40 protein-coding genes and 3 pseudogenes (1 of these 43 running past the window's edge) are annotated in these 57,671 nt (G+C 62.8%); 22 read left to right on the top strand and 21 right to left on the bottom strand.

Annotated features, from left to right (window positions below):
* The 19 genes from I8746_RS02185 to I8746_RS02095 form a co-directional block, all read right to left on the bottom strand.
* On the bottom strand, positions 1-376 hold the start of the coding sequence (locus I8746_RS02185; RefSeq protein WP_014756600.1) for an HlyD family secretion protein. The gene continues 758 nt to the left of window position 1, outside the view; 376 of the gene's 1,134 nt are visible here — the first part of the coding sequence; it begins with the start codon at positions 374-376; its stop codon lies beyond the left edge, outside the window.
* Entirely contained in the window at positions 373-2,022 is a 1,650-nt protein-coding gene (locus tag I8746_RS02180; protein ID WP_221100038.1) for an MFS transporter, read from the bottom strand. The genes I8746_RS02185 and I8746_RS02180 overlap by 4 nt, the downstream gene beginning before the upstream one ends.
* 84 nt (positions 2,023-2,106) lie before the next feature.
* Positions 2,107-4,623, bottom strand: coding sequence for an excinuclease ABC subunit UvrA (locus I8746_RS02175; RefSeq protein ID WP_221100035.1), 2,517 nt, complete (start codon positions 4,621-4,623; stop codon positions 2,107-2,109).
* Positions 4,624-4,790: 167 nt separating this feature from the next.
* Positions 4,791-5,876: a type VI secretion system protein TssA gene (gene tssA, locus I8746_RS02170; protein WP_221100032.1), complete on the bottom strand. Its 1,086-nt coding sequence runs from the start codon at positions 5,874-5,876 to the stop codon at positions 4,791-4,793.
* 95 nt (positions 5,877-5,971) lie between these two features.
* Complete coding sequence (locus I8746_RS02165; RefSeq protein WP_012052417.1) at positions 5,972-6,490, bottom strand: type VI secretion system tube protein Hcp; 519 nt, start codon at positions 6,488-6,490, stop codon at positions 5,972-5,974.
* A gap of 143 nt (positions 6,491-6,633) precedes the next feature.
* Positions 6,634-9,129 (bottom strand): type VI secretion system membrane subunit TssM, encoded by a 2,496-nt coding sequence (gene tssM / locus I8746_RS02160; RefSeq protein ID WP_221100012.1) that lies wholly within the window; start codon positions 9,127-9,129, stop codon positions 6,634-6,636.
* Entirely contained in the window at positions 9,126-10,034 is a 909-nt protein-coding gene (tagF, locus tag I8746_RS02155; protein ID WP_012052415.1) for a type VI secretion system-associated protein TagF, read from the bottom strand. Before tagF ends, tssM begins: the two co-directional genes overlap by 4 nt.
* Positions 10,031-13,834 (bottom strand): type VI secretion protein IcmF/TssM N-terminal domain-containing protein, encoded by a 3,804-nt coding sequence (locus I8746_RS02150; protein ID WP_221100010.1) that lies wholly within the window; start codon positions 13,832-13,834, stop codon positions 10,031-10,033. The genes tagF and I8746_RS02150 overlap by 4 nt, the downstream gene beginning before the upstream one ends.
* 30 nt (positions 13,835-13,864) lie before the next feature.
* Positions 13,865-14,581: a type IVB secretion system protein IcmH/DotU gene (gene icmH / locus I8746_RS02145; RefSeq protein ID WP_004576640.1), complete on the bottom strand. Its 717-nt coding sequence runs from the start codon at positions 14,579-14,581 to the stop codon at positions 13,865-13,867.
* The gene (gene tssK / locus I8746_RS02140; protein ID WP_003248343.1) at positions 14,578-15,921 is read right to left on the bottom strand and encodes a type VI secretion system baseplate subunit TssK; all 1,344 of its coding nucleotides are present in this window, start codon (positions 15,919-15,921) and stop codon (positions 14,578-14,580) included. The genes icmH and tssK overlap by 4 nt, the downstream gene beginning before the upstream one ends.
* Positions 15,918-16,640 (bottom strand): type VI secretion system lipoprotein TssJ, encoded by a 723-nt coding sequence (tssJ, locus tag I8746_RS02135; RefSeq protein WP_221099999.1) that lies wholly within the window; start codon positions 16,638-16,640, stop codon positions 15,918-15,920. The genes tssK and tssJ overlap by 4 nt, the downstream gene beginning before the upstream one ends.
* A 24-nt stretch (positions 16,641-16,664) precedes the next feature.
* On the bottom strand, positions 16,665-19,262 hold the full coding sequence (gene tssH / locus I8746_RS02130; RefSeq protein WP_012052412.1) for a type VI secretion system ATPase TssH: 2,598 nt from the start codon (positions 19,260-19,262) through the stop codon (positions 16,665-16,667).
* Entirely contained in the window at positions 19,259-20,329 is a 1,071-nt protein-coding gene (gene tssG, locus I8746_RS02125) for a type VI secretion system baseplate subunit TssG (protein WP_012052411.1), read from the bottom strand. The genes tssH and tssG overlap by 4 nt, the downstream gene beginning before the upstream one ends.
* Positions 20,293-22,113, bottom strand: coding sequence for a type VI secretion system baseplate subunit TssF (gene tssF, locus I8746_RS02120; protein ID WP_221099996.1), 1,821 nt, complete (start codon positions 22,111-22,113; stop codon positions 20,293-20,295). Before tssF ends, tssG begins: the two co-directional genes overlap by 37 nt.
* Positions 22,113-22,595 (bottom strand): type VI secretion system baseplate subunit TssE, encoded by a 483-nt coding sequence (tssE, locus tag I8746_RS02115; RefSeq protein ID WP_003248355.1) that lies wholly within the window; start codon positions 22,593-22,595, stop codon positions 22,113-22,115. The genes tssF and tssE overlap by 1 nt, the downstream gene beginning before the upstream one ends.
* Positions 22,596-22,621: 26 nt before the next feature.
* Entirely contained in the window at positions 22,622-24,124 is a 1,503-nt protein-coding gene (tssC, locus tag I8746_RS02110) for a type VI secretion system contractile sheath large subunit (RefSeq protein WP_003248356.1), read from the bottom strand.
* Positions 24,125-24,138: 14 nt separating this feature from the next.
* A complete protein-coding gene (gene tssB / locus I8746_RS02105) occupies positions 24,139-24,678 on the bottom strand; it encodes a type VI secretion system contractile sheath small subunit (RefSeq protein WP_003248358.1) in 540 nt (179 codons plus the stop codon).
* Between the two features lie 64 nt (positions 24,679-24,742).
* Positions 24,743-25,492, bottom strand: a complete 750-nt coding sequence (locus I8746_RS02100; RefSeq protein ID WP_028697263.1) for a hypothetical protein — start codon at positions 25,490-25,492, stop codon at positions 24,743-24,745.
* A 593-nt stretch (positions 25,493-26,085) separates the two neighbouring features.
* Positions 26,086-26,637: a hypothetical protein gene (locus tag I8746_RS02095; RefSeq protein WP_221099986.1), complete on the bottom strand. Its 552-nt coding sequence runs from the start codon at positions 26,635-26,637 to the stop codon at positions 26,086-26,088.
* Positions 26,638-26,652: 15 nt separating this feature from the next.
* Between I8746_RS02095 and I8746_RS27035 the strand changes: the two are divergent.
* The 14 genes and pseudogenes from I8746_RS27035 to I8746_RS02030 all read left to right on the top strand — a co-directional run.
* Positions 26,653-26,902 (top strand): annotated as a pseudogene (locus I8746_RS27035) (ADP-ribosylglycohydrolase family protein); the annotation flags it as partial.
* Between the two features lie 647 nt (positions 26,903-27,549).
* The gene (gene tssI, locus I8746_RS02090) at positions 27,550-29,406 is read left to right on the top strand and encodes a type VI secretion system tip protein TssI/VgrG (RefSeq protein ID WP_012052408.1); all 1,857 of its coding nucleotides are present in this window, start codon (positions 27,550-27,552) and stop codon (positions 29,404-29,406) included.
* A gap of 10 nt (positions 29,407-29,416) precedes the next feature.
* On the top strand, positions 29,417-30,001 hold the full coding sequence (locus tag I8746_RS02085; RefSeq protein WP_121783550.1) for a hypothetical protein: 585 nt from the start codon (positions 29,417-29,419) through the stop codon (positions 29,999-30,001).
* Between the two features lie 34 nt (positions 30,002-30,035).
* Positions 30,036-30,503, top strand: coding sequence for a DcrB-related protein (locus I8746_RS02080; RefSeq protein ID WP_003248404.1), 468 nt, complete (start codon positions 30,036-30,038; stop codon positions 30,501-30,503).
* A 6-nt stretch (positions 30,504-30,509) separates the two neighbouring features.
* Positions 30,510-34,712 (top strand): RHS repeat-associated core domain-containing protein, encoded by a 4,203-nt coding sequence (locus I8746_RS02075; RefSeq protein WP_221099975.1) that lies wholly within the window; start codon positions 30,510-30,512, stop codon positions 34,710-34,712.
* Positions 34,713-34,714: 2 nt separating this feature from the next.
* Entirely contained in the window at positions 34,715-35,308 is a 594-nt protein-coding gene (locus I8746_RS02070) for a hypothetical protein (protein WP_014756620.1), read from the top strand.
* A 398-nt stretch (positions 35,309-35,706) separates the two neighbouring features.
* Positions 35,707-38,172 (top strand): annotated as a pseudogene (locus I8746_RS02065) (RHS repeat-associated core domain-containing protein); the annotation flags it as partial.
* A 77-nt stretch (positions 38,173-38,249) separates the two neighbouring features.
* Entirely contained in the window at positions 38,250-38,567 is a 318-nt protein-coding gene (locus I8746_RS27420) for an HNH endonuclease (protein WP_409077990.1), read from the top strand.
* A 10-nt stretch (positions 38,568-38,577) separates the two neighbouring features.
* Positions 38,578-39,069 (top strand): SMI1/KNR4 family protein, encoded by a 492-nt coding sequence (locus tag I8746_RS02055; RefSeq protein WP_260681235.1) that lies wholly within the window; start codon positions 38,578-38,580, stop codon positions 39,067-39,069.
* Positions 39,070-39,345: 276 nt separating this feature from the next.
* Positions 39,346-40,400 (top strand): annotated as a pseudogene (locus I8746_RS02050) (type IV secretion protein Rhs); the annotation flags it as partial.
* A gap of 171 nt (positions 40,401-40,571) precedes the next feature.
* Complete coding sequence (locus I8746_RS02045) at positions 40,572-41,747, top strand: M20 aminoacylase family protein (RefSeq protein ID WP_047604857.1); 1,176 nt, start codon at positions 40,572-40,574, stop codon at positions 41,745-41,747.
* 83 nt (positions 41,748-41,830) lie between these two features.
* Complete coding sequence (locus tag I8746_RS02040) at positions 41,831-43,141, top strand: citrate-proton symporter (protein WP_098090242.1); 1,311 nt, start codon at positions 41,831-41,833, stop codon at positions 43,139-43,141.
* Positions 43,138-44,595: an amidase gene (locus tag I8746_RS02035; protein WP_088513225.1), complete on the top strand. Its 1,458-nt coding sequence runs from the start codon at positions 43,138-43,140 to the stop codon at positions 44,593-44,595. Before I8746_RS02040 ends, I8746_RS02035 begins: the two co-directional genes overlap by 4 nt.
* Before the next feature lie 64 nt (positions 44,596-44,659).
* Positions 44,660-45,433, top strand: a complete 774-nt coding sequence (locus I8746_RS02030; RefSeq protein WP_004576295.1) for an IclR family transcriptional regulator — start codon at positions 44,660-44,662, stop codon at positions 45,431-45,433.
* A 77-nt stretch (positions 45,434-45,510) separates the two neighbouring features.
* On the opposite strand, the gene I8746_RS02025 is transcribed toward I8746_RS02030, so the two are convergent.
* Positions 45,511-46,383 carry a helix-turn-helix domain-containing protein gene (locus I8746_RS02025; RefSeq protein ID WP_192907420.1) on the bottom strand — a complete coding sequence of 291 codons (873 nt, stop codon included), beginning with the start codon at positions 46,381-46,383 and terminating at the stop codon, positions 45,511-45,513.
* Between the two features lie 176 nt (positions 46,384-46,559).
* Between I8746_RS02025 and I8746_RS02020 the strand changes: the two genes are divergently transcribed.
* The 4 genes from I8746_RS02020 to I8746_RS02005 are packed head-to-tail and all read left to right on the top strand — an operon-like array spanning position 46,560 to position 50,855.
* Positions 46,560-47,387 carry an SDR family NAD(P)-dependent oxidoreductase gene (locus I8746_RS02020; protein ID WP_012052398.1) on the top strand — a complete coding sequence of 276 codons (828 nt, stop codon included), beginning with the start codon at positions 46,560-46,562 and terminating at the stop codon, positions 47,385-47,387.
* Complete coding sequence (locus tag I8746_RS02015) at positions 47,384-49,099, top strand: FAD-dependent oxidoreductase (RefSeq protein WP_019751676.1); 1,716 nt, start codon at positions 47,384-47,386, stop codon at positions 49,097-49,099. Before I8746_RS02020 ends, I8746_RS02015 begins: the two co-directional genes overlap by 4 nt.
* Positions 49,099-49,425: an NIPSNAP family protein gene (locus I8746_RS02010; RefSeq protein ID WP_004374204.1), complete on the top strand. Its 327-nt coding sequence runs from the start codon at positions 49,099-49,101 to the stop codon at positions 49,423-49,425. The genes I8746_RS02015 and I8746_RS02010 overlap by 1 nt, the downstream gene beginning before the upstream one ends.
* Positions 49,426-49,469: 44 nt before the next feature.
* The gene (locus tag I8746_RS02005; RefSeq protein WP_192907419.1) at positions 49,470-50,855 is read left to right on the top strand and encodes an MFS transporter; all 1,386 of its coding nucleotides are present in this window, start codon (positions 49,470-49,472) and stop codon (positions 50,853-50,855) included.
* Here I8746_RS02005 and I8746_RS02000 read toward each other — a convergent pair.
* On the bottom strand, positions 50,852-51,535 hold the full coding sequence (locus I8746_RS02000) for an HAD family phosphatase (RefSeq protein ID WP_004374207.1): 684 nt from the start codon (positions 51,533-51,535) through the stop codon (positions 50,852-50,854). The two genes, I8746_RS02005 and I8746_RS02000, sit on opposite strands and share 4 nt — an antisense overlap.
* Before the next feature lie 91 nt (positions 51,536-51,626).
* Between I8746_RS02000 and lexA the strand changes: the two genes are divergently transcribed.
* From lexA to I8746_RS01980, 4 genes are read left to right on the top strand one after another with little or no spacing between them, the layout of a single operon-like run.
* Positions 51,627-52,244, top strand: a complete 618-nt coding sequence (gene lexA, locus I8746_RS01995) for a transcriptional repressor LexA (protein WP_012052394.1) — start codon at positions 51,627-51,629, stop codon at positions 52,242-52,244.
* Positions 52,244-52,864, top strand: a complete 621-nt coding sequence (gene imuA, locus I8746_RS01990) for a translesion DNA synthesis-associated protein ImuA (RefSeq protein WP_004374214.1) — start codon at positions 52,244-52,246, stop codon at positions 52,862-52,864. The genes lexA and imuA overlap by 1 nt, the downstream gene beginning before the upstream one ends.
* Before the next feature lie 6 nt (positions 52,865-52,870).
* The gene (locus I8746_RS01985) at positions 52,871-54,289 is read left to right on the top strand and encodes a DNA polymerase Y family protein (protein ID WP_012052392.1); all 1,419 of its coding nucleotides are present in this window, start codon (positions 52,871-52,873) and stop codon (positions 54,287-54,289) included.
* Positions 54,286-57,366, top strand: a complete 3,081-nt coding sequence (locus I8746_RS01980; RefSeq protein ID WP_221099964.1) for an error-prone DNA polymerase — start codon at positions 54,286-54,288, stop codon at positions 57,364-57,366. Before I8746_RS01985 ends, I8746_RS01980 begins: the two co-directional genes overlap by 4 nt.
* The last annotated feature ends 305 nt before the right edge of the window (positions 57,367-57,671 follow it).

Below are 57,671 nucleotides of genomic sequence, written 5' to 3'. Positions count from 1 at the left end.
GCTGGGCGCTGGCTTGGGCAAGGCGTTGTTTGTAGATACGGTCGTCAAGTTGCACCAGCAAGTCGCCGGCCTTGACGAACTGGAAGTCATGCACCGGTACATCGATGACGTAGCCGCTGAGCTGCGGGCCGATGATGGTCACCTGGCCCCGCACCAGGGCGTTCTCGGTGCTTTCGATGGCGCTGCTGAATGGTGGCAGGCGCCAGGCATACAGCACCAACAGGATGCCGGCCAACGCCACCGCGGCGAAGCTGATGGATGACAGGATGCGCACCCGCCGCGTGCGTACCGGGCTGGTTGGTTCACTGGGCGGTGTGACGCCCTCCGGGGTTTCGGCGATGGCGGTGGTGGTCGTGGTGCGGGTGTCGTCGGTCATCGGGTGGGCGCGCCGGGGGTAGAGTCGGTAAGGGTGGCCTGACGTTTCACATGCCAGAGCCAGGTACTGCGGATACAGATCCAGATCATGGTCAGGATGGCGATGCTGCCGATCAGCACGAACACATCGTTGTAGGCCATGACGTTCGCTTCACGGGTAGCAGCGCTGGCCAGCAGGCGCATGCCGGCTTCACTGCGCAAGGCAGGGTCGGCAATGATGCCGCCGTAACCGGCACCCCCACTTTGAACGCGGGCATTGACCAGGGGTTCCAGGTAGCTGAGGCGATCCATCAGGTGGCTGGAGTGAAACTTTTCCCGCCAGGTCTGGAAGGTGCCCAACAACGCCGCACCAATCAGGCCGCCGAGGTTGTTGCAGATGCCGAACAACACCGAAAAACTGACCAGGTTGCGCGGGTTGGCGCGCACATGGCTGATGCCCAGGGCCATCGACGGGCCGAGGAAGAACGTGCTGCCGAACGCCAGCAGGAACTGGCTCAAGTACATTTGAGCCGGGCGTGTGAGGTTGCTGGAACTGCTGTCCATGAAGGCGCCGGCGGCCATGGCCAGCAGCGAGACGAACAGCGGGATCACCAAATGGTTGGGGTTGATGGTGAGGGCGCTGCTGGCCAGGCCCGTGACAGCGCCTGACAGCATGATCCAGTACAGCGTGCGCATCTGCTCGCTGCCCATGTTCAGCGCCTGCAGGAAACCGACCGCGCCGGTGGACTGTTCCGAGGTCACCATGCGGATCAGCACCACGCACAGGGCCAGACGTATGATGGCGCCACTACCCAACCAGTGGGTCATCAACAAGGGGTTGCGGCGATTGTGCTCGATGGCCAGGCCGCTGAAGACCAGCGCGATCGACGCCGCCAGTGCCACGCCGATCCACGGCGTCTCCAGCCACCAGTCGATGCGCCCCAGTGACAGTACGGCGCAGAGCAGTGCGGTACCGCTGGCGATCAAGGTGAAGGTCAGGAAGTCGAGGGGTTCGAACGTTTTAAAACGGTCACCGGGCGGCAATTTCAGCAGCAGTACGCAACCCAGTGCGGTGAGTGCCAGGCCCAGCTCGAACAGGTACAACCCGCGCCATTCGGCAATTTGCAGAAGGTCTTCAGAAAAGATCCGTGCCAGCGGTAGTGCCAGCTGCGAGGCACCCAGGCCCAGTACCATGGCCTTGAGCCGCCATTGCGCCGGGAAGGCCTGAATCATGTAATACAGCCCCAGCGAGCTGAGCGCCGCGCCGACCATGCCGTGGGCCGCGCGTACGGCGATGGCAGAGTTCAGGTCGTTGACCAGCAGGTGGGCGAAGGTGACCACCACGTACAGCACCAGGAACACTTCGGTGAAGGCTCGCAGGCCGAACTGTTGGCGGAACTTCACCAACAGCAGGTTGATGGAGACGTTGGTCATCACATAGGCGGCCGGCAGCCAGGCCATTTCCGCGGTGGTTGCACCCAGGGCGCCTTGCAGAAACACCAGGTTGGCGGTGACCAGCGCGTTGCCCAGGCCACCGGTGATTGCCACCAGTAGGCCGACCACGCCATAGGCCAGACGCTTGGCTGGCGAATGCAGGGGCGTGGAAGGGGAGCCTGGCAGGCTGGGCTTTTCGTGGGGGAGCCACTGGCGGGGGGCGTATTTATCCATCGGCAGACTTTACTTTAGCGGCGCTTGATGCTGCTAGGCGCGTCCTTTGGTTTTTTGGGGGGTGTCGAGATTGAGCGCCGCCCACTACAACGCTTTGGCCAGAAACTCGGCCGTGCGGCTTGCCTTACACCCGGCCACCACCTGCGGGGTGCCGCTGACCACCACCTTGCCCCCGGAATCCCCGGCCCCCGGGCCAATATCGATCACCCAGTCACTCTGCGCCACCACTCGCATGTCGTGTTCGACCACCACCACGCTATGCCCGCTTTCTACCAGGCGGTTCAGCTGTACCAGCAGCCGGTCGATGTCCTGCGGGTGCAAGCCGTTGGTGGGCTCATCCAGCACATACAGGGTCGCCCCGCGGGCCATGCGCTGCAGTTCGGTCGCCAGCTTGATCCGCTGCGCTTCACCACCGGACAGCTCGGTGGCAGGCTGGCCCAGACGCAAGTAGCCCAGGCCGATATCCTGCAGCACCTGCAGACAACGGCGGGCAGGCGGTTGCTCGGCAAAAACCTGCAGGGCCTGGTCGACGGTCAACTGCAGCACTTGCGCGATGTTCATGCCTTGCCAGCTCACCGCCAGGGTTTCGGGGTTGTAGCGGGCACCCTGGCAGGTCGGGCAGGGCGCATACACGCTGGGCATGAACAGCAATTCGACGCTGACGAAACCCTCTCCCTCGCAGTTGGCGCACCGGCCCTTGGCAACGTTGAACGAAAAGCGCCCGGCGTCGAAGCCCTGTGCCTTGGCCTGCTCGGTAGCCGCGAAGCGTTTGCGCACGTGGTCGAACAGGCCTGTGTAGGTGGCCAGGTTGGAGCGCGGCGTACGGCCGATCGGTTTCTGGTCAACCTGCACCAACCGCTTGATGCTGCCAAGCCCGGCGCTTACGTGGCCGCTGCTGGTCTGTTCAGGTTCGTCTTCCAGGCTCTGCGCTTCGGGCTCGCTACGTTGCTCGGCATGGCCCAGGTGTGCCCCCACCAGTTCCAGCAGGGCCTGGCTGACCAGGCTGGATTTGCCCGAGCCTGAAATACCGGTAACGGCGGTAAAGCAGCCCAACGGAAATGCGGCGCTCAGGTTATCGAGGTTATTGCGCGTGATGCCTTCAAGCTTCAGCCAGTCGCGTGCTTGGCGGGGGGCGCGTGTGGCCTGTACCGGGGCATCGAACAGGTAGGTGCGGGTGCATGACTGTTGCACCTTGGCCAGGCCGGCGGGCGGCCCGCTGTAGAGGATGGTGCCGCCGTGTTCGCCGGCAGCTGGCCCTACATCCACCAGCCAGTCGGCGCGGCGCATCGTGTCCAGGTCGTGCTCCACCACATACACCGAGTTGCCAGCCTGTTTCAGGCGCTGCAGGGCTTCGAACAGCGCTTCACTGTCGGCCGGGTGCAAGCCGGCCGACGGCTCGTCGAGTACGTAAACCACTCCAAACAGCTGCGAATTCAGCTGGGTGGCCAGGCGCAGGCGTTGCAGTTCACCAGAAGACAAGGTCGGGGTGCTGCGCTCCAGGGCCAGGTAACCGAGGCCGAGGTCAAGCAGCGTGTCAATGCGTTCGAGCAGTTCTTTGGCGATGCGTTGGGCCGCCAGGCGTTTTTCCAGTGTCAGCTCGTCCTGCTGCTGGGTCAGGTAGTCGGCTGCCGCCACCTTGCGGAACACCTCAGCCAGCGCCTGCAACGACAGGTGCGACAGTTCGGCGATGTCCAGCCCGGCGAAGGTCACGGCCAGCGCTTCGCGCTTCAGGCGTTTGCCCTGGCACAGCGGGCAGGGGCTGGGGTGCATGTACTGGGCCACACGCTTGCGCATCTGCGCGCTCTGCGAGTGCATGAAGGTATGCAGCACATAACGCCGGGCACCCATGAACGTGCCTTGATAGCTGGGCTCCAGCTTGCGCTTGAGCGCTTCGCGGGTCTGCGCCGGGGTCAGGCCGGCATACACGGGGGCGGTGGGCGTCTCTTCAGTGAACAGGATCCAGTCGCGCTGCGCCTGAGGCAGGTCGCGCCAAGGGATATCGACGTCATAGCCCAGCGTGACCAGGATGTCGCGCAGGTTTTGCCCTTGCCACGCCATTGGCCACGCCGCCACCGCACGCTCACGGATGGTCAGCGACGGGTCGGGGACCATGGTCGCTTCGGTCACCTCGTAGACACGGCCCAGGCCATGGCACTGCGGGCAAGCGCCCTGGGGCGTGTTCGGAGAAAAGTCTTCGGCGTACAGCATCGCTTGCCCGGCCGGATAGTGGCCTGCGCGTGAATAGAGCATGCGGATCGAACTGGACAAGGTGGTCACGCTACCCACCGAGGAGCGTGCACTCGGCGTGCCGCGTTGCTGCTGCAGCGCCACCGCCGGCGGTAGCCCGTCGATGGCATCGACATCCGGCACGCCAACCTGGTCGATCAGGCGCCGGGCATAGGGCGCCACCGATTCGAAATAACGCCGCTGGGCTTCGGCATACAGCGTGGAGAACGCCAGCGAAGACTTGCCCGAGCCAGACACGCCGGTGAACACCACCAAGGCGTCGCGGGGGATATCGACATCGATGTTCTTCAGGTTGTGCTCGCGGGCGCCACGGACGCGGATGAAACCGCTTGGGGTGGTCGGGCGTTGTGGCATGAAGCAGTCCTTGTCTGAAGCTGGGCAGGAAGCTCAAGTTAACAGCAATTGCAGCGCCCTTGCGTGGGCAGCAGTCAAGGAATCTACCCGATGGAGCCGGAGGGGGGGCAGGGCGCCGGCTGTTTTCGCCTTACCTGACGTTCGTCTCAAGGCTTTTATTGCAGCCCCTAGCGGGTGCCCAGCACATCGCGGATGTTGTCCACCACATTGTTGTCCTTGATCACGTCACTCAACCAGCCTTCCAACGGCATGTTGCCCCACTTGATCGCACGTTCGATCAGGTAGGGTACCGGGCTTTGCGGTTCGCTCTGTTTGAAGTACTGGGCGATGCCCGCAAGCATGGTGAATGCCTCGTCGCGGGTCAGCGGGGTGGTGCGCAGGGCTGCAGGTGCGGTCGTCGGGGGCGTGGCATTCATCGCTTCACCTGCTTCGTGGAGGTTGGCACCCGTGGCCTGTGGCTGTGCTTCTTCCGGGATGGCGGGGTGTAGCTCGACGCCGCGGTCCTTGAGCAGTTTTTCCGCCAGCTGGCTGGCACGCGAAAGCATGTCGGCAAGGCTGGCAAAGCTGGGCGCCTCGTGGCCGAACAGGCGGTCGGCGCTGGCCTGCAGGCGTTTGCATGCATTCAGGCTGGTAGCGATCTGCTGGGCCTTGGCGCGCAGGTAATCGGTGTCGGTAAGCGCTACCGAGCGCTGGAAGATCTCGGCGTTGATCTTGCCTTCGTTCAGCGCTGTCTGCATCGCCTTGGGGTTTTGCAAGGCGAGGTTTTCTACATGGCGTGATTCGTCATAGCGCAACACGCCAAAATGCTGCCCTTGGATAATGGGCAAGCCACCGGCAATGTCGGTGAGCGTGGTCTTCAACCAGGACAGTCGCGCCGCGCGCTCGTCCAGGCCGTCTTCGAGGGTGGGGTACAGCGTTTCCCAGAACGCAACCAGGAGCTGTTCGGTCAGCTCGAGGCCAAAGGTGATGCCTTCGAAGTGTTCACGTTGGGCCAGCCCCTCGCAGAGCCAGGCCACCAGCATCAGGTCTTTGCTTTGCTGCGCAAGCCCTTGAGCCGACAGGTTGATCACCTGCTCCCAGTCGGCAGTCTTCAAGTCGGTTTGCCAGTCCCCCTGGGTCAGGTAGTCTGGGTCCGCCCGGCGTGCCTCCTTGATCTGGTCGAACAAGGCAGAGAAGCTCAAGTCTTCGCCACTGCCCCCCTCGATAGGGGCGGCCAGTGTGGCCAGCGAGAGGTCATTGAGAATTTCAGGCATAGAACACTCTGGACATGGCTAGTGAACAGCGCGCCGGAAAACCCGGCGCGCTGCAGAACACAGGCCGCCGAAGCGGCCCATGGTTCGGTACGTGCTTAGGCAAACACTTTGTTCGCGGTGCGGTCCCAGCCACCTACGATGTTGCCGCCGGCCTGGCCGTCGGTGCGGTTCTGCTGGGTGTAAGTGGTCTTGATGCGGGCAAAGTTGAAGCTGATTTCTTCAACGGGCAGGTCGCTGACCGCCTTGTCTTCACCATTCTGATTGCCACCGGCGACAAACTTGACCGAAGAGACCACCACTTCTTCCATGTCGATGGTCAGGTAGGTGACCTTGTCGCCACCGGCGCGGTTCACGTTCAGCTTCAGCTTGGCGATGTGCTTGCCAGTGCAGCAGTGTTCGAACAGTTTGGCCGATGCCTTGTCGACTGCCTTGCGGATCTTGAAGTCGCTCAGGGCAACGCGCTCGGAGGACGCACCGCCCGAAGAGCTGGCGGTTGCCGACGTAGCCTGGGTGGCGCCGTACTCGTAGCCCAGCACTTCGATCCAGTCCTTGTGTTTTTCATCCAGTACTTCGCCTGGGATGCCGTCGATTTGGATATACGCGTCAAATGCCATTGTGAAACTCTCCATTAACAACATGTAAAGGGTTGCTCATGCGCCCCTTGGTTTTGACCTCGCCGGGCGTGCCGGCAGAGGTAGCTTGCCGCCGCCCGGGCCTCATCCTGTGAGGCCCCGGCGACCGGTTATTGCGGCGTGGCTCAGTTAAGCCCACGCACTTCGATTTCCACCCGGCGGTTGGGCTCCAGGCACTTGATCAACTGCGTTCGCGGTTGTTGCATGTCGCAGTTGACCAATGGCTTGCGGCTGCCTTCGCCCTGCGCGACCACCAGCTCGGCAGGTACGCCCTTGCCAACCAGATAGGTGCGGATGGTTTGCGCCCGTTGTTTCGAAACCTGCAGGTTGCCCTGGCTGTCACCCAGTTGGTCGGCGTGCCCCGAGATGATGATCTTGCCGATATTCGGGGTGTTCAGCAGCTTGCTGGCAATTGCGCTCAGCTGATGCTGGCCTTCGTTTTTCAGGCTCTGGAAATCGGCGCGGCCGAAGGCGAACAGGGTGTCGGATTCCAGCGTGATGGTCTCGATCGCACGCAGTGACTGGGCCCGCAGGCTGTCGATGTAGTTGCGCGAACTGGACATCAGGAAGGCGTTGTCGAGGATGCGCGGTACATCTGGCTCACGGATCTGGTCGCTGTAGAACGTGATCTGGCGGCTGGCATACAGGTAGTCCTGGTTGCCACCGGCCTCGCTGCCAGCGGCGGCCATGCTCTTGCCGGTATGGCGGGCGATGGCCGGGTACCAGTAGTCCGGCAGGTGCGCCTTGAGAAACGCCGGGTCGGCATGCTCGCGCTGGCCCGGAGAAAGCATCACGTAAGTGTCCAGGGCCGCCTTTCCGAAATTGGCGATCGACTGGGCGCGGTTGTCATGGGGCAGCGCCTCGGCCTCTACGCTGTCAATGCCGCTCACTGGCTGCAGCTCACGGGTGTTGCGCTGGTAGACCTTGAGCGTGGTCAGCAGGTACAGGGTACGGGTCAGATTATCGGCCGTGGGCTTTAGCATCACATTCTGCAACGTGGCGAAGTAGCGGTCGCGCAGCAGCGGCTCCACCTCATGGCCCTGGTACAGGCCCAGGCGCATGCCGAGGGGCACGCCCTTAGCGTGGTGTTGCTCATGGTAGTGAGCAGCCCAGAAGCGCAAGCGGTCGAGGCTTCGCCAGGCGGTGTACTGGCCGCTGGCCGCCTGGTCGTCGGCCTTGGCCTGGGCCAGTTCGTCGGCAATGCTGGCCAGGGTGGCGCGGTTGTTCAGGTACGACCAGCCCCACAGGCTGCACAGCACCAGTGCCGCCAGGCCGGCAGCGCCCACCCACCCGGCCTTGCGCCGGCGTTCACGGTGGTTGCTGGTGTACAGCGCCACCAAATGCTGGTCGGGAATGATCACTTTGCGGAACAGGCTGTTGATGAACAGCGGCGCCGGCTGGCTGCCGGCAGTGCCCGTTCCTTCTGCGTGTTCGAGCGCGAAGCGTTCGGCCACATGCTGGCCGTGGCAGCCCCACTGAGCCTCGTCGGCCTGCAGCGCCGCGGTGAAATAGAAACCGCGCAGCATTTCGGCATTCTGGTAAGGGTTGGCACGCAGCAGGCTGTCGACGAACTGATGCAGGCGCGGCTTGAGCGCGGCCAGCTCCAGCGGGAAGCGGTAGGCAGCGTCGTTCCGCCGGGTGACTTGTATGTCCTGCTGCACCAGCTGCTGGCTCGCCATCTGCCCCCAGTAACGCGTCAGCTCGTCCATCGCATTGCTGAAGCGCTGGCCCCAGTCGGCTTGCTCGTAACCCTTGTGAGAGAAGGTTTTACCCATCACTTCACCACGAGCCGCGTCGTCCAGTTGGCGATAGAACGCGGTGAAACCAGGGATCAGGTCGCATTTGGTGAAAACCAGGTAGATTGGCAGACGCACTTCCAGCAGCGCGCAGCTTTCCTGAATGCGTTCGCGCAAGCGCTTGGCCACGCGCTCCTGGTCTTCGACCGAACCATGCAGGATATCGGCGATGCTGACGCTGACAATCAAGCCATTAAGGGGACGGCGCTGGCGGTGCTGGCGCAGCAGTTGCAAAAAGCCGCGCCACTTGCCGGCTTCCTCGGGGCTGTTCATGTAGCGCCCGGCAGTGTCCAGCAGTACCGCTTCAGAGCTGAAGAACCAGTCGCAGTTGCGCGTGCCGCCCAGGCCCGCGACACGCACGCCTTCGCGCTCGGCATAGGGGAAGTTAAGGCCCGACTGCAGGATCATCGTGCTCTTGCCGGCGGCAGGCTGGCCAATGACCAGGTACCAGGGCAGGGCATACAGGGCATCCTTGTTCGAAGTACCGCGCGGCTTGTTGCTGTGCAGGCGCTCGATGCCCTGCAGCAGGCGCTCGCGCAACAGGCTGACTTCTTCCCGGTCGGCCGGGGCTGCACTGAGTACGGCCTGGTCGGCGTCGTCACGCAGCAGGCCTTCAAGGTTGTGGTGCTGACCCACGCCGCGGTACAGCAGCAGTACATAGCCCGCCGACAGCAGCAGAAACACGCCGATCCCGGCCAGCAGGCTGTGCAGCGAGGCGAAGCCGAAGGCTCGGCCGATGGCCCAGACCAGGAAGATCGCCAGGAAGAACGCCACGCCCAGCAGGTAGGGTTGGTAGCGCAGGCAGTAGTACTTGAGCTTGTTCATACAGGCGTCGCATCCAGTGCATCGACGAACTGGTCGATGACATGTTCAAGGGGGCGGTCGTAATCGTGCAGCCGTGGCACCGTTGTCAGCGGGCTGAGCAACTCCAGGTGCTGGCACGGGTCGGCACAGCCACTGAGCAGGCGGTAGGCACAGCTGGCGTGGCGCGCCGGGAAGCAATACAGCTGCGGGTGCATGAAGTCGTCGGCCAACAGGCTCACTGCCGGCAGCGCTCGGTGTTCGCTCATGCGGGCCAGCCAGGTCAGCCACAGGTCGGCAGTGGGGTTTTTAAGGCCACGTTCGGCCGGCAACGGCAATTCGATGCCGCCTGCAAAGTCGCCCTGCAGCGAGGCACGGCCGAGCTGCAGGTGGGCGAGGGCAGTGGCACTGTCGAAACCTGGCCAGGACCCATGAAGGGCACGGGCCACATCCGCGAAGCTGAAATCATGCAGGAACTTGGCGTGCACCCGGCGGAACAGGTCCAGGTCCTGGCCCTGCAGCGGGCGCAAGGCCTTGATCCGTTCGAACAGGCGGGTGCAGTCGGCGCCTTGCACGGCCTGGTGCAGCATCGGCTTGATCTGCGCGCTGAACAGCTCGCCAAGCGTGAACGGGTTGACCAGCCCAGTACTGTCATCGCCCTTTAGCAGCTGGAAGATGAAGAACGGGTAGCGCCGCTGGCTGGCATCGCGCGAGCTGAGCAGGCCACCCAGTAGCCAGTTGCCGTTGCGTGCGCGGTAGGTGAAAAAACACATCGGCAGCGCGTCGAACAACGCCTGCCAGTCATCGCGGTAGCGCATGGCTGCCAGCGATGACTGCAACCAGGCGTCGAACTCGCAGACTTCTTCCGCCGCCCCATGCAGGCTGACGAAATCTGCGCTCGACGGCAGCTTGCCGAAGCAACCAATCATTGCGCGCCCCTGCTGTTGAGGGCGCTCAGGGCCTTGACGTCACCCAGATCGGTCAGCTTGACCCCGCCGAAGTTGCGCACGATAAGGCTTACGCGGCCACTGGCGGTGTTCCAGCTAAAGCGTTGCTGAATGCCGTCCAGGTCGTCGACCCGAGCGCTCTCGTTCATGCGCAGCAGGCCCCACCGCCCTGGGAAGTCGAACACGGTGACCCGTGTGCCGCTCAGGGTAACGACGTCCAGGCGCGCGCCCGGCGCGGTGCTGGTGCCTGGCCAGGCGAAGCGGTTCCAGCTGCTGCGGCCGTTGCGGTAGTGCTGCTCCTGGCCATCGAGGGTGAAGACGATGTCGGTGAAGTTGGCTGAAGGCTCCAGCATGATTTCGAAGCCGTTGTCACGGTCCGACAGGCTGGCGATCACCTGGCCCACGGAGCTGGCCTTGTCGATGCTGTTGAGCATGCCAGGGTTGACCAGCGCCGGCCCCTTGCCATCGCCCACACCCAGACCTTCACCACCGGCCAGGTTGCCGATTTCGTTGCGCTTGAAGGCCGGCAGCAGGCCGCTGTCGGGATCTACGAAGCGTTGCAGGTCTTTCACCGAAGCCTCGTTGCGGCTGCTGCCGGCAATCGGGTAACGGTGTGCCATGACCTGCTCCCAGGGCTTGGCGATCTGCTGCGCCCAGGCCTTGGCGATCTGCTCGCCGGCCGGGTCGCGCAGGGTCGCCCAGGCATACTGGATGGGCAGGCTGAACAGCCCCTGCAGCGAGCGCGACAGGCCATCCTGGCTGGTGTCGACGCTGCTTTCCACGTAGTTGCGCACGGTGGTGATCTCGCTCGGCTGGCCTTCCAGGGTCTCGCTGATCAACTGTTTGCTGCTCTTGCCCACATCCTGCGAGCGCTGGATGTTGTTCATGCGCACCTTGAGTTTGCGCAAGGCGGCCAGGTAGCGGTCCATGATGGTGCTGTCGGCACCTTCGGCGTTGTTTTCAGCGAACACCCGCGCCACCGGCTCGAAGCGCTTGGCCAGGCTGCCGTCGTCCACCGCCGGCAGGGCCGGGGCGACGTTGGCAGGCAGGGTGTCGTTGGCGTCGAACAGACCGGTGACCTTGCTCCAGAAACCGTCATCGCGGCTGGTGCCGGGGGCCGGGATGGCTTGCTTGACCGGCAGGTCCCACTGGGTATTGTCGTTGACGGCCTGCAGCAGGCTCTTCACTGGCGAGTTCTGCACGTCGCTCAACAGCCCCAGTTCCCGGGTCGCCGAGGCCAGGTCGGCGAAGTGGCGCACGCCAACGCTGCTGACCATCTTGTACCAGGCCTGGGTGTAGTCGCGCTTGTAGCGGGTCATGAACTCGCGCACGAAGTTGGCCTTCTGCACGATGGCATCGCCGCCTTCGCCGTCCAGCACCCAGTCCGACTCGTTGCGCAGGTTGCCCGACACCAGCTTGATCAGCTCGGGCTTGACGAAGGTGTCCCAGCCCTGGCGGGTGTAGATCGCCGGCACACCCGCGGTTCCGTACAGCAGCGCGCGGCCTGGTTGCGGGACCAGGTCGTTGAGGCTCAGCGCCGGGAACTGCCGGCTCGACTCGAGCTGCAGGCGCAGGTATTCGCGATCGACCAGCGAGCTGGAGATCATGAACGACTTGAGGTTCTGCCGGGTTTCGTTGATCAGCTGTTCGTTGCGCGGCAACGACGGCGCTTGGCCCTGCTCCAGCAACTGCACGTACAGCGGGGCATTTTCCGCGATCACGCCAGCGTCGGCCGGGGTGCCTTCGGCGGCGGCGCTGGCCCAGGCCTGGGGCAGGCTGGCAGCGACGAAGGCCGGGTCTGGATGGGCCTGGGGCTCGGTCAGCAACAGGTACAGCTTGAGGGTGTTGTAGGCCTCGATGATCGAGGCCACCTGCTGCTCGTCCAGGCGCCCGAGCATTTCTTCGGACAGTGACAGCCCACCGGTGGCGGCGGACAGCTCGGCGCCATCGCTGGCAGTGGCCAGGTTGACCTTGGCGGCATAGGCGCCAGCGCGGGTGTTGCCCAGCGCGGCCTTGGCCCTGGCTGCAACGGCAGGGGCCAGCGGCTTGCCATTGCGCTTCTTCGGCAGCGGGGCCGGGGTGAATTCCAGCTCCTGGTTGATACCGTTGGCGAAGGTGTTGAACGCCCGCATCTGCACTTGCAGGCTGCGTGCGATCGGTTCCAGCGCCTGGCTGCGCAGCTGCGCCAGGTAGGCGCTGCGGGTCACCTGGTGAATCGCCTCGCCCTGGTACAGGCCGCCACCCAGCTGCAAGGGCACTCCCTGCAGGCGATGGGCCTCGACGTTGGCCATCTGCTCACGCAGCACTTCCAGGCCCTTGCCTGCGGCCAGCTGCTGCTCGCGGTCTGCTGCCTGCTCGATGTGCGCCAGCTGCCCACGCAGGCTGTCCAGCCACTGGCGGTTATTGGCGAACGACAGCGCTTGCCAACCGATGAACAGCAACCCGGTGGCGGCGGCCAGGCCCAGTAGCAGCGGGCTGAACGCAGCCTGGCGGCCCAGGCGCGACTGGTAAAGGATCAGGTCGCGGTCGGGGAAGATCACCTGGCGGAAGGTGTCGGTGATGAAGTAGCTGCGGTTGCCCAGGGCCTTGCCGACGTGCCCGGCCTGTTCATCGTAGGCGGCCTGCAGGGCGAATTCGTCGGCGATGACGTCTTCATAGACCTGCCCCAGTTGCTGCCCGTTCTGCAGTGCACTGGTGAAGTACAGGCCACGTAGCAGCAGCGGGGCACCGCCGCGATGGCCGCGGGTGAAGTGGTCGAGGAATTGCTCGAGCACACCGCTGAGGGCGGCGAAGTACTGCGGGAAATTCAGCAGGGTGCTGTCGGCTTCGGCACCGAGGGCGATCATCTGTGCGTCGACGTGCTGGCGAATATGAGCCTGCAGCTTCTTCAGGCGTGTCTGCAGCACGGCGTGCAGGCCGTTGGTGCGGATTTCCGAAAGGCCAAAGGTCATGCCCAGCGGCTGCTGGCGTTCGTGCAGGTCGAGGCCGTCGAAAGCCTGGCTGAAACCCGGCAACTGGTCGGTCTTGCTCAGCATCAGGTAAACCGGCGGGTTGGCATCGAGGCATTCGGCGTATTCTTCCACCCGTGCCACCAACTGGGCCGCCAGGGCATTGCGCTCATCGCTGTTGGCCGCCAGCAGCTCGGGCAGGCTGACCACAAGCACCAGGCCATTGATCGCCGCTTTGCCGCGCTGCTTACGCAGCATGCGCAGAAAGGCCGAGAACTCGCTGGCCGACTGGTCGTCGCGCAGGTAGCGCCCGGCGGTGTCGATCATCACGGCGTCGGGGCTGAAGTACCAGTCGCAGTGCTGGGTGCCGCTTTCGCTGTCGTTGGCCGTAGCGATGCTGGCCGACAGGCCGGAATGGGTCAGCAGCGAGGTCTTGCCGGCCGCCGACATGCCGACCACCAGGTACCAGGGCAGGTCGGACAGGGCCGCCTTGCCGCCGCCACCCGCGGAGCGGTCGGTGCGCAGCATGGCGATGGCGTGCTTCAGGCGCTCACGCAGCACCTGCTGGTCACGGAACTCGCCAGTGGCATTCCACGAGCGGTCGACCTCGATCTGCAGCAGGTTCTCCAGGTTGTGTTCGGCGCGAATGCGCTGGTATTGGCGCAGCACGATTACCAGCAGGAAGCAGGCACTGATGATTGCCAGCGCTTCAGGCACGTGATGACGCAGCCACGGCACCAGCGGCGCGGCCAGCCAGCAAATCAACAGGCTAGCCAGCCACAGCAATGGCAGCAGCACCCAGAAACTTTTCAACAGACGCAGTAATGTTTTCATGTCTTCCTGACTCGGCTACCTGGTATGTGCTCAGGCACTGAACAGCTGGCGGATTTGTTCGGACAGGGCGGCGACGTCCTTGTCCAGCAACCAGTCCAGCGTCAGGTACACGGCGACGCAGACCAACGCGATCAGCGCCAGATACACCCACAGCGGTACTTCATGGCGCAGCATCTGCGACACCTGGTCGGGCAGTGCCCAGTCCGGTGACAGGGCTTTGGGCGCCTTGCGGTAGCGGGCGATATCCTGGCCCAGTGTATTGGCCAGGTAACGCAACTGGTCCTTTTGGCCGAGGCTGAACTTGCCCTCGAAGCCCAGTGCCAGGCACAGGTGGTAGACCTCGAGCACGTCGATGTTCTGCTTGACGTCGGCGCGCAGCGCATCGACCTTCTCGAAGAACCCTTCGCCGGCCAGGTGCACGCCGAAATAGCGGAACTGCAACGGCTGCAGCTCAAAGTGCCGACGCAGCGCATTGTCGTCCGAGCGCAGTACGCTTTCGTCGAGGAAGGCGCACAACGCGTATTGGGTGTCCTTGACCTGCTCGACGCTATAGTTGGCGGCACGGGCATCACGTTCCAGGTTGGCGAAGAAGCGTTCGACGCTACCTTCGAAGGCCTGCACCGAGGTCACCTGGCGGCCGCGACGTACGATCAACGCCATGCTGATGAAGTCCTGGACCAGGTCCTTGAGCGTCGGTTTGTCGCTGGCGGCCGGGACGGCGCCCTGTTGCAGTACGGCTTCGGTCATTTGAGCACCGCCATCAGTTCAAGCTTGAGGTTGGTAAAGGCGCTGGGCGCATAGAAGCAGATGGCCTGGGCGCTGATCATTCGCTCATACACAGTGCCGTGTGGCTCGATGGCGAAGTACTGGTTGTCCAGGCGCACCGGAATTGCGTTCGGCAGCCGCGCGGCATGATTGAGGGTGACACCCGGCATGGCGCTGTTGACCACCACTTCAATGTCTTCCGGCGAACCGACCTTGAAGGCACGGGGCACCAGTTCCAGCAGGCTGGCGCCGGGCATGTCGGCGTGCACGGCGATATAGAAGTCGGCTTCGGCCAGGCGCGGGTCGTGCAGTTGGCCTTGCCAGTGCGATGGCTTGGTCTGGGTCAGGTTGATGACAATGCACTGGTTGGGCACAACGTTGTCGAGCATCACCCGGATCATTTCGTCGAGCTTGACCAGCGACGCGGCCGGGTCGTGGTGGTCGTACTCGGGGATGTCGCTGAGCTGGGTGTCCAGGGTGAAGGTCAGCAGGCCGCCGGCAAGGTCCGCCAGGAACAGGTACAGGCGCTCCGGGTGCAGGCGCGGGTGGGCCAGTAGATGCGCCAGCTGCGGGTGGGCACGGTTGACCGTGTTCAGCAGCCAGAACAGGGTCACATCGCTGGAGCCGAACTCGGCGATCTGGTCGGCGCGCTCGCGGCGCCGGCCGGAAAGCGCTTTGCTCTTGGCCTGCAGGGCACCGAGCAGGCGCTTGCCGATGCCGGCAATGGTCTCGTGGCTGCCCAGGTGCAAGGTGGGGTGGACGAAATGCGGGTCAACGTTGAAACCGCCCATGCTGTTGCGTGTCAGCTTGGCCAGTGGGCAGTGGCTGTAACCGTCGAGGCTGTCACCGTCGACCAGCAGCACGACGTTCAGGCGCAAGCTGGTGATTTCGTTTTCCAGCTCGCCTTCATTAAGGTCGGGCAGGGTGTCGAACTGCTTGCGGAAACGCCGTGCGGCCTTGTGTTCATGGCCATCCTCGACGTAGTTGAGGCCGAATGGCTCGGGCAGCTTGAGCGCGGCATACACCTTCAGGTCGTTGGCCTTGAGCAGGTCCTTGAGGTCGCGCGCGGCCGGCAGCGGATCGTGCTGCGGCGCGTCGTAGAGGCTGCCATCGGGGAACACCAGCTTCAGGCGCTTGAGCTGCAGTGAACCATTGGCCAGGGCGTCCTCATCCACCTGCAGCGCCTGAACCCCCCAATGGAAAGGGGTGCTGCGCAGGGTCGCCTCAGCCAACTGGTGCTGATGGAATTCGTCCTGATACTGGAAGTGCTGGGGCAGCAGGAACATGCCTTCCGACCACATCACCCGGCTCTGCTTGCTCATTTGACGCTATCCACTAAAGAATTGAAGGTTGAATCCATGGCGTTGCTGGCCGACTGGCTGGCGGCGTCGGTGGCTTTGTCGATGGCCGCGTCCTGCACCTTGTCGGTGAGGGTCGCGTCGGCATCCTTGGCCTTCTGCGCAGCGGCAAGCTGGTCGGCGGTCGGTGGTTTGTTCAGTACGTCCACGCCACGCATGGCGCTGATTTCGGTGTTGTCCACCAGCACCCGCAGGCCGTCGGAGGAGAACCAGATACCGTCCTTGCGCAGCGAGTTGGCGTCGAAGGCGACTTTCCAGCGCGCGTCCTGCTCATCGCGGAAGAACGCCGCCACGCCGACGTAGCGCGTGTTCTTGGCCAGCGGCCACTGGTCGATCTGGCCAATGCCGGGCAGCAGGGTGATCTCGCGGGTTTCCACCAGGGTGTTGCCCAAGGCTTTTTGCGGGGCGTCCCACAGGGTCTCGGCATCGGTAGCCGCGAAGCGCTCGAGGTCGGTCAGCTGATACACACGCATCACCACCGACAGCGGCTTGCCCTCGGCGTCGGGGTTGAGCTGGTTGCCGCCGTCGGAGGTCAGGATGACCTTTTCGCTGTCGGCCAGCATGTCGGCCGCCCAGCTGTCTTCCATGCGCTTGCCGATACGGTCGGTGACCCCGCAGCCGGCCAGCGCTACCAGCAAGGCGGCTGCGGTCAGGCGTTTGAGGACGATGTGCTTGTGTTGCATGACGGCAAAACCTCCGGGTACTGGTCAGGCCAGGCGATAGGCGAAATCGCCATCGCTGCCCAGCTCGATCGCAAGGTGCTGGATCGGCGCGTCCTGGGCCATGCGCTCGAGCACGCGCTGGGCGAGTTCGGGCATCAGGGTCTGGGACAGGATGTTGTCGATGTTGCGTGCGCCGCTGTCGACCTCGGTGCAGCGCGCGGCGATGGCCTTGACCAGCGCCTGGTCATAGCTGAGCTCGGCCTGGTGGTTGCGGGCGAAGCGCTTGGCGATGCGTTCGAGCTTGAGGGCGACGATGCGCTCGAGGATCTGGTCCTGCACCGGGTAGAACGGCACGATGCTCAGGCGACCGAGGAAGGCTGGCTTGAACACATGGTTGAGCTGGTCGCGCAGGTCTTCGACGATCGCCTCGGGCGTCGGCAGCTCGGTGGCGTTCAGGCAGGTCTGCATGATGCGCTCGGTGCCGGTGTTGGAGGTGAGGATGATCACCGTGTTGCGGAAATTGATCTCGCGGCCTTCGCCATCGTCCAGCACGCCCTTGTCGAACACCTGGAAGAACAGTTCGAGCACGTCGGGGTGGGCTTTTTCCACCTCGTCGAGCAGCACCACACTGTACGGCTTGCGGCGCACCGCTTCGGTCAGCACGCCGCCTTCGCCGTAGCCGACGTAGCCGGGTGGCGAGCCCTTGAGGCTCGACACGGTGTGGGCCTCCTGGTACTCGGACATGTTGATGGTGATCAGGTTGCGCTCGCCGCCGTACAAGGTGTCGGCCAGGGCCAGGGCGGTTTCGGTCTTGCCGACGCCGCTGGGGCCGAGCAGCAGGAACACGCCAATCGGTTTGTTCGGGTCTTCCATGCGCGCTCGGGAAATCTTGATGCGCTTGCCGATCTCATGCAGGGCGTGGTCCTGGCCCAGCACGCGTTCACCAAGCAGGGCCGGCAGGCGCTGCACGGTATCGATTTCGTCACGCAGCATCTTGCCCAGCGGGATGCCGGTCCAGCCGCTGATGACCTGGGCGATGGCGCCGCTGTCGACCAGCGCGTGGACCAGTGGCTGGTCGCCTTGCACGCGCGCCAGCTCGGCACGCAGGGTATTGAGCTGTTGGGCGTCGGCATCGTTGGCGGCGTCCAGCGCCTTGAGCTGTTCGACCAGTTCCAGCTCCTGCTGCCACTGGGCATTGAGTTGCTGTTCTTGTTGCTGCTCGGCCTGCAGGGCAGCCTGCAGCGCTTCCAGGCGCCGGGCATGGTCGTGCCCCTTGCCGGCTTCGTGGCCGAGCACGCCGATTTCCGCCTGCAGGTTGTCGATCTGCCGGCGGCAGTCTTCCAGTGCGCCGGGCAGCGAAGATTGCGCCAGGGCAATGCGCGCGCAGGCCGTGTCGAGCACGCTGACCGCCTTGTCGGGCAGCTGGCGGCCGGTGATGTAGCGGTTGGACAGGCGTACCGCCTGCACCAACGCTTCGTCCATCACCGCCACCTTGTGGTGCTCGCGCATCTTGCCGAGCAGGCCGCGCAGCATGTGAATGGCCTTGTCTTCGTCGGGCTCTTCCACTTTGACCACCTGGAAGCGGCGGGCGAGGGCGGCGTCCTTCTCGAAGTACTTCTTGTATTCGGCCCAGGTAGTGGCAGCGATGGTGCGCAACTCGCCACGGGCCAGGGCCGGCTTGAGCAGGTTGGCGGCATCGTTCTGCCCAGCCTGGCCGCCGGAGCCGATCAGGGTGTGGGCTTCGTCGATGAACAGAATGATCGGGTGCAGGCTGCGCTTGACCTCTTCGATCACAGCCTTGAGGCGGTTCTCGAACTCGCCCTTGACCCCGGCGCCGGCCTGCAACAGGCCCAGGTCGAGGGTGTGCAGGGCAACGTCCTTGAGCACCGCCGGCACGTCACCCTGGGCGATGCGCAGCGCCAGGCCTTCGACCACGGCGGTTTTGCCGACCCCGGCTTCGCCCGTGAGGATCGGGTTGTTCTGCCGACGGCGGGTGAGGATGTCGACCATCTGCCGTACTTCGAACTCACGGCCCAGCACCGGGTCGATGCGGCCTTCGCGGGCGCTTTGGGTAAGGTTGACCGTGTACTGGTCAAGTGCCGGGGTCTTGCCGCTGGCCTTGCTCGACGTGCTCACTGGCGCCGCTGGGCTTGCCAGCGGGCTGGCCTGCCTGGACTCGGCGCTACCCTCCACCAGCGCCGCAAGGTTCAGGCGCAGGTCATCGGCGTTGATTTTTTCCAGCTCCGGCGCCGAGGCGATCACCACGCGACGCAGTTCAGCATCGTCAAGCAGAGCCTGCAGCAGGTGAGCGCTGCGCACCTGGCCTACGCCGTATTCGATCGAGGCCAGCAACCAGGCTTGCTCGATCATGCGGGTAATGTGTGGCGACAGCGCCGGGGTGCGGGTATTGCCTTTCTTGAAGGTGCCCAAGGCGGTGACCAGCTGCGCCTGCAGGCGTTCGGCGACGACCTCGTAGTGGCGCAGGATCGGGGCCAGGTCGCTGTCGTTGTTGTCGAGCAACTGCAGCAGCAGGTGCTCCACTTCCACGTCGTAATGGTGCTCCGACAGGCACAGGGCCGCCGCGCTTTCGGTGGCCGTGCGGCTGGTTTCGTTGAGCTTGGCGAACAGAGACTTCAGGTTCACAAGGCGACCCCATCGTAAGGAATGTGGAAAACGGCGCAACGCGAAGGCTCCGCGTCACGACCCGGGCGTTTGAGCCAACCCAGCCAGCCCAGGGCGACATTGCCGCTGCGGCCCAGTTGGGCGCGTGGCACCGCCTCGCGCTTGAGGCGCGGGGCAATTTCGAAATCCAGTTCGGCACCTATATAGAAGCGCACCAGCTCGACCAGCTTGCGGTAGCAGGCGGTGCCCGGCTGGAAGCGCTGGTAGTCGGCCAGGTTCAGCGGGCCCAGCTCGATACGGATGCACGACTGATAGTCCCAGACCCGGTTGCCGGCGACGGCGCTGTGGCCGAGCTGGGCATTGCGGCGGCCAAGCTGGGTGCATTGTTCGGGCTGCAGGTGCAGCCAGCGCCCGGCGAACGGCTGGACCTTGATCGGCAGCGAGAAATAGAAACCGAGCATGCGTTCAAGGTTCAGCGCATTGCGCGGCTTCTGGCTGAGCAGGCCGGCAAAATAGCTGAACAGCTCACGACGCAATGCTGACGGTTGCTCTTCGAACTTCAGCTTCTGGGCGCGCGGCCCGAGGCCAACCAGGTTGAGCAGGTAGCCGTCGAAGCCCGAGGTGCCATTGCGCTCGTGCTCGATGTGGAATTTGTATTTTTGCCAGGCCTCGTAGAACAGCGTGGTCATCCGGTGCGAGAAGATGTCGAGAAACGCATGGGCGGCATCATCGCGATACTGCACGTGGCGCTCGAGCAGCAGCTCGGTGTACGGGCGTGGCAGCACGCCTGACGGCCCGACCAGGCCCATGAAGGTGACCTGCACTTCCGACAGCGGCAAGCCGGCCGGCGACACCTTGCCTTCGCGCTCGAAGTGCAGGTCGCTGACCTCGCTGGCCGGGAATGCCAGCGACAGCTGGGTACGAAAACGCAGCGGGTCTTCGTGCGGCCGGGTTGCCAGGTCCATGCGCCCGGTGCGGCTGTAGTGCAGGCGGAGCAGGCGCACCAATTGAAAGAATTCGAATCGGTGCGGCTCGGCTCGGGCCTGATCGATCAGACCAGGGGCTGATCGCCGGTGCGTGCTGGCCATTGTACGACTCTCTTTTCTCGTTGTTGGGTGCGCAGGGTCAGTTGGGTGAAGCTGTTCATCGAGCAGTACTGGCCGAAGAAGTGGTCCAGCACTTTGCCGAACAGAAACACGCCGCTGCCGATGAACTGGCTTTCGTCCAGGGTCAGGGTGATGCCGACGCCGCGCACGAAATTTGGCCGCGGGTGGCCGATGCGCGCGACCACCGGTTCGCTGCTGATCGCCTTGATGCCGTTGATCTGTTTGCGAATGGCGGAAACATTGCGGTAGTTGTACAGCGACAACAGCTCCAGCAGCACTTCGCGGCCCTGGCTGACCAGGGACAGGTGGTTCAGCGACAAGTGGGCGATCAACCGCCAGATCAGGCCCTTGCCTAAGGGCACACGCACCGTGGCGGTGGGCTTGCGCAGGCAGCGGATATCCTTGATCACCGAGTTGGCGGGAATGGTGAAATCGCCCCGTTCCCCACCGAACGGCAGCATCAGCGGCACGTCGCGGTTGCTGCAGGTAAGGCTAATGCTGAGGGTGTCGCTGCTGGCGTCGATCAGTTCCAGATCGCGGTCGACCACGCGGATGCTCATGGCAGTGGCGTCACCCTGGTTTCGCCGGCGCGCGACCCAGAAGCTGCTGTGTGGGTCTTGCTCACCCCGGGGTTCGAAAAACGGCTGGCAGGTGGCGACCTGGTCGATACCGCCGAGTTTGCGCACCCGCCGTACCCGGTCGATCGAGACCACCTCTGCAGCGTTGTGCAGCCGTGTATCAGGGGTGACCGGGTATTCGTGCTGGGTGTGGGTCAGCTTGATCGGCTCGGCCTGCTGGCGGAACAGGTTGATGATCGGCGTGCAGTTGAGCTTGAAGTTGTTGCGCCCGATGTTCTGGGTCAGCCGCGCCAGGCGCTCGCTGAGGTCATAGTCGGAGAAATAGAAGTTGACCTCTACCTGCTCGATGGCCTTGCCCTGCAGGATGCGGGCAAATCCACTGAGGTCGAAGAACATGAACTTGTCGGGGAAGGTGAAATACTCGTGCAGCAGGCGGTAGCCCAGGAATGAGCGTTCGGAGTAGTCCACCAGGCCTTCGTCACGGGCGTAGCCCACGGTGTTCAGGGCATCGGCCGGCAGCGCCACTTCGCGGCGGCGGCCCTGGTCGTCGAAGCTTAGCGTGGCCTTGGCCAGGTTGTTGAACAGCAGCTCGTACAGCTGCAGCATCAGGGTTGCTTCGCCGTCGAGGAAGAACCGCAGGCGGTTCACGTCCATCTGCCCGAACAGGGCATCGCCCGTGGCTGCCAGGCGGATGCGCAGACGAGCGACCAGGTCGGCGCTGTGCCCGTTGAAGGCCGAACGTTCCATTTCTGTGAACGAGGCCTGCTGCACGGCAATCGGCCATAGCTCTACCGGGTAGCAGGTGCGGAACTTGCACACCACGCCTTCCACGGGATTGGCATGCATCTCGGTGTGGCGCGCCACGCGGTAGGCTTCGGTGACTTTCTCGTGCCTGCCCAGGCTCAGTTCGACAATCGACATCGACGGAGTAGGGCGCAGGTAGTGGGGGTACAGCACCTCGAGGAAGGATTCGACGATTTCCGGAAACTCGTCATCGAGCTTCTTGTGCACCCGCGCAGACAGGAACGAGAACGCCTCGATCAGGCGCTCGGTGTGCGGGTCTTCGCAGTTGTCGCCCTCGATCAGCAACCGCGAAGCGATCTTCGGGTACTGCGCGGCAAACTCCTGGCCGAGAAAGCGCAGGTGCGACAGTTCCTTTTCGTAGTAGGGCAGCAGTTCGTCGAGCATCAGTTGAGGTTCTGCACTTTGTATTCCTGGGTGTTGACCTGCAGCACGGCGTCGAATGACACCTGGCGGCTGATGTCCTGCAGACGCAACACGGCGTCCACGCGGAAGGTCAACATGCGATGGCCGTTCTGCTGGGCCAACAGCTGAACACGGACCCGGCGAAAGCGCCGGTCTCCGGTGCTGATCGCCCGTTCCAGCTGTTGCTGGATCAGGCGACGATCGTGCGGGTCGAGCACGCTGCGGCTGATGAAGTCCGGCATGCCGTATTCAAGGATGGAGCCACCGAGCTGGCTGAAGCCGTCGAGCTCTTCGGCGACCAGGGACTGGCGGGTGTTCACCAGTACTTCGAGGTCGCGGACGATGCTGGCCTTGTACTCGGCCAGCGAGCAGGTGCGCTGCGCTGCGGGCTCGGCCGACTGGTAGGGACGGTCGTCCAGCAGTCGGTCGAGCAGCGAGGGCAGCAGGCGGGCCTGGTTACTCATGTGTCATCCCTGTACACAACGGCCTGTCAGCCGCGCGCGCCCTGTGGCAGCTCGGCAACCAGCCGCAGCGAGGCGGTCAGTTCATCCAGCTGGTAGTGCGGGCGCAAGTAGGTCACGGCCTTGTACACGCCTGGCTTGCCGGGCACTTCGAACACCTCGGCGCGCGCTTCGCGCAGCGGGAACTTGGCCTTGGCCTCCTGGCTGGCGGTGTCGTCGAGCAGCACATAGCTGGCCAGCCACTGGTTGAGGAAGCGCTCGACATCCATGCGCGAGGCAAAGCTGCCGATCTTGTCGCGCATGATCGCCTTCATGTAGTGGGCGATGCGCGAAGTGGCGAAGATGTATTGCAGCTGGGCCGACAGGCGTGCGTTGGCGTTGGCGATGTCGGTGTTGTACTGCTTCTGTTTCTGCGCCGACTGGGTGCCGAAGAACGCGGCATAGTCGGTGCCCTTGCAGTGCACCAAGGGGATGAAGCCCAGGTCCGACAGCTCTTTTTCGCGGCGATCGGTGATGGCGATTTCCGTCGGGCACTTCAGGGCGATTTCGCCGTCGTCGGTCTTGAAGGTATGGGTCGGCAGGCCTTCGACCAGGCCGCCACCTTCCACGCCGCGGATGGCCACGCACCAGCCGTAGCGGGCGAAGGCGTCGGTGACGCGGGTGCCGAGGGCGTAGGCGGCGTTCATCCACAGGTACTTGTTGTGGTCGCGGCCATCGACGCTTTCGACGAAGTTGAATTCTTCCACCGGCGTGGTATCCGGGCCATACGGCAGGCGACCGAGCACGTGGGGCAGGGTGAGGCCGACGTAGCGCGAGTCTTCCGAGGCGCGGAACGACTTCCACTTGGCGTATTCCACGGTGTCGAAGATCTTCGCCAGGTCACGCGGGCCGGACATCTCGGTGAACGAGTCCCAGCCGAACAGCTCGGACGAAGCGGCCGAGATGAACGGCGCGTGCGCCGCCGCCGCGACATGCGAGATCTCTTCGAGCAGGTACATGTCTTCGGGGTTGCGGTTGAACTCGTAGTCACCGATCAACATGCCGAAAGGCGCGCCACCGAAGGTGCCGTACTCTTCTTCGTAGACCTTCTTGAACAGCGCGCTCTGGTCGAATTCGCTGGCGGCCTTCAGGTCGCGCACCAGGTCTTTCTTCGAGGCATTGAGCAGGTGGATCTTCAGCGTGGTGCTGGTCTCGGTCTGGTCTACCTGGTATTTCAGGCCGCGCCAGGAGGCTTCCAACTGCTGGAACTCGCGGGCGTGCATGATCTCGTTCATCTGCTCGGAGAGCATCGCGTCGATTTCGGCGATACGCGAATCGAGCACGGCGATCAGGTCCTTGCTCGGGGTCATCTCACCCTCGAGCACCTGGTTCACCAGTTCGCCAATCAGGTCGCGGGTGCGGTTGCGCTCGGTGTCGGAGCGGGCCACGCGGCTTTGCGAAATGATGCTGTCGAGCAGCGAGGGCTGTGGTGCGAAGTTTTCCACTTCGACCAGGTCGCCGGCCTGTTGCGGTGCGGTTTGCTTGTCGGTCATGTTCGGGCTCCTGCTCAGGCGCGATCGTCGCTGGACGGGTCTTTCACTTCGGCTTCACGGCCGAATTCCTTGCCCAAGGTCTTGAGCTTTTCGGTGTTCTGCAGCACGTCCATCAGCAGCTCTTCGAGCTTGTCGTTGCCGCCCATCTTGTTGCGCAGGTCGGCCAACTTGTTGCGCACTTCCAGCAGCTTGCGCAGCGGCTCGACCTGCTTGACCACGTTCTGTGGCTCGAAGTCTTCGAGGCTGTTGAAGTTCAGCTCCACGCCCAGCTGGGTACCGTTCTTGGCCAGGGTGTTGTCGACGCGGTAGGTCAGGCGTGGCTTGATGCCCTTGAGTACACCGTTGAAGTTGTCGCGGTCGATGTACACGAACTTGCGGTCCTTGAGCTTGGGCAGCGGCTCCAGCGGGTTGCCGGAGAAGTCACCCAGTACGCCGACGACGAAGGGCAGCTCCTTTTTCTCGATGGCATCGCCGATGTCCACGTCGTAGGTGATATGGACCCGAGGCGCGCGAACGCGGTCGAGTTTGTGCTGAGTGCTTTCCTTCTTCGCCATCGTGTTCTCCAGTGCGAGCAATTCGCTGCGAATCATTGCGCGGCCCGGTGCCGGGCGCTGCGCGTTACAGTCCTTCGATCGTCAGCAGCAGGCGCTGACGGATTTCGTCGTTCATTTCCAGGATGTTGTCCCGGCCTACCAGTTCTTCGAAGCTGGTGTTGCCGGCAATCTGCGTGCTGCTGCGGATGACCGAGTCGTCGGGAAGTTCCGAGCGCACCGGCGAGCTGATGACGCAGAACGGCAGGTCGCCAAAGCCCTTCAGGCGCTCGAAGCTCAGGCCGTAGCGCAAGCCCTCGAACAGCCGCCCAAGGCCAGGCGACTTGCTCAGGCAGTAGAACAGCACCAGGTAGTGCACCACGAAGCGGTACAGCTCGGCGCTGCTGCGGTTGGGGTCTTTGATGACATTGCGAAACCGCGCCAGGTCAAAGGCGTGGAAGCCCACAACCCAGCGGGTCGGGCTGGTGATGCGGATGACCTGGCCGCTGTGTTCCAGGGTCTTGTCGTATTCCAGCGGGAACAGTTCGGGGGTGGTGCTGATCAGGTTCAGCGGTACTTCCAGCTCGGTGACCAGCTGGAACGGCGCGGCCGAGCCGATACGTTCGTAGAGTTCGACCAGGGCCTGGAAGTGGCCCTGGGTTTCGCGTCCGCTGCTGCGCTGGGCGCCTTGCAGGTATTCGCCAAACAGGGTTTGCGGACGGATCAGCGGTGCCACGGTGGCAAGGTAATCCGCCGCCTGCGCCTTCAGCGCATCGGAGATCGCCCGCGTCTGGCTACGCAGCTTGATCAGTGCTTCGACATCGAATGTCTGTGTCATTGGTGCATCGTCCATGTGCCTGCTTGATCGTCCTGAAACGCCGGTGGCGTGGACCTGAAAAATCGCCTTTCGGCTGCAGCGAATTTGGGTGCTGGCATATGAATATTGTGTTGCCAGCAATGCCGAGTAGGGCACCTCGCTGCGGAAGAAGTTCCGGCGAGGGGGGCGATTTTTTCCCCGTTTTGTGACGCTGCGCAATAATGGCGCTGTGATATTGACAGCGTGTCTTGGGCGCAGGAGATGGGGGCTCAAGCCCTAAAGACTGGGTACGAAAGGGGCTGGAAAGCGATTAAAATCGTTGGCAAAAGTTTTTTTCAAAAAGTGAATCAGTTCTCATTTTGTGCGCCGGCCGCGTGCGTGCAGCGGGGTGGGGTAACGCGTCAGGATGATGGCAATGCGACCGGTTTCGTCGCGTCCGGCGGGGTAATTGCCTTGTTCAAAATCTAATAGCTAGCGCGATGCCCGTAGGAGCGGGTTTACCCGCGAATAGGCCGGACCTGCCGGCCACTATCCTTGATCATTCACCGTCACAGCCGCCACCGCATTCGCGGGCAGCTTGCCCGCAAACACCGGCGCAGCCGGTTTCATTCAACTCAGCGACCATCGACCTGTACGCAAACGTCTCTGCCATCGATTGCCTTACATGGCCAATTGTCGTTGATGTAATGATCCGGCTTGAAGCACACCCGTTCATCGTTAACCCAGAACATCTGCCAACCGGAGCCCGAGATCCTGAGCTTCGGGCACGACCAGTAGTCCTTTGCCGAAAGCGTGGCTGTGGTCAGCGCAATCATTGTCGGAGCGACGATAACCATCAGCACAACCGTCAGTTGCAGCGAGCGTAGCTGGAACCCGTACAGCCAAGAGGTTTTCGGTGGGTCAAACTTCCGACCGGTCCATGCGGCGATCAGGCTGGCAACGATCAGGCAAGGCCCCAGGGGAATGAATGCAATCATGAAGAAAGCTTTGAGTGGTGTTTCCACGACCGGCGCATTACGGTAGATCCGGCCGTAGAGGGGCACGATATCTGTCCATAAGGCGTACACCGCCAGTGCTCCCATGGCGAGCATGGACAGCATCAGACCGATGGCCGTAAGCCGGAAAAGAAAAGGGGACCTTACGTAGAGTTCGGGATGGTCTTTCATGTGTGCCTGAGCATTCCCTGGCTGCCGCGGATCAAACCGGCATGGCTGAACAACAGGTTCAGCACGTTATCACAGGACCAGGCACTGGATTGCGCTCAGGGCGCATTGCCTGGTCTGGCGATTGATGATTGCAGTAGGCACGACGCCGGAGTTTCAGCGGCGCGATCAGGGGCATGTTAACGATCTGGTCTGCGGTGGTCCTTTCCGCCTGGCGCCTGGTGAGTGGACCGACGATACCAGCATGGCCCCGTGCCTGGCGGACACCTCTGGATGGGTGTGAAGTCAGGCGCAGAGCCCACTGTTCTCATGACAGGCGTGCGCGGCAATGAAGGCAATTGAGCATCGCTGCACGGTTTCGTGGCTGGCCGCATCCCGCAAGTGCCATTACGGCCGCGTTCGCGATGGCCATTTGCCGGAATTGGCCAGTGGCGAAAAATTTGAACCAATCCACGTTATGAAACATTTTTCTCCGCCAATGGAGCTGATGAATCAGGTAGCGAGACAGTTCGAGTGGGAGCTGTCAGGCATGGGCGCTGATCGATACCTCAAAAACCTGCTGCGACGGGCCATTCGGCGATTGCCGGGTCGCCTCCGGGCGCCAGTAAGGAAGATGAAGGGTGGCGATATGACATTGCCTTACAGGGCGGTATCGCCCGGTTTTCCTAGGCCGGTAGCGAGTTGACAGGACAGCTTTTGCCGGTGTTTCCTTTGGGCCTTTCTGCCTGCCTGGCATTCGGGAATGTGAACCCTGTCGCATTTATTTCAATGCATGATGGCACTTTCCTTTCTGCAGGCAGTCGCATGATTCCGCAAGCACGCGCGTTATGCGCGCATGCAGAATACGCCCGCAAGATCAGGGTTGCAGCTGAGCATCGCAAGCGCGTGCTGGCCGTGTTTTCAAGGAGATTTCGCATGATCATGGACTTGGCCTCCGCGCTGCTGTCGCCACAGAACCGCCGCCTGTTCAAGTTTCACAACCTCGCCAACCCCGAGCAGGAGCTGCTGCTGGAAACCTTCAAGGGCACCGAAGCCCTGTCGCGGGCGTTCAACTATGAACTGCTGCTGGTCTGCGAAGATTCCGGCGTGCCGCTCAAGTCCATGATGGGCCAGCATGTCAGCATCGAGATCGAACTGGCCGAAGGCGGCCCGCGGTACATAACCGGCTACCTCACGCGCTTTGCCAGCATCGGCAGCGACGGCGGCATGGCACGCTATACCGCCACCCTCAACCCGTGGTTCTCGATGCTGAAGAACCGCTTCGACACGCGGATCTTCCAGGGCAACACGGTCGAGGAAGTGGTCACCGAAGTGTTCGCCCTGTGCCCGGCGTTTTCCCGCCACGAGTTTCGCCTGACCCGGCCACAGAAGCGCTACACCTACATCACCCAGTACCGCGAAACCGACTTCAACTTCGTCCAGCGCCTGCTGGAGGAAGAGGGGATGTTCTACTACTTCGAGCACACCGCCGAAGGCCACACCATGATCATCTGCGATGACTCCAGCACGCTGGTGGCCATCCCCGAGCAACCGCAAATCCGCTTCCACAGCGCCTCCGTCACCGAGACCGCCGACTCCATCACCCAGTGGAGCGGCAACCGTCAACTGCAATCCGGCAAGATGGCCACGCAAACCTTTGACTACCGCCAACCGAACAACCGCCTGCCGGTGGCGCTGAACAGCGTGAACAATCAGGGCGATGTCGAGAACTTCGAGATCTACGACTTCCCCGGCCAGTACACCCACGGTACCTATGACGAAGGCGAAACCCTGCTGCGCCTGCGCATTGAGGCGCTGGAGCTGCGCGGCAAAAAGTTCGAAGGCGCCAGCAACTGCCGGGCCATGAAGCCGGGCTACACCTTCGAACTGCTGCAGCACTACATCCACGACCAGGGGCCGGTAGAAGACCGTCAGTTCCTGCTGATGAGCGTGGAAAGCGAAGGCCACAACAACTACCTTACCGGCCAGCAGGCCAGCTACTTCAACACCTTCAGTTGCGTGCGCAAGAAGATCCCGTTCCGCCCGCAACTGAGTACGCCCAAACCGACCATTGCCGGCCCGCAGACCGCGATCATCGTCGGCCCACCGGGTGAGGAGATCTTCACCGACGAACTGGGCCGGGTGAAAATCCAGTTCCACTGGGACCGCAATGGCAAGTACAACGACCACAGCTCGTGCTGGGTACGTGTCGCCCAGTCCGGTGCCAGCGGTGGCTTCGGTAGCATCCAGATTCCGCGCGTAGGCGACGAAGTGGTGGTGGTGTTCCTCGACGGCAACCCGGACCGGCCGCTGATCATGGGCAGCCTGTACAACAGCACCAACACCCCGCCATGGTCGCTGCCGGCGAACAAGACCCAAAGTGGGTTCCTGACGCGGTCGATGAAGGGCGACGGCGGTACCGCCAACTTCTTCCGCTTCGAGGACAAGGCCGGCGCCGAGCAGATCATCATGCATGCCGAGCGCAACATGGATACCGAGATCGAGCTGGATGAGACCCATGATGTGGGGAATAACCGCTCGATTACTGTTGGTGGTACGCACACCGAAACGGTCAAGAAAGACACCGTGGTGCAGGTGACCGAAGGTTCCTACACCCTGCAGGTCGACAACCAGTTCATCCAGGTGGCCGCCAAGCAGCACATCATCCTGCAGGTGGGCGACAGCAGCATCACGCTGACCCCGGAAGGCATCGAGATCAAAGGCAAGGTCATCGTGACCACCAGTACCGACACCACCCAGATCACTGGCGCCGCAGTGCGGATCAACGACTGAGGCAAGGTTCATGTACAAGCCCTCGATCTACGACCGCCTCTCCGCCAGGCGCGCAGCGCAAGAGGAGGCTGTGCGGCTGGCCAGTCTGGCGGAAGCTGCTCATGTGCCGGAGCCTGTGCCCGAGCCGAAAACGGTGCCAGCCGTGTTGCAGGATGTAGCCAGCGCTTTCACCTTCGCAGGGTTCTCCTTGCAGTTTCCGCTCGGCTTTCGTTTTCGCGACATCCAGACCACCCTCGAGCATGAAGGCGAGCCGGTCAGCCTCAGCATCCGCCGCCGTGATGTACGCGCCAGGCAGCCGCTGGAGCAACTGTTCCAGAGCGCAGTCGAGGCTTTGCGCGAATTGAACCCGCAACTGCGTGTGATTCGCCAACGTGACTGCCTCCTGGCTGGGAACCCGGCCAAGGTCGTGGACTTTCACTTCAATGCCGGCCACGAGCCTCGGCACGGTCGCCTGGTCGGCGCACTGGTGCCCATCGCCGGCAGCGATTCGCTGCAATGGCTGGATATCTCCAGCGTGATCGACCCCAGCAAGCCCGGCCTGAGCCAGTGGCTGGCCGAGTTCGACCGCATGCTCGATGGCTTCGCGCAGGGCTGACCCCGATTTTTTCGCTATCAGGAATTTTCATCGCATGGATTACGAATTACAGGAAGGCGGCATTGCGCTGCCGGCAGGTTTCGAGGACCGCACGGTCAACATGTTCGTCCTGGGTGCCAGTGTCCCCGCACCCTTGAGCATCACCATCTCGCGTGACACCTTGCTGCCGGACGAAGCGCTGCAGGCCTATGTCGATCGCCAGGTCAAGCTGCTCACCTCCAAGCTGCGCGGCTACACCCGCATGGGCAACAAGGCCGTCACGCTCTCGGTTACCGCACCCATTGCCGGTATCCAGATCGACGCCTATTACATGAATCAGGGCCGCCCGCTGTACCAGCGCCAGGCGGCCTTCATCATCAGCCCCGGGCGTGCCCTGATCTTCTCCACCACTGCACAGGCCGACTTCAGTGCCCAGCAGAACCAGGACTGGGACAACCTGTTGGCCAGCTTCACCCCGCGTGCCCCGTCCGAAACCAGCGCCGAGTCCGGCGAACAGGAGTAACCCCTCATGTTCGAAGCGGCCAGGTTCGGCGACGAGATATCGCACACCAGCGCGCTGGGGGGCTTCCTGATCGGGGCCGCCCTGGGGATTGCGCTGGTGGCCACGGTGGCCATTGCCACGTTCACCTGCGGGTTCGGCGTGGCTTTGCTGGCCGGCCTCGCAGCCGGCATCGGGGGCAGCTTGCTGACCGCCGCCGGAGAGGCGATAGGCAGTATGTTCTCGTCCCCCTCAGGGACGATAACCACTGCCTCACCCAACGTGTTCATCAACAGCCGCAAGGCCGCCCGCGTCGAAAAAAGCATCGGTGCCTGCGACAAGCACCCGGGGCCGGTGCAGATTGCCGAAGGCTCGACCAACGTCTTCATCAACAGCGTCGCCGCCGCGCGCAAGGGCGACAAGCTGACCTGCGGCGCCACCATTTCCGGTGGTTCGGACAACGTCATCATCGGCGGCGGCACCTACCGTTACCTGCCCGTGGACGATGAAGTCCCGGAGTGGCTGCGCACCACCGTGGATGTGCTGATGGCCATCGCCGGTGCCGCAGGCGGTATCGCCCAGCTGATCAAGGCGGGTACCCAGGCCGGCATGAAAGCCGTCATGCCTTGCGCGCTGAAGTTCACGGCCGGCTTCGTCGCCGGTGAGGTGGCCAGCCGTTACGTGGTCGAACCCGTGGCCCGCAAGGCTATCGGCGGCCTGGTCGGCAACCCCGTCGACCTCACGACGGGCCGCAAGCTGATCCCCGATGAAATCGACTTCAGCCTGCCGGGCCTGATGCCGATCGAGTGGTCGCGCTTCTACGCCAGCGACCTGACGGTCGACAGCGTACTCGGCCGCGGCTGGGTGCTGCCCTGGGAGCAGAGCCTGCGCCGCCAGGGGGCATTCATCTACCTCACCGACAACCAGGGCCGCGAAGTCCCGTTCGTGACCCTGCAACCGGGGCAGCGCATCTACAACCCGCACGAGCAGGTGTACCTGGTGTGTACCGAGGGTGGCCACTACATCCTGCAGACCCTCGATAACCTGTTCTTCTACTTCGGCGAAGTGCCAGACACCAACACCGAAGTGCCGCTGCAGCGTATCGAGAACGTCCTCGGCCACTTCCTGCACTTCACCCGCACGCCCGACGGCACACTGACCGACATCAGCGCCACCGGCGGCACCCGCGTGCACCTGCACTACGACAACCCGCTGGGCCGCCTGACCGACATCAAGCGCGTGGTGAACAACGAAGCGGTGGAAACGCTTACCCAGTACCGCTACGACGAACACGGCCAGCTGAGCGCGGTGATCAACCGCAACGGCGACACCGTGCGCAGCTTCAGCTACGCCGACGGCCTGATGGTGACCCACAGCAACGCGCTGGGGCTGGGCTGCCACTACCGTTGGCAAACCCTGGGCGACAAGCCACGTGTGGTCGAGCACTGGACCAGCGACGGCGAGCACTACCACTTCCGCTACGACCTCGATAGCCGCACCAGCTGGGCCACCGACGTACTTGGCCGCGAGTTGGAAGTGCAGTACAACGCCGACCACCGCGTGGTCGCCAGCCGCGATTATGGCGGCGAGCGTTACGCCATCGAGCTGGACGAAAACGGCAATATGGTTGGCCTGACCTTGCCGGACGGTAACCGCCTGCAATTCAAGTACGACGAATTCTCCCGCTTGCTCGAAGAGACCGACCCGCTCGGCCGCAGGACCACCTACGAGTATCACCACCTGACCACACTGGTGACCCAGGTCAGCTACCCGGATGGCAGCACCTGGCGAGCGCGCTACGACGACAAGGGCAACCTGCTCGCCGAATTCGATGCCCTCGGCCAGATGACCGAGTACCTGAACAGCGATGACGGCCTGCCGCACACCATCATCGATGCGACCTACAAGTCCAAGTACCTGTGGTGGAACACCCTGGCCCAGGTCGAGCGCTACCAGGACTGCTCGGGCAAGAGTACGTACTACCGCTATGACGAGCGCCAGCACCTGGTCGCGGTAACAGACGCGCTGAACCAGACCACCACGCTGGCGCGCAAGCCCGACGGCGAAGTGCTGCGCATCAGCCACCCGGACGGCACCACGGAAAGCTTTACCTACAACGTCTACGGTCAGGTGCTCAGCCACACCGACGGCAAGGGCCAGACCACCCGCCTGATGCGCACCGCCCGTGGCCTGCCGAGCAGCCGCCAGGATGCCAAGGGCCAGCGGGTTCGCTACGAGTACGACAAGGCCATTCGCCTGACCGCGCTGGTCAACGAGAACAACGCCACGTACAGCTTTGCCTACGACGCTTCGGACCGGCTGAGCGAAGAAGTGCGGGTGGATAACCTGACCCGGCGTTTCAGCTACGACGTCGGTGGCCATCTCACACGACTGGATGAGATTGGCTATGGCGAGAATGCCGAACGGCCCGAGCGCCATACGCTGTTCGAACGTGATGCCATTGGGCGTTTGGTCGCCAAGATCAACCGTGATGCGAGCCAGACATTCGCATACGACGACGGTGACCGGTTGCTGAGCATCGAGCGGCAACCGAGCGGGATCGGCAAGCAGCTTGGGATCACGGAAGAAAAGCTTGAGTACGCCTACGATCTGCTCGGTCGGCTGACGAAAGAAATCACCTCCGCCGGAACGCTTGGCTACGAGTACGACCCACTCAGCAACCTGACCACGCTGACCCTGCCGGATGGGCGCAAGGTCAATCACCTGTATTACGGCAGTGGCCACCTGCACCAGCTGAACCTGGATGGTCAGGTGATCAGCGACATGGAGCGCGATGACCTGCACCGCGAGGTGTACCGGACCCAGGGCAAGCTCACCAGCTGCTTCGGTTATGACGCCATGGGGCGCAAGGCCTGGCAGTTTGCCTCGACCTTGCCGGCCTACAAGCTCTCGCAAGTGCACAACACCGGTGTGAATACCTCGTTGCTGGTGGAGCACGCCTACAACCCGATCCACCGCCGTTATCAGTACGACCCGGCCGGTGAACTGGTGCGTACCCTCGACAAGCTACGCGGCGAGATCAAGTACGAGTACGAAGCCAACGGCCAGTTGCGCAGCCGTGATACGGGCTCGCTGGTGGGCAGCGAGGAGTTCCGCTACGACCCGGCAGCCAACCGCCTGGACTTCAATGCGCGGCAGTTCGACAAGGTCAAGGACAACCGGATCAAACAGTGGCGGGATCAGGAGTATCGCTACGACCCGTGGGGCAATCTGGTCGAGAAACGCTCGGGGCACAGCAAGCTGCAGCACTTCGCCTATGACTGTGAGAACCGGCTGGTTAAAGCTGAAACGTATGTCGGTGACAGACTGGAGAGCACCGGGCAGTACCGGTATGACAGCCTGGGACGGCGGGTGGCCAAGCAGGCTGAAATCAATGGCGAGGTCGAGCAGAAGCGCTTTCTCTGGCAAGGCTTGCGAATGCTGCGTGAGGAGACGCCTGGGCAGAGCATCCTGTACCTGTACGAGCCGGGTAGCTATGCGCCATTGGCGCGGGTTGATCAGGTTGAAGGGGAAGGGCAGAAGGTCTATTACTTCCATACGGACCAGATTGGTACGCCGCTGGAGCTGACGGACAGTGACGGCAAAATCGTTTGGCAGGCGACGTATCGCTCTTGGGGGGAGATAGAGCAGCTGACGGTCAACCAAGTTATGCAGCACATGCGCTTTCAAGGTCAATACTGTGATCTTGAGACAGGGCTGCATTACAATGCTTATAGATATTATGATCCACAAGTTGGCCGTTTCGTAACGCAAGACCCGTTGAGTATCGACGGCGGAATGAATCTCTATGGGTATGCTCTAAATCCGATCCTATGGTTGGATCCACTTGGGCTATCCTGCGGGTCCGATGCGAAAAAACTTGCAGACAGCCTCGGTAGTAAACCAGTAGGTGGAGGGCAGTATGACGCGCATCACATCATAATGTCCAACTCAAAAGACGCCAGAATGATAGCTTTGAGAAAGCAAATGAAAGAACTGGGGATCGATATCAATAACAGGAAAAACGGTATCTGGTTGCCAAATACAGAATCTGCTAGAGTTCCCGGAACACTAGCGACGCCACACAAGGGGGCTGGCATACATGGAAATGCCTACAAGCAACATGTGTATGATACATTGGCTGGCAGAACAACTAAGAAAGATTTTTTGAGTGGACTCGCAGAGCTCAAAGAGCAATTAAATAGCGGTAAAACTTTTGCTGTTAGGAGGTAGTCGTGATTCCTGATAAATTTAAAGGTTTGGTTGAGATTTTAAAATCTAAGCTTGATATGGATCTTTCTGAAAGTGCGGCCGTGCAGCGCATAATAAGTGAAGAAGTAAAATGGTCTAGGGGGCCAAGTTTTTCTATATTGCCTTATGGTCTGGAATTAGCCGGGGTGACTCCGTCTCCCATTCTCAACTCTGAGCCAAAGAATAAAAAAAATTGCTTTAAGTTCTATTGCTCTGAGCCGTATGGTTTTTATAGGTCTGATATATATGGTGTGGACGCGACAGTGATAGAAACTGAGATATATCAGATGGAGGGGCAATCTACTTATTCAATCCGTTTTGACGATGACGGAGAGGCTATTAGGGCGTCTGGGGTTATATTTGAGAATGGAGTACCAAATATATCATGCCGCCTGGAGGACGATGGTGAATATTGGTGCTATGAGTATAGGTGTGAAGCAGCAAGGATAACATCAATGATTGTATATGCTAGCAATAGCGCTCCTAGCACAGAGATATTTATTGAGCGAAATGGCGAAAACGTGGTTGGCTTATATTTTTGCAGTAAAGATTCAAAAGTGTATATCTACAAGGTTTAGTTGTTGGGTTGATGCGTGACTATTTGTTGTGTCTCAAATATGAAGTGTTATATTCACAAGGTTTTTTGTTGACCAACCTTATTGAGTTTGCATTGGCGATGTCTGGTCGTGAATGCCTGCTGGAATATATTAAATTGTGTAGAATCCCAAATGCAAAAAATATACTGATCAAATAATCAAGTTGAGAGGTCTTGGGTAGCGCTGTCTGTCGCTATGGTTGGTTTTGTTTGAATTTGCTAATATTGTATTTTGCAGGAGTCCGTAGTTCTTTAATAACATGTTAGGTAGTATTTTGGGGCGAAAGCCCCGATGTCTCTATAAATCGTCAATTCAGAAATTGCGTCTTTCATAGGAAGGGCGCCACCTCTTTGGCAGCACTGGCACAGGTCTGCACCGAAGGTGGCCACTACCGCTGGCAAACCCTGGGCGACAAGCCGCGCGTGGTCGAACACTGGACCAGCGACGGCGAGCACTACCACTTCCGCTACGACCTCGATAGCCGCACCAGCTGGGCCACCGACGTGCTCGGCCGCGAGCTGGAAGTACGGTACAACGCCGACCACCGCGTGGTCGCCAGCCGCGACTATGGCGGGGAGCGTTACGCCATCGAGCTGGACGAACACGGCAATATGGTTGGCCTGACCTTGCCGGACGGTAACCGCCTGCAATTCAAGTACGACGAATTCTCCCGCTTGCTCGAAGAGACCGATCCGCTGGGCCGCAAGACCACCTACGAATATCACCACCTGACCACACTAGTGACCCAGGTCAGCTACCCGGACGGCAGCACCTGGCGAGCGCGTTACGACGACAAGGGCAACCTGCTCGCCGAATTCGATGCCCTCGGCCAGATGACCGAGTACCTGAACAGCGATGACGGCCTGCCGCACACCATCATCGATGCGACCTACAAGTCCAAGTACCTGTGGTGGAACACCCTGGCCCAGGTCGAGCGCTACCAGGGCTGCTCGGGCAAGAGCACGTACTACCGCTATGACGAGCACCAGCACCTGGTCGCGGTAACAGACGCGCTGAACCAGACCACCACGCTGGAGCGCAAGCCCGACGGCGAAGTGCTGCGTATCAGCCACCCGGACGGCACCACGGAAAGCTTCACCTACAACGTCTACGGGCAGGTGCTCAGCCACACCGACGGCAAGGGCCAGACCACCCGCCTGATGCGCACGGCCCGTGGACTGCCGAGCAGCCGCCAGGATGCCAAGGGCCAGCGGGTTCGCTACGAGTACGACAAGGCCATTCGCCTGACCGCGCTGGTCAACGAGAACAACGCCACGTACAGCTTTGCCTACGACGCTTCGGACCGGCTGAGCGAAGAAGTGCGGGTGGATAACCTGACCCGGCGTTTCAGCTACAACGTCGGTGGCCATCTCACACGACTGGATGAGATTGGCTATGGCGAGAATGCCGAGCGGCCAGAGCGCCATACGCTGTTCGAGCGTGATGCCATTGGCCGCTTGGTCGCCAAGATCAATCGTGATGCGAGCCAGACATTCGCATACGACGACGGTGACCGCTTGCTGAGCATCGAGCGGCAACCAACCGAGATCGGCAAGCAGCTTGGGATCACGGAAGAAAAGCTGGAATACACCTACGATCTGCTCGGCCGGCTGACGAAAGAAATCACCCCTGACGGCACGCTTGGCTACGAGTACGACCCGCTCAGCAACCTGACCACGCTGACCCTGCCGGATGGGCGCAAGGTCAATCACCTGTACTACGGCAGCGGCCACCTGCACCAGCTGAACCTGGATGGCCAGGTCATCAGTGACATGGAGCGTGACGACCTGCACCGCGAGGTGTACCGCACGCAGGGCAAGCTCACCAGTTGCTTCGGTTATGACGCCATGGGGCGCAAGGCCTGGCAGTTTGCCTCGACCTTGCCGGCCGACAAGCTTTCGCAGGTGCACAACACCGGCATCAATACCTCGTTGCTGGTCGAGCACGCCTACAACCCGATCCACCGCCGTTACCAGTACGACCCGGCCGGTGAACTGGTGCGTACGCTGGACAAGCTACGTGGCGAGATCAAGTACGAGTATGAAGCCAATGGCCAGTTGCGCAGCCGTGATACGGGCTCGCTGGTGGGCAGCGAAGAGTTTCGTTATGACCCGGCGGCCAACCGGTTGGACTTCAATGCGCGTCAGTTTGACAAGGTCAAGGACAACCGCATCAAACAGTGGCGGGATCAAGAGTACCGCTACGACCCGTGGGGCAACCTGATCGAGAAGCGCTCGGGGCACAGCAAGCTGCAGCATTTTAGCTATGACTGCGAGAACCGGCTGGTGCGGGCGGAGACGTTGGTCAATGGCAAGCTGGATAGCCAAGGCGAGTACCGGTACGACAGCTTGGGGAGGCGAATAGCCAAACAGGCGGAAATGAATGGCGAGGTAGAGCAGAAGCGCTTCCTCTGGCAAGGCTTGCGGATGCTGCGGGAGGAAACTCCTGGGCACAGCATCTTGTACCTGTACGAGCCGGGTAGCTATGCGCCGTTGGCGCGAGTTGACCAGGCGGAAGGGGAAGGGCAGAAGGTCTATTACTTCCATACTGACCAGATTGGCACGCCGCTGGAGCTTACGAACAGCGATGGCGCAGTCGTTTGGCAAGCTACGTACCGCTCGTGGGGCATGCTAGAGCAGCTAGATATTAGTGAAGTCGAGCAGAACCTTCGATTTCAAGGGCAATACTTCGACGTTGAGAGTGAGCTGCATTATAATACCTTCCGTTATTATGCGTCGGATATTGGGCGCTTTGTAACTCAAGATCCATTGGGTTTAGGTGGCGGTGTAAATCTTTACCAATATGCGCCTAATGCCACTGCATGGATTGATCCTTGGGGGCTATCTTTCAAGAGTGTGAATTTTGAGGGTTCGCCTGAGTTGTTCCCCGTAACCGGCAACCAAAAAATATCGTATCTATTCAAATGCAAGGGTCTCGAGGTCGAGACTTTACTGAAGCTTACAAGCAAGCTGGTTTGTCAAAGGCTCAGGTCAAATCGATTGGTAAATATACTTGGCATCATTTGGATGATTTCGATCCTGTAACTGGTAAGGGAACAATGCAGTTAGTAACTCAGGCCGCGCACGAGGCTTCGTTGCCCCATACAGGGTCGGTGGCACAATTCGAGAAGCATTTCGGTTTGCCTTCTGGATCTTACGGGACACCTGAAGCTGTAGCTATCTCGCAGGACAAGGGGTGGCTGAAAGGGCGCCCACAAAAAATAACGTCTACAACTTGTTGAGGACTATATGGTGGATGATTTTAAACTCTTCAATTCTGATGTCGCTATTTCAGGGCTTGATATTGATGCACTTGAGTCTGAAATCGGTATGAGATTTCCTGCGGAATTTAGGGCGCTATACCTGACCTTCAATGGGGGTGAGCCTAATCGGGCATTTTGGGCGGAAGACGAAAATTATGAGCCGATTAGAGTTGAAGATTTTAAGAGTATTGCTAGTGATGGCGCTGTAGACAAGAATGAGACTAAGTACATAGGTGGTTGTTTCAGGTTGATGGTGAGCAGGAATGTCTTGCCAGCACACTTGGTGCCATTTGCCGTAGATGAGGCGGGTAACTTTATTTGCCTTGATAAAAATGAGGGCAAGGTGATTTATTTTGCGGTGGACATTTTTCAGCCCGATATTGATATGCATCTAAATCACATCAATGCTCAACGGGTTCTTTCGTTTTCATTTCATGAGTTCATTGGGTCCTTGATTCATGAGGATCAAGTTGATCAGTGAGTGTGTGAGGTGTTGCCCTGAAGGCTGAAAGCTTTTACTGGCTTTAGCGCTTTAGCGCTTTAGCGCTTTAGCGTGAATGTCAGTGAATGCTGGCTTTAATTCAACCTTCGGCGCTATACTTTCTAAGTGGATTTAGTGTGGCTGGGATCTTTAATAACTTAACGTCGGAGGGCTGAGGCGTTAGCCTCAGTCATTCCAGTAAACGAGTCACACTGAATAGAACGTCCTGCAGCAGTCAGGCGAGATTGCTCTTTTAGCCGATAATTCGACAACTAGGCCGTTGAAACGCTCACACAGTACCGCTACGACGAACACGGCCAGCTGAGCGCGGTGATCAACCGCAACGGCGACACCGTGCGCAGCTTCAGCTACGCAGACGGCCTGATGGTGACCCACAGCAACGCGCTGGGGCTGGGCTGCCACTACCGTTGGCAAACCCTGGGCGACAAGCCACGTGTGGTCGAGCACTGGACCAGCGACGGCGAGCACTACCACTTCCGCTACGACCTCGATAGCCGCACCAGCTGGGCCACCGACGTGCTCGGCCTCGAGCTGGAAGTGCAGTACAACGCCGACCACCGCGTGGTCGCCAGCCGCGACTATGGCGGCGAGTGTTACGCCATCGAGCTGGACGAACACGGCAACATGGTCGGCCTGACCTTGCCGGACGGTAACCGCCTGCAATTCAAGTACGACGAGTTCTCCCGCCTGCTCGAAGAAACCGATCCGCTCGGCCGCAAGACCCAGTACGAATATCACCACCTGACCACGCTGGTGACCCAGGTCAGCTACCCGGATGGCAGCACCTGGCGAGCGCGTTACGACGACAAGGGCAACCTGCTCGCCGAATTCGATGCCCTCGGCCAGATGACCGAGTACCTGAACAGCGATGACGGCCTGCCGCACACCATCATCGATGCGACCTACAAGTCCAAGTACCTGTGGTGGCACACCCTGGCCCAGGTCGAGCGCTACCAGGACTGCTCGGGCAAGAGTACGTACTACCGCTATGACGAACGCCAGCACCTAGTTGCAGTAACGGACGCGCTGAACCAGACCACCACGCTGGCGCGCAAGCCCGACGGCGAAGTGCTGCGCATCAGCCACCCGGACGGCACCACGGAAAGCTTCACCTACAACGTCTACGGTCAGGTGCTCAGCCACACCGACGGCAAGGGCCAGACCACCCGCCTGATGCGCACGGCCCGCGGCCTGCCGAGCAGCCGCCAGGATGCCAAGGGCCAGCGGGTTCGCTACGAGTACGACAAGGCCGCCTGACCGCACTGTTCAACGAAAACAACGCCACGTACAGCTTTACCTACGACTCCAGCTCCACACCCATTCCGCTTCTCCCCCCGACTGGTTCCGCTGGGCGGAACCACATTCGTTTGTGATCCCGCGTCACTCGCGCTTATCTGTGAGCCAAGCACGACCTGCCTCACCTGTCGTGACCTGAAGGCGAACAACAAGAACGGGAAACCACCCGCGCGAGGAGACTCCACATGTCCCGACATCAGCATATCCAGGCCTGGCTCGCCGACGTGGCCAGCGACCTGCACGCGATTCGTCACGATATCCACGCTCACCCGGAACTGGGCTTTGAAGAAAGCCGCACCTCGGCATTGGTCGCCCGACTGCTGGAGGCATGGGGCTATGAAGTGCACACCGGTATCGGCAAGACCGGCGTGGTCGGCGTGCTGCGCAACGGCAGCAGCCCCCGCCGGCTGGGCCTGCGCGCCGACATGGACGCGCTGCCCATCCACGAAGCAACGGGTGCGGCATACAGCAGCCAGCACCCAGGCTGCATGCACGCCTGTGGTCATGACGGGCACACCACCATGCTGCTTGGCGCCGCGCGCTACCTGGCGGCCACCCGGCAGTTCGACGGCACGCTGACACTGATCTTCCAGCCGGCCGAGGAGGGCCAGGGCGGTGCCGAGGCGATGCTGGCCGACGGCCTGTTGGAGCGCTTCCCATGTGATGCGCTATTCGGCATGCACAACATGCCAGGGCTGCCGGCCGGGCACCTGGGGTTTCGTGAAGGGCCGATGATGGCTTCGCAAGACCTGCTGACGGTGACCCTGGACGGGTTGGGTGGCCATGGCTCGATGCCGCACCTAGCCGTCGACCCGCTGGTGGCGGCCGCCAGTGTGGTGATGGCGCTGCAAACCGTGGTGGCGCGCAATATCGATGCGCAGGAGGCGGCAGTGGTCACCGTCGGCGCGTTGCAGGCCGGCGAAGCGGCCAACGTGATCCCGCAACAGGCGCTGTTGCGCCTTAGCCTGCGCGCGCTGAACGCCGAGGTGCGGGCGCAGGCCCTTGAGCGAGTGCGGGCAATCATCGTCAGTCAGGCCGAGAGCTTTGGCTGCCGCGCCAGCATCGAGCACCGCCCGGCCTACCCGGTGCTGGTCAACCATGCCGCTGAAAACGCCTTTGCCACCCAAGTAGGGGTCGAGTTGCTGGGCGCCCAGGCTGTGGATGGCAACACCCGCAAGCTGATGGGCAGCGAAGACTTCGCCTGGATGCTGCAGCGCTGCCCGGGGGCCTACCTGTTCATCGGCAATGGTGTATCGCGGCCGATGGTGCACAACCCGGCCTACGACTTCAACGACGACATCCTGCTGACCGGCGCCGCCTATTGGGGCGCGCTGGCAGAGCGCTGGTTGGCACCTGCCTGATTGTCCCTTTTTGACCACTGCCGCTGGAACCCGGGCGCGACTGCGCCTGGGCGATCACCCAATCATTGTGTGGAGTGTTCCCTATGCAGACTTCGAGCACCGGCGTGTCGCGTACCCGGCAAGTGGTGGCCGCCGTTATTGGCAACGCCCTGGAATGGTATGACTTTATCGTGTATGGCTTTCTGGCCAGCATCATCGCCCGGCAGTTCTTCCCGTCCGACGACGCGTACGCCTCGCTGCTGATGGCCCTTGCCACCTTCGGCGTCGGGTTTTTCATGCGCCCGGTGGGCGGCGTGCTGCTGGGCATGTATTCCGACCGCAAGGGCCGCAAGGCGGCCATGCAGATGATCATCCGCCTGATGACCGTGTCCATCGCCATGATCGCCTTCGCGCCCGACTACCTGGCCATCGGCATGGCTGCGCCGCTGCTGATCGTGGTGGCGCGCATGCTGCAGGGCTTTGCCACCGGTGGTGAATATGCCAGCGCCACGGCATTTCTGGTGGAAAGCGCGCCTGCCCACCGCAAGGGCCTGTATGGTTCGTGGCAATTGGTAGGGCAGTGCCTGGCGGTGTTTTCCGGGGCGGCAATGGTGGCGTTGGTTACCCACCTGTGCTCGCCTGAGGCGCTGGACAGCTGGGGCTGGCGCATCCCGTTCGTGCTGGGCCTGCTGATCGGGCCGGTCGGGCTGTGGATTCGCAAGCATATGGAGGAGCCTGAGGCGTTTGTCGAGGCGCGTCGCCATGCCAAGGGCCAGTCGCCCGGCCTGTGGCAGGTGCTGCGTGAACACCGGCGCAGCCTGCTGGTGTCGATGGGGTTGGCCTGCGGCGCGACGGTATCGTTCTACGTGGTGCTGGTGAACATGCCGACCTTCGCCCACAAAAGCCTAGGCCTGCCGCTGGACCAGGTGCTGCTGGTGCAGATGCTCGCCGTGGGGCTGATGACCCTCGTGATTCCGTTGTCCGGGGCGCTGTCTGACCGGCTGGGGCGGCGCCCGGTGCTGATGGCCTTCACCCTGGCGTTCTTCGTGATGGTCTACCCACTGTATGTGTGGGTGGCCGCTGCGCCTTCCCTGGAGCGCCTGTTGGTCATGCAACTGCTGTTGTGCACGGCCATCGGTGGCTTCTTCGGCCCGGCACCTACTGCCCTGGCCGAACAATTCCCGGTCCAGGTGCGTTCCACCGGCGTGTCGGTGGCCTACAACGTGGCGGTGATGGTGTTCGGTGGCTTTGCCCCGTTGATCGTGACCTGGCTCACCCAGGTGCTCGGCACCCCAGTGGCGCCGGCGTTCTACGTGCTGTTTGCCTGCCTGCTGACATTGCTGGGCACCTATTGCCTGAAAGAAGCACCGCGGGCAGTCAAGCCTGCCGCCTTCAACCTTGGAGTAAAACCGTGAAGCCGCTAGCCATCGACCCCATTGTTGCCCTCGATGCCGAGGCACTGTCCCAGGCCATCCATGCCCGCCAGTTGTCATGCCGGGAGGTGATGCAGGCTTACCTGGGGCATGTCGAGCGCTTCAATCGGCAGGTCAATGCACTGGTCTCGCTGCGCCCGGCCGAAGTGCTGCTGGCCGAGGCCGAGACGCGTGACCGCGAACTGGCCTGTGGCCATTCGCGCGGCTGGATGCATGGCATGCCGCAGGCAATCAAGGACCTCGCCGCCACGGCCGGGCTGCGTACCACGCTCGGCTCGCCGCTGTTTGCCGAGCAGGTACCCGAACAGGATGCGATCAGCGTGGCGCGGGTGCGGGCGAGCGGGGCATTGATCATGGGCAAGAGCAATGTGCCTGAGTTTGGCCTGGGCTCGCAAAGCTACAACCCCTTGTTTGGCACCACCACCAACGCCTACGACCCGTCGCGGGTGGCGGGTGGCAGCAGCGGTGGGGCTGCAGCTGCGCTGGCCATGCGCTTGCTGCCGGTGGCCGACGGCAGCGACATGATGGGCTCGCTGCGCAACCCGGCGGCGTTCAATAACCTGTTCGGCCTGCGCCCATCGCAGGGCCGCGTGCCGCATGGGCCGGCGCCCGAGCTGTTCGTGCAGCAGCTGGCCACAGAAGGGCCGATGGGCCGCAGTGTGGTCGACGTGGCGCGGCTGCTGTCGATACAGGCGGGTGTTGATGCCCGGGCGCCGCTGTCGCTAAGCGAAGGCTGGCGCGATTTTACCGTTGGCTTGCCGCGCGATTTTCGCGGTGTACGGGTGGGCTGGCTGGGCGACTACAACGGCTATCTGCCGATGGATGACGGGGTAATGAGCCTGTGCGAGTCGGCGCTGGCCGACTTTGCCGAGCTGGGCTGCCGGGTCGAGGCCTGCCAGCCGGCATTCGACCTGGCGCGCTTGTGGCAATGCTGGCTGACCCACCGCCACTTCCTGGTGCATGGCAACCTCGGCGCAGCCTATGCCGACCCTGGCAAGCGCGCATTGCTCAAGCCCGAAGCACAGTGGGAGGTGGAAGGTGGCTTGCAGCTGAGTGCGGCGGCGCTGTACCAGGCTTCGTTGGACCGCAGCGACTGGTACCGCGCCATGGGCAAGCTGTTCGAGCGTTACGACTTCCTGCTGTTGCCCTCGGCCCAGGTGTTCCCTTTCGATGCACGCCAGCCATGGCCGGCGGTGGTCGGGGGGCGGGCAATGGACACCTACCACCGCTGGATGGAAGTGGTGATCGGGCCGACCTTGGCCGGCTTGCCGAGCATCAGCGTGCCGGTGGGGTTCAATGCCGCCGGGTTGCCCATGGGCCTGCAAATCATCGGCCCGGCGCAGGCCGACCATGCCGTGCTGCAGTTGGCATATGCCCATGAACAGCTCACCCGCTGGGTGGCGCGCTGCCCGCCACAACGCCTGCTTGCGCCATGAAAGCATGGGCAGGCGCGGATCTTGCTGGCTATCCTGACCATCCCGCTACAAGGAGGTCATACCCATGGGCATCACGGCAGACAGCGGCGGCGTGCGTTCGGTGGAGCGGGCGCTGGCCATTGTCGACCTGCTGGGCGAACACCAGGCGTTGGGCCTGGAAGAACTGCACTACCTGACGGCGCTGCCCAAGGCCACGGTGTCGCGCATGATCGCCACCTTGCAGGCGCAAGGCTGGGTGTACCGCGGCCTTGCCGACCGGCGCTACCGGCTGTGCGCGCGACGCCTGTTCGGTGACCGCCAGTTGCGTTTCAAGCGGCGCCTGGTGGAAAGCGCAGCGCCCATGCTGCTGGAGCTGAGTGAGCGCACCGGGCTGGTCGCTGACCTGTCGTGTTTCGACGGCCAGCGGCTGGAGGTGATGGAAAGCGCCATCCCCCAGGTGCTGCGCAAGCGCTATCCGCTCACCAGTCAGATCGTTGGGCAGCATGCCAGCCTGTTTCATTCGGCGATGGGGCGGGCGTGCCTCGGGGAGCTGGCGGTGGACGAAGTGCAGCGCCTGGCGGCCCATGAGCGGCTGGGTGACGACGGGTTGTTGCGCGATATCGAAGAACAAGCGCACAAGGGCTTTGGTCAGCGCACCGAAGGCTACTGGGAATACCCGGTGCGCCTGCCGTTCCTGATCCGCGCCATTGCCTTGCCAGTACATGCCGAAGGGCGCCTGGTCGGCAGCATTGCCTTGCAATGGCCGCTGGATCAGGCGCCGGTGGAGCGGGTGTCGAGCCTGCACCTGAGCAGTTTGGCGACCACGGTGGGGGAAGTGCAGCGGGCCTTGGCTGTTTGATGTTTCCTGCACGGGTTTCTTCGCGGGTAAGCCACAGACGCGTGCATTGCCAGTACCGCCCACAGAACCTGCGGGCGTTACTGGCCCTCCCGAAATCCGCTAGGGCTCACCCCCGCCTGCTTGCGAAAGAACCGGCTGAAATACCCCACATCGGCAAACCCCAGCTCATGAGCGATCTCTTTCACGCTCAGGCTCGAATGCCCGAGCATGCGCTTGGCCTCCAGCACCAGTCGGGCATTGATCACATTCATCGGCGTCATGCCCAGGTGTTCCTGGCACAACCGCCCCAACGTCACCAGGGTCATGCCCAACGCGGCGGCGTATTCCGCCAGTGGCCAGTGCGCGCGGTAGTGCATGTCTACCAGCTCGCGAAAAGTAGTCAGTTGCTGGCTGCGTCTTGATACTGGGCGCTGCTCACCTGCGGGCATGTACGGCTCATGGCGCAGGACATGGATCATCAGTGCCAGCAATAGCGCCATGCTGCTGGCCACATGCTCGCGGGCGCGGTTGTGGTATTCCTCGCGCAGGGCCCGAAACAGGGGCAACAACGGGTCTTCATCGGCGGCCCAGTGGGGCAGGGCAATTACCTGTGGTTTGCGCAGTTGCCCCCGAACGTTGGGTGCCAGCACCTGAGCGATGCTATCCAGCGGGTGCTGCGCAGCCGTGATTACCTGGCCTTCTACCTGGCTGGCCCAATGAAATCCATGCACCACCTGCGCCGGGACGTACACCACGCAGGGCGCATGAACCTGAAACCGGTCACTGTCGAACAGCACCTCGCCGCCACCGCTTTGCAGGTACAACAGCTGCAGCAAGCCTTCGTGACGGTGTGCGGCAATCTCCCAGTTGTGCGCGCCAGAGCGCTGGGATATCTGCTCCACATGCAAGGCTTCGTGCCACACCGGCTGCGCGGTTTCACCGTACAGGGCGTAATTGGGGATCTTGTTCATGGTGTTGTAATTGTTCTGTTCAGTACCCGCTACTGTGCCATAGCTGCACGCAGGCTTCAGGGCGCAGTGGGCAAATTGACAGGAATGTGGGGCTGGTTGCAGGTTTTGTCCATTCTGCCGGTGGGCCTGCCGGCCATAGCCTGTTGCCCAGAACAAGCAACGCTCTGGAGAACAGCATGCACAACAACAAGATCCTTTCTCAGTGGCTAGGCCTGGAGTCGGCCGTATGCGTGGTGACCGGCGCGGCCGGCGGCATTGGTGCAGCGTTGGCCGCAGCCTTGGTGGAGCAGCAGGCCCACGTGGTGCTGCTTGACCGCGACCTGGACAAATGCCGCGAACTGGCGGCCACCCTGGGGGAACACAGTGCAGGCGAAGTCAGTGCCCTGGCCTGCGACATTGCCGACCCGGCCAGCGTGGAGCAGGCTGCGGCCCAGGTACAGGCGCTGCATGGACGCTGCGATGTACTGGTCAACAATGCCAGCGTGCTGCGCCCCGGTGCGCTGGACACGCTAAGCCTGGAACAATGGAACCAGGTGCTGGCGGTCAACCTCAGTGGCTACCTTTTGTGTGCCCAGGCCTTTGGCCGTTCCATGCTGGACTGCGGCCAGGGCCGTATCGTGCATGTGGCCTCGATTGCAGCCCATTACCCGCAACCCAACAGTGGCGCTTACAGCGCGGCGAAGGCAGGCGTCAGCATGTTGTCGCGGCAGATCGCCGTGGAATGGGGGCCGCGCGGTGTGCGCAGCAACGCCGTATGCCCGGGTTTGATCCGCACGCCATTGTCGGCGGCGTTCTATGCCGACCCACAGGTGGCGCGCCGGCGTAGCGCCATGACCGCCAACCAGCGCATCGGTGAGCCGCAAGACATCGCCGAAGCCGTGCTGTTTCTGGCCAGCCGCCGCGCCGACTATATCAACGGCGCCGAGCTGACCGTGGATGGCGGACTGGAAAGCATGCCCATGGCACTGATCCCGCGCCCTGGCTTCGAGGGGGCAGGCCAATGAATACGCGTAGCTGCGATGTACTGGTCATCGGTGCGGGTGCTGGCGGCCTGGCGACAGCCATCACGGCGAAAAAGCTTGGCCTGGATGTGATCGTCATCGAAAAGGAGGCGTGCTTCGGCGGCACCACGGCGTTTTCCGGCGGCGTGCTGTGGGTGCCGGGCACCCGGCACGGGGGCAATGACAGCCAAGCAGCGGCCATGACCTACCTGCGCAACGAAACCGGTGCCTGCTTCGATGCGGCCGGGGTGGAGGCATTCTTGCGCTACGCGCCGCAGATGGTTGAGTTTTTCGAGCGCGAGACGGCAGTCAAGTTCGTGCCCACGCTGTACCCCGATTATCACCCGCAGGTGGAAGGCGGCGTCGATGTGGGCCGCTCGATACTGGCCGCACCTTACGACATCCGTGGTCTGGGGCCCGACATGGCGCGGTTGCGCCCGCCGCTGAAGACCATTACCTTCATCGGCATGATGTTCAACTCGTCGAATGCCGACCTCAAACACTTCTTCAATGTCACCCGTTCGTTGACCTCGTTCGCCTACGTGGCCAAACGCCTGCTGACCCATTTGAAGGAGCTGGCCTTGTACCGACGCGGCACCCAGGTCACCAGTGGCAATGCCCTGGCAGCACGGCTGGTACGCTCGGCACTGGACCTGGGCATTCCGATTCTCACAGGCACCCCGGCGCGGCAGTTGCTGCGCGAAGGGGCGCGGGTAGTGGGGGCGGTGACCGGGCAGGCCGGCAGCGAGCAGCGCATCGAGGCCCGGCGTGGGGTGGTGCTGGCCTGTGGCGGTTTCTCCCATGACCTGCAACGGCTGCGCCAGGCCTACCCGCATGTACGGCGTGGCGGCGAGCATTTTTCACCGGTGCCAGCGGGCAACACCGGCGATGGTGCGCGCATGGCCGAGGCGCTGGGAGCAAAGGTCGATATCTGCCTGCAGGCACCTGCAGCCTGGATGCCGGTATCGAAGGTGCCGGTGGGTGGTGGGCGGCATATTGCCTTTCCGCACTTGCTCGACCGCTACAAGCCGGGTGTGATCGGCGTGCTGCGTTCGGGGCAGCGATTCACCAATGAGTCGAATGCCTACCACGACGTAGGCGCAGCGCTGATCGAGGCGTGTTCCGACCAGGCAGAAACCGCCATGTGGCTGGTGTGCGACCGCCGCACCCTGGCCAAATACGGGCTGGGCTTTGCCAAGCCTGCGCCGATGCCGCTGGGGCCATTGCTGCGCAACGGCTACCTGCTCAAGGGCCAGACCCTGGCGGAGTTGGCGGGCAAGGCCGGTATCGATGCGCAAGGGCTGGAGCAGACTGTGCGCGAGTACAACCTTGGCGCTGTCCACGGCGAAGACCGTCAGTTCGGCCGCGGCAGCACCAGCTTCAATCGCTACCTGGCCGACCCGCAGCAACAACCCAACCCGTGCGTAGCGCCGGTTGGCGAGGGACCGTACTTTGCCGTGAAAGTGATCATGGGCGATCTGGGTACTTTCGACGGGCTGCGCACCCGTGTGACCGGTGAAGTGCTGGCGGCCGACGGGCAAGTCATCGACGGCCTGTATGCGGTGGGTAACGACCGCGCCAGCATCATGGGCGGCAACTACCCCGGGGCGGGCATCACCCTGGGGCCGATCATGACCTTTGCCTACATCACCGGGCGCCATCTGGCGGGTGTCGAGCAGGGGCTGGCGGCGGGCAACGCACGGGAGGTGGCGTGATGGACAAGCCTGTGGTCGACCACCGCATCTACACCATTCGCCCGCGCGGCATGGCGGCCTTTCTCGAGGCGTTCGACCAGCTGGCGATGCCGATCCTGCTGCGCCACCTCGGTGCACCCCTGGCGTTTTACACCAGCAGCATCGGGCCGTTGAACCAGGTGGTGCACTTGTGGGGCTATGACAGCCTCGATGACTTCGAGAAGCGCAGCGCAGCGCGGGATGCCGACCCGGACTTTGCCGCGTACCTGCATGCCACCCGCGACCTGGTGGTGGCTCAGGAAACACGCATCATAAGGCCTGTGCGCTTACCCAGCCTTTTCCACTAGGGCTGCGACAAACACCGTCATAACAACAACAACAGGTGATACCTATGAACAACACACTCGACGTGCGCCAACTGATCGACCAGCAACCCATCGGCCGCTACCAGAAATGGGTGGTGTTCCTCGGCTTTCTCATCATCGCCCTGGACGGCCTGGACGTCGCCATCATCGGCTTCATTGCCCCGCAATTGAAAAGCGATTGGGGCCTGGATGCGCAAAGTCTGGGCCCGGTATTGAGCGCCGCGTTGATCGGCCTGGCACTTGGCGCCTTGATTGCCGGCCCCTTGGCGGACCGTTACGGGCGCAAGGCGGTGTTGCTGTGCAGCGTCCTGCTGTTCGGCCTCTGGACACTGGCCTCGGCCTTTTCACCCAACCTGGAAGCCCTGGTCGCGTTGCGCTTTCTGACCGGCCTGGGCCTGGGCGCAGCCATGCCCAATGCCAGCACCCTGGTCAGCGAGTATGCCCCGGCACGCAGCCGCTCGCTGCTCATTACCCTGGCATTCTGCGGGTTCTCCCTGGGCGCGGCGGCAGGTGGTTTCGTCAGCGCCTGGATGATTCCGAACCTGGGCTGGCGCAGTGTCTTGGCATTGGGTGGGGTGTTGCCGCTGATGGTTCTGCCGTTGCTGTATTGGCGCCTGCCGGAATCGGTGACGTTCCTGGTCAGCAAGGGGGCGGACCGCAAGCGCATTCTGGCCATTGTCCGTCGCCTGGCACCTGAGCATGTCAACGCCGACACGAACTTTGTCTTGCCCGGTAAAGCCCAGGCTGCAGGCGGTGCAATCGGCACTATCCTCTCTGCGCGGTATCGCTTTGGTACCTGCATGCTCTGGGGTGGGTACGTGCTGGCGCTGTTCCTGGTCTATCTGTTCAGCGGCTGGTTGCCGACGCTGGTAAAGGAGGGGGGCGGGTTTTCGGTGGCCGAAGCGGCCATCGTCACCGCCTGTTTCCAGATTGGCGGCCCGTTGGGCGCGATTTCGGTGGGTTGGGCCATGGATCGCTACCCGGCGCAGCGCGTGCTGGTACTGACCTTCCTGTTCAGTGGTGCGGTGATTTTTGCAATTGGTCAGGTCGCTGCGGACTTCGCCTGGTTGTGTGCGGTTGCGAGCGCTGTGGGCTTTGGCCTTAATGGGGCAAGTGTTGGCATGAATGCACTGGCGGCGGCTTTTTACCCGACTGAAGCACGGGCGACCGGCGCCAGCTGGATGAGCGGCATCGGGCGCCTGGGTGCGATTCTCAGTGCCTTTGCCGGGGCACAGATGCTGGCACTGGGCTGGAGCTTTGCCCAGGTGTTCGCTTCGTTGTTGCTACCCGCAGGGTTGGCGGCTTTGGCGGTATGGCTGCAGGGGCGAAATGCTGCGTCACGGCTTAGCGTTCCCGGTTGTACATCCGGCACACCGGCTGCAGCGCCAGCAGGTTCGGCTCCCACTCCCTAGCCTTCGGGAACACAGCCCCTGTCTGAAGCCATACGCTCGATCAACGCCCACAACGCCGCATCATTGAAGTCGTCGACAACCAGCCTGGCGCCCGCCGCCAGCAACCGCTCCGGAGTCTGCGTCGTGGCCACGCCCACGGTAAAGATCCCCGCGCCACTGGCTGCCGCCGTCCCCGGCAATGAGTCCTCGAAGGCCAGCGCTTGCCCGGCCTCGGCACCCAGCCGCTGCAGGCCGGTGAGGTAGGGCAGCGGGTCCGGTTTGGGCCGTGCCAGTTCTTCGGCCACCAGCACATGTTCAAAGTGCTGGCCCAGGCCCATGGCGTTCAGCATGTGCTCGGCGTTCAGCCGCGGTGCGTTGGTCACCACGCACATGCCGATGTCATGGGCCTGGGCATGCTCCAGCAGGCGCAACAGGCCTGGCATCGGCTCAAGCGACGGCGACATTGCGCGGAACAGCGCTTCCTTGCGGTCGGCCAACGCCTGGCACTGTTCGACGCTGGCGCCGCTGAACAGCTCGGCGAACAGCTCGCCGTTGGCGCGGCCGCTGACCTGGGCGTCGAACTGCGCCTGGCTCAGCTCGCGGCCGTCGTGTTCACGCAGCAGTTGGCGAAAGGCCTGCAGGTGCAGGGTGTCAGTGTCGGTGAGGGTACCGTCAAGGTCGAACAGCAGGGCGGTCAGCATGGGATATCCAGATGAAAAAACACAAGCCAGGGGATCATAACCAAAGCTGACGACGAAGGGGGCTGTTCAGCGTGCTCCGAAAAGAGTACAAATGTGCTCCATGGACACTCTTACCCCCAAACGCCGCGCCATTTTCGAATTCATCCGTGAGCGCATTGCCGAGCATGGTCAGCCGCCGAGCCTGGCCGATATCGCCACGCGCTTCGGTTTTGCCTCGCGCAGCGTTGCGCGCAAGCACATCACCGCCCTGTGCCAGGCCGGTTACATCGATGTCACGCCAAACCAGGCCCGGGGCATACGCCTGGCCGAACCGCTGCGCCGGCCAGAAATCCTCGAAATACCCGTGCTGGGCCAGGTGGCGGCGGGTGCCCCCATCGGCCCGGACCTGGACATCCACGAGCAGTTGCTGCTCGACCCCAGCCTGTTCCGCCGTACCCCCGACTACCTGCTGAAGGTGCGGGGCGACTCGATGATCGACGACGGCATCTTTGACGGTGACCTGGTCGGCATCCTGCAACAGGCTGACGCCCGCGACGGGCAAATCGTGGTTGCGCGCCTGGACGGCGAAGTGACCATCAAACGCCTGCAACGCCAAGGCGGCACTTACCGGCTGTTGCCACGTAACCCGGCCTATGCGCCGATCGATGTGCAGCCCGAACAGGACTTTTTCATCGAAGGCGTGTTCTGCGGCTTGCTGAGGCGCGACTGATGGGCGCCGTGGTCGACCTCGACAGGCTGCTGGAACAGCGCCGGGTATGGCGCGGCCGGCAGGCCCAGGCGCGGCCACTCGGGCTGCAGCCCACCGGCCATGCGGCCCTCGACGAACGTTTGCCGGAAGGTGGCTGGCCGGCGGCAGCACTGAGCGAGCTGTTGCTGGCCAACCCCGGCTGTGGCGAATTGCAGTTGCTGTGGCCAACCCTGGCCCGGCTGAGTGCAGAAGCCAGCAGAGTGGTGCTGGTGGCTCCACCCTTCATCCCTTTTGCACCGGCCTGGCAGGCAGCGGGGGTGGACCTGCGCTGGCTGGTACAGGTGGATGCCGAGCCTGCCGATGCCCTCTGGGCTGCCGAACAGTGCCTGCGCTCGGGCAGTTGCGCGGCGGTGCTGTGCTGGCCGGAACGTGCCGATGACCGCGCCCTGCGGCGCTTGCAGGTAGCGGCCGAAACCGGGCAGGCACTGGCGTTCGCCTGCAGGCCGCAGCAGGCGTCGCACAACCCTTCACCCGCAGCGCTGCGCATTGCAGTCGACACGCGCCCGGCGCAATGGCGCGTGCTGAAAAGCCGGGGTGGCATGCCTCCAGCGCTGCCTATTCCCTGCCCGGGGCGGGGCTGATGCACCATGCTCTGGGCCTGCATCCTGCTCCCGCAGCTTGCGCTGGACACCGTCCTGCGGGAGCGTGACGACCCTGATACACCCTTGGTGCTGATTGGCGGGCCGACCCAGCGTCGCGTGTTGCAGGCAGTCAACCCGGCGGCCGCTGCACTGGGCCTGCGGGCCGGGCAAACCCTGACCGCAGCGCGTGCCCTGGCCGATGGCTTCACCTGCGTCGAAGCTGACCCCAAACGCATCGATCAGGTGCAACAGTTGCTGGCGGCCTGGGCCTACCGCTTCAGTGCCCAGGTCAGCCTGCATTACCCTCGGGCGCTGCTGCTGGAAGTGGGCTCCAGCCTGCAACTGTTCGGGCCCTGGCCCTTGTTCGAGGCACGTCTGCGTCAGGAACTGGCAGATCTGGGCCTGCGTCAACGCATTGTCCTGGCCAGCAACCCGGTGGCTGCTCGCATGCTCGCCAATGGCCACGATGGCCTGGCCGTGGGCGATGTCGACGCCACCCGAGCGGCGCTGCTTGGCATGCCCATCACGCGCGTCGGCCTGCCGGCAGAGGCGGCCGAAGCGTTTGCCCGCATGGGCTTGCACCAGCTGGGCCAGGTATTGGCTTTGCCGCGCGATACCTTGGCCAGGCGCTTTGCGGCCCAGGTGCAGCTGCACCTCGACCAGTTGCTCGGCCTGCGCAACCTGGGGCTGGATTTCTACCAGCCACCGGACCGTTTCGAAACCCGGCTGGAACTCAATTTCGACGTCGAGTCGCACCAGGCGCTGTTGTTCCCGCTGCGGCGCATGCTCAACGACCTTGCTGCATTTCTGGCCGGGCGAGACTGTGGCGTGCAGCGCTTCTGCCTGCATCTGGAGCACGCCGAGGGGCCGGATACCCTGCTCAAGGTGGGTTTGCTGGCGGCCGAACGCGATGCTGCGATGCTGTTCGAGCTGGCCCGTGGGCGCCTTGAGCCGCTGCGCATACCCGCACCGGTGCGCAACCTGCGGCTGGTTGCCGAAGACTTGCCACCCTTTGTGCCACAGCATCAGGCGTTGTTCGACCCGCGGGCGCAACAGGCGCAACCCTGGGCGCAATTGCGCGAGCGGTTGCGCGCCCGCCTGGGGGATGAGGCCGTCAAGGGGCTTGGCGCAGCCGCCGATCACCGCCCCGAATGCGCCTGGCAGTTGGCGGAGCAGGGTGCCCAAGGCAACATGCCGGTTGCACCGGGCAGCCGCCCGGGGTGGCTGTTGTCGGCACCGATCGCGCTGGATGACGCCGCCTACCAGGTGCAGGGCTACGCCGAACGCATCGAATCAGGTTGGTGGGATGGCGGCGATGTGCGTCGCGACTACTACCGCATCGAAACCCGTGACGGCCTGCGCGGCTGGGCCTACCGCGACCTGAGCCAGGCCGGCCCGCTTTGGCTGCAGGGTTGGTTCGCATGAACACCCCGGGTTATGCCGAGCTGCATTGCCTTTCCAACTTCAGCTTCCAGCGCGGTGCATCGAGCGCCGACGAGCTGTTCCGGCGTGCGCGCGAGCAGGGCTACCAGGCCTTGGCAATCACTGACGAATGCACGCTGGCCGGTATCGTGCGCGCCTGGCAGGCAGCCAAGGTGCACCAGTTGCGGCTGATCGTTGGCAGCGAGGTGCAATTGTGCGACGGGCCCAAGCTGGTGCTGCTGGTCGAGAACCTGACCGGCTACCAGAACCTGTGCGCGCTGATCACCCGTGCCCGGCGGCGGGCAGAGAAGGGTGCGTACCAGCTGTTTCGTGATGACCTGCTGCTGCACCACCAAGGCCTGCTGGCCTTGTGGGTGGCCGCTGACAGTGGCGATACCGCTACCGGCGCGTGGCTGCGCAGTGTCTTCGCTGAGCGCCTGTGGCTGGCCGTGCACCTGCACCGGGGCAGTGACGATGCCATGCGCCTGCAACGGTTGCGGGCACTGGCGGCTGATGTGGGTATCCGCGCCGTGGCCTGTGGCGACGTGCACATGCACGTGCGTGGTCGCCGTGCCTTGCAGGACTGCATGACTGCCATCCGCCAGCATTGCCAGGTGAGCGAGGCCGGGCGCTTTCTGTTTGCCAATGGCGAACGGCACCTGCGCAGCCAGGCGCAACTGGCCGAGTTGTATCCGCTCGACCTGCTGGCCGAGACCTTGGTCATCGCCCGGCGCTGCCAGTTTGACCTGAGCGAACTGAACTACCAGTACCCACGCGAACTGGTGCCCGAGGGGCATACCCCGGCAAGCTGGCTGCGCGAACTGTGCGAGCAAGGCATGCCGCTGCGCTGGCCAGGCGGGCCGAGTGGCAAAGTGCGGGCTGTGCTTGCCAAGGAACTGGGGCTGATCGAAGAGCTGGGTTACGAAAGCTACTTCCTGACGGTGCACGACATTGTCGCCTTCGCCCGCAGCCAGCGCATCCTATGCCAGGGCCGGGGGTCGGCAGCCAACTCGGTGGTGTGCTTCGTGCTGGGCATCACCGAGCTTGACCCCATGAAACACCACCTGCTGTTCGAGCGCTTCCTGTCGCGCGAGCGCAACGAGCCGCCGGACATCGACGTGGACTTCGAACACGACCGGCGCGAGGAGGTGATCCAGTATGTATTCCGTCGCTATGGCCGGCACCGGGCGGCGCTCACTGCGGTAGTCAACACCTACCATGCCGCCGGTGCGGTGCGGGATGTGGCGCGGGTGCTCGGGCTACCTGCCGACCAGGTGGATGCCCTGGCCAAATGTTGTGGCCGCTGGAGCGATCGCATACCCGATGACCAGCGCCTGGCTGAGGCCGGTTTCGAAGCGGGCAGCCCTTCGCTGCGGCGGGTGCTGGTGCTGGCCGGCGAACTGATCGGCTTCCCTCGACACCTGTCACAGCACCCGGGCGGTTTTGTCATCTCCCAGCAACCGCTCGACCAGGTGGTGCCGGTGGAGAATGCCGCGATGCCGGAGCGTACGGTGATCCAGTGGGACAAGGATGACTTGGACATGGTTGGCCTGCTCAAGGTCGACGTACTGGCGTTGGGCATGCTCAGCGCCTTGCGTCGCTGCTTCGACCTGCTGCAGCACCACCGTGGCCGGCACCTGACCCTGGCGACCATCCCCAGCGAAGACCCGGCCACCTACGCCATGATCAGCCGTGCCGAGACCATGGGCGTGTTCCAGATCGAGTCACGCGCGCAAATGGCCATGTTGCCGCGGCTGCGGCCCCAGAAGTTCTACGACCTGGTCATCGAGGTCGCCATTGTCCGCCCCGGGCCGATTCAGGGTGACATGGTCCACCCGTACCTGCGCCGGCGCCTGAAGCAGGAGCCGGTGACGTATCCGTCGCCGCAACTGAAGGAAGTGTTCGAACGTACCTTGGGCGTGCCGCTGTTCCAGGAGCAGGTGATGGAGCTGGCGATGGTCGCGGCCGACTATACCCCGGGCGAGGCCGACCAGTTGCGCCGCAGCATGGCAGCCTGGAAGCGCCACGGCGGGCTTGAACCGCACCGCGAACGGCTGGTGCAGGGCATGTTGCGCAATGGTTACACGCTGGCGTTTGCCGAGCGCATCTTCGAGCAGATCAAGGGGTTTGGCAGCTATGGCTTCCCTGAGTCGCATGCGGCCAGCTTTGCCTTGCTGTGCTATGCCAGCAGTTGGCTGAAGTGCCATGAGCCGGCGATCTTCACCTGTGCGTTGGTCAACAGTTGGCCGATGGGCTTCTACAGCCCTGATCAGCTGCTGCAAGAGGCTCGCCGCCAAGGTATCGAGGTACGGCCGGTTGATGTCTGCCACAGCGACTGGGACTGCACCCTGGAGCCTGATGCTGAAGGCACCCTGGCCATTCGCATGGGCCTGCGACTGGTACGTGGCCTGGCCGAAACCGATGCCAGGCGCGTGCAGCAGGCGAGGGCGCAGCGGCCGTGGCGCAACGTCGAAGACCTGTGCCTGCGCGCCGGCCTGGACGCACGGGCCCGTGCCCGCCTGGCTGATGGCGGGGCGCTGCGCGCCTTGGCCAGCGATCGGCATCAGGCGCGCTGGCAGGTGGCGGCGGTGCAGCCGCAGCTGCCGTTGTTCGCCGATGTGCAGGCCTTGCCTGAAGAACCGGTGCAATTGCCCGTGCCAACCGTGGGCGAGGACCTGATGGCCGATTATCAAACCCTCGGCACTACGCTTGGCCCACATCCACTGGCGCTGTTGCGTTCTCGCCTGAGGGCACTGGGGTGTCGCAGCTCCAGTGAATTGCAGGGTGTGGAGCATGGCGACAACATTGCCGTGGCCGGGCTGGTGGTGGGCCGGCAACGGCCTCAAACCGCCAGCGGTGTGACCTTCGTTACTTTGGAAGACGAACATGGCATGGTCAACGTGGTGGTGTGGCGTGCGCTGGCCGAACGGCAGCGACGGGCGCTGGTGGGTTCGCAGCTGCTCAAGGTCAGTGGGCGGTTGGAGCAGGAGAATGGGGTGCGGCACCTGATTGCGCGGCGGTTGGAGGATGTGAGTCCGCTGCTGCAAGGGCTGGATGTGCGCAGCCGGGATTTTCACTGACCCCCAACGCTCGGTACTTGCGTGGTTCCCTGTGGGTGCGGGCGAGCCCGCGAAGCAGCCACCGCGTTGCAGGGCACCGGCCTTGCCGGTGTTCGCGGGCATGCCCCACATTGACCGCCTGCAACCTTGAGCCTGCCCCAACCATTCATTGGCCACGGTGCGTTATTCCTTGGTCGACGGCCACGTTTGCCACTAGGCCTGAGCCCCCCCCTGTGGGAGCGGCCTTGTGTCGCGATAGGGCCGCGCAGCGGCCCCAGGATCTCGGCATCATGCATAGATTGCTGGGGCCGCTTTGCGGCCCTATC

Origin of the sequence: Pseudomonas sp. USTB-Z (assembly GCF_019691255.1) — a bacterium.
Taxonomy (GTDB): Bacteria; Pseudomonadota; Gammaproteobacteria; order Pseudomonadales; family Pseudomonadaceae; genus Aquipseudomonas; species Aquipseudomonas alloputida.
This window is presented reverse-complemented; position numbering and strand designations above follow the sequence as displayed.

Excerpts from the sequence above, each read along its gene's own strand:
- imuA (WP_004374214.1), top strand. The coding sequence starts at position 52,244 with ATGGGCGCCGTGGTCGACCTCGACAGGCTGCTGGAACAGCGCCGGGTA.
- tssB (WP_003248358.1), bottom strand. The coding sequence starts at position 24,678 with ATGGCGAAGAAGGAAAGCACTCAGCACAAACTCGACCGCGTTCGCGCG.
- I8746_RS02180 (WP_221100038.1), bottom strand. The coding sequence starts at position 2,022 with ATGGATAAATACGCCCCCCGCCAGTGGCTCCCCCACGAAAAGCCCAGC.
- tssC (WP_003248356.1), bottom strand. The coding sequence starts at position 24,124 with ATGACCGACAAGCAAACCGCACCGCAACAGGCCGGCGACCTGGTCGAA.
- tssF (WP_221099996.1), bottom strand. The coding sequence starts at position 22,113 with ATGCTCGACGAACTGCTGCCCTACTACGAAAAGGAACTGTCGCACCTG.
- lexA (WP_012052394.1), top strand. The coding sequence starts at position 51,627 with ATGTGCTCCATGGACACTCTTACCCCCAAACGCCGCGCCATTTTCGAA.
- I8746_RS02085 (WP_121783550.1), top strand. The coding sequence starts at position 29,417 with ATGTACAAGCCCTCGATCTACGACCGCCTCTCCGCCAGGCGCGCAGCG.
- tssA (WP_221100032.1), bottom strand. The coding sequence starts at position 5,876 with ATGCCTGAAATTCTCAATGACCTCTCGCTGGCCACACTGGCCGCCCCT.
- I8746_RS02075 (WP_221099975.1), top strand. The coding sequence starts at position 30,510 with ATGTTCGAAGCGGCCAGGTTCGGCGACGAGATATCGCACACCAGCGCG.
- tagF (WP_012052415.1), bottom strand. The coding sequence starts at position 10,034 with ATGATTGGTTGCTTCGGCAAGCTGCCGTCGAGCGCAGATTTCGTCAGC.
- I8746_RS02045 (WP_047604857.1), top strand. The coding sequence starts at position 40,572 with ATGTCCCGACATCAGCATATCCAGGCCTGGCTCGCCGACGTGGCCAGC.
- tssE (WP_003248355.1), bottom strand. The coding sequence starts at position 22,595 with ATGAGTAACCAGGCCCGCCTGCTGCCCTCGCTGCTCGACCGACTGCTG.
- I8746_RS02040 (WP_098090242.1), top strand. The coding sequence starts at position 41,831 with ATGCAGACTTCGAGCACCGGCGTGTCGCGTACCCGGCAAGTGGTGGCC.
- I8746_RS02095 (WP_221099986.1), bottom strand. The coding sequence starts at position 26,637 with ATGAAAGACCATCCCGAACTCTACGTAAGGTCCCCTTTTCTTTTCCGG.
- I8746_RS02165 (WP_012052417.1), bottom strand. The coding sequence starts at position 6,490 with ATGGCATTTGACGCGTATATCCAAATCGACGGCATCCCAGGCGAAGTA.
- I8746_RS01980 (WP_221099964.1), top strand. The coding sequence starts at position 54,286 with ATGAACACCCCGGGTTATGCCGAGCTGCATTGCCTTTCCAACTTCAGC.
- I8746_RS02015 (WP_019751676.1), top strand. The coding sequence starts at position 47,384 with ATGAATACGCGTAGCTGCGATGTACTGGTCATCGGTGCGGGTGCTGGC.
- I8746_RS02020 (WP_012052398.1), top strand. The coding sequence starts at position 46,560 with ATGCACAACAACAAGATCCTTTCTCAGTGGCTAGGCCTGGAGTCGGCC.
- I8746_RS01985 (WP_012052392.1), top strand. The coding sequence starts at position 52,871 with ATGCTCTGGGCCTGCATCCTGCTCCCGCAGCTTGCGCTGGACACCGTC.
- I8746_RS02100 (WP_028697263.1), bottom strand. The coding sequence starts at position 25,492 with ATGACACAGACATTCGATGTCGAAGCACTGATCAAGCTGCGTAGCCAG.
- I8746_RS02000 (WP_004374207.1), bottom strand. The coding sequence starts at position 51,535 with ATGCTGACCGCCCTGCTGTTCGACCTTGACGGTACCCTCACCGACACT.
- tssJ (WP_221099999.1), bottom strand. The coding sequence starts at position 16,640 with ATGCAACACAAGCACATCGTCCTCAAACGCCTGACCGCAGCCGCCTTG.
- icmH (WP_004576640.1), bottom strand. The coding sequence starts at position 14,581 with ATGACCGAAGCCGTACTGCAACAGGGCGCCGTCCCGGCCGCCAGCGAC.
- I8746_RS02175 (WP_221100035.1), bottom strand. The coding sequence starts at position 4,623 with ATGCCACAACGCCCGACCACCCCAAGCGGTTTCATCCGCGTCCGTGGC.
- I8746_RS02150 (WP_221100010.1), bottom strand. The coding sequence starts at position 13,834 with ATGAAAACATTACTGCGTCTGTTGAAAAGTTTCTGGGTGCTGCTGCCA.
- I8746_RS02005 (WP_192907419.1), top strand. The coding sequence starts at position 49,470 with ATGAACAACACACTCGACGTGCGCCAACTGATCGACCAGCAACCCATC.
- I8746_RS02030 (WP_004576295.1), top strand. The coding sequence starts at position 44,660 with ATGGGCATCACGGCAGACAGCGGCGGCGTGCGTTCGGTGGAGCGGGCG.
- I8746_RS27420 (WP_409077990.1), top strand. The coding sequence starts at position 38,250 with ATGCAAGGGTCTCGAGGTCGAGACTTTACTGAAGCTTACAAGCAAGCT.
- I8746_RS02010 (WP_004374204.1), top strand. The coding sequence starts at position 49,099 with ATGGACAAGCCTGTGGTCGACCACCGCATCTACACCATTCGCCCGCGC.
- I8746_RS02080 (WP_003248404.1), top strand. The coding sequence starts at position 30,036 with ATGGATTACGAATTACAGGAAGGCGGCATTGCGCTGCCGGCAGGTTTC.
- tssK (WP_003248343.1), bottom strand. The coding sequence starts at position 15,921 with ATGAGCAAGCAGAGCCGGGTGATGTGGTCGGAAGGCATGTTCCTGCTG.
- tssG (WP_012052411.1), bottom strand. The coding sequence starts at position 20,329 with ATGGCCAGCACGCACCGGCGATCAGCCCCTGGTCTGATCGATCAGGCC.
- I8746_RS02025 (WP_192907420.1), bottom strand. The coding sequence starts at position 46,383 with ATGAACAAGATCCCCAATTACGCCCTGTACGGTGAAACCGCGCAGCCG.
- tssI (WP_012052408.1), top strand. The coding sequence starts at position 27,550 with ATGATCATGGACTTGGCCTCCGCGCTGCTGTCGCCACAGAACCGCCGC.
- tssM (WP_221100012.1), bottom strand. The coding sequence starts at position 9,129 with ATGAACAAGCTCAAGTACTACTGCCTGCGCTACCAACCCTACCTGCTG.